The organism is Capnocytophaga sp. CM59 (assembly GCF_000293175.1).
Lineage (GTDB): Bacteria > Bacteroidota > Bacteroidia > Flavobacteriales > Flavobacteriaceae > Capnocytophaga > Capnocytophaga granulosa.
Window position 1 is genome coordinate 57,672 of record NZ_ALNN01000015.1, and the last position, 57,671, is coordinate 115,342.

At 41.3% G+C, this 57,671-nt stretch carries 50 protein-coding genes and 1 tRNA gene (2 of these 51 cut by a window edge); 30 read left to right on the forward strand and 21 right to left on the reverse strand.

All coding sequences use genetic code 11. From position 1 onward, the window contains the following. On the reverse strand, positions 1–748 hold the 5' portion of the coding sequence (locus HMPREF1154_RS04595) for a CPBP family intramembrane glutamic endopeptidase (RefSeq protein WP_009641421.1). Its footprint begins 119 nt before the window's first position; the window shows 748 of its 867 coding nt (coding positions 1–748); it begins with the start codon at positions 746–748; the stop codon falls past the left edge of the window. A gap of 65 nt (positions 749–813) precedes the next feature. Here HMPREF1154_RS04595 and miaA point away from each other — a divergent pair, with 65 nt between their 5' ends. Next, positions 814–1,719 carry a tRNA (adenosine(37)-N6)-dimethylallyltransferase MiaA gene (miaA, locus tag HMPREF1154_RS04600; protein ID WP_009641443.1) on the forward strand — a complete coding sequence of 302 codons (906 nt, stop codon included), beginning with the start codon at positions 814–816 and terminating at the stop codon, positions 1,717–1,719. A gap of 231 nt (positions 1,720–1,950) precedes the next feature. On the opposite strand, the gene HMPREF1154_RS04605 is transcribed toward miaA, so the two are convergent. The 3 genes from HMPREF1154_RS04605 to prfB all read right to left on the reverse strand — a co-directional run bounded on the left by HMPREF1154_RS04605 (position 1,951) and on the right by prfB (position 6,250). Continuing rightward, a complete protein-coding gene (locus HMPREF1154_RS04605) occupies positions 1,951–2,154 on the reverse strand; it encodes a hypothetical protein (RefSeq protein ID WP_009641418.1) in 204 nt (67 codons plus the stop codon). Between the two features lie 373 nt (positions 2,155–2,527). Next, entirely contained in the window at positions 2,528–5,068 is a 2,541-nt protein-coding gene (topA, locus tag HMPREF1154_RS04610) for a type I DNA topoisomerase (protein WP_009641356.1), read from the reverse strand. Positions 5,069–5,152: 84 nt separating this feature from the next. Further along, a complete protein-coding gene (gene prfB / locus HMPREF1154_RS04615) occupies positions 5,153–6,250 on the reverse strand; it encodes a peptide chain release factor 2 (RefSeq protein ID WP_009641464.1) in 1,098 nt (365 codons plus the stop codon). Positions 6,251–6,484: 234 nt separating this feature from the next. On the opposite strand from prfB, the gene HMPREF1154_RS04620 reads away from it, so the two are divergent. The 4 genes from HMPREF1154_RS04620 to dnaG are packed head-to-tail and all read left to right on the forward strand — an operon-like array spanning position 6,485 to position 10,266. Continuing rightward, positions 6,485–7,108 (forward strand): L-threonylcarbamoyladenylate synthase, encoded by a 624-nt coding sequence (locus tag HMPREF1154_RS04620; RefSeq protein ID WP_009641362.1) that lies wholly within the window; start codon positions 6,485–6,487, stop codon positions 7,106–7,108. A gap of 19 nt (positions 7,109–7,127) precedes the next feature. Beyond that, the gene (gene truA / locus HMPREF1154_RS04625) at positions 7,128–7,856 is read left to right on the forward strand and encodes a tRNA pseudouridine(38-40) synthase TruA (RefSeq protein WP_009641344.1); all 729 of its coding nucleotides are present in this window, start codon (positions 7,128–7,130) and stop codon (positions 7,854–7,856) included. 46 nt (positions 7,857–7,902) lie between these two features. Then, positions 7,903–8,289 carry an SMU1112c/YaeR family gloxylase I-like metalloprotein gene (locus tag HMPREF1154_RS04630; protein WP_034566935.1) on the forward strand — a complete coding sequence of 129 codons (387 nt, stop codon included), beginning with the start codon at positions 7,903–7,905 and terminating at the stop codon, positions 8,287–8,289. Between the two features lie 12 nt (positions 8,290–8,301). Continuing rightward, the gene (dnaG, locus tag HMPREF1154_RS04635; protein ID WP_009641525.1) at positions 8,302–10,266 is read left to right on the forward strand and encodes a DNA primase; all 1,965 of its coding nucleotides are present in this window, start codon (positions 8,302–8,304) and stop codon (positions 10,264–10,266) included. Between the two features lies 1 nt (position 10,267). Here dnaG and HMPREF1154_RS04640 read toward each other — a convergent pair whose 3' ends face one another. The 4 genes from HMPREF1154_RS04640 to HMPREF1154_RS04655 form a co-directional block, all read right to left on the reverse strand. Further along, positions 10,268–11,449 (reverse strand): aspartate aminotransferase family protein, encoded by a 1,182-nt coding sequence (locus HMPREF1154_RS04640; RefSeq protein WP_009641461.1) that lies wholly within the window; start codon positions 11,447–11,449, stop codon positions 10,268–10,270. Between the two features lies 1 nt (position 11,450). Then, positions 11,451–12,128: a leucyl/phenylalanyl-tRNA--protein transferase gene (aat, locus tag HMPREF1154_RS04645; protein WP_009641477.1), complete on the reverse strand. Its 678-nt coding sequence runs from the start codon at positions 12,126–12,128 to the stop codon at positions 11,451–11,453. A 44-nt stretch (positions 12,129–12,172) separates the two neighbouring features. Then, a complete protein-coding gene (locus HMPREF1154_RS04650) occupies positions 12,173–14,104 on the reverse strand; it encodes a putative porin (protein ID WP_009641363.1) in 1,932 nt (643 codons plus the stop codon). Between the two features lie 133 nt (positions 14,105–14,237). Beyond that, on the reverse strand, positions 14,238–15,341 hold the full coding sequence (locus HMPREF1154_RS04655) for a formimidoylglutamase (RefSeq protein ID WP_009641436.1): 1,104 nt from the start codon (positions 15,339–15,341) through the stop codon (positions 14,238–14,240). 256 nt (positions 15,342–15,597) lie between these two features. On the opposite strand from HMPREF1154_RS04655, the gene HMPREF1154_RS04660 reads away from it, so the two are divergent. The 4 genes from HMPREF1154_RS04660 (at position 15,598) to HMPREF1154_RS04675 (ending at position 20,205) form a co-directional block, all read left to right on the forward strand. Beyond that, positions 15,598–16,419, forward strand: coding sequence for a universal stress protein (locus tag HMPREF1154_RS04660; RefSeq protein WP_009641470.1), 822 nt, complete (start codon positions 15,598–15,600; stop codon positions 16,417–16,419). Positions 16,420–16,662: 243 nt separating this feature from the next. Further along, entirely contained in the window at positions 16,663–17,850 is a 1,188-nt protein-coding gene (locus HMPREF1154_RS04665) for a porin (protein WP_009641352.1), read from the forward strand. 12 nt (positions 17,851–17,862) lie between these two features. Next, a complete protein-coding gene (locus HMPREF1154_RS04670) occupies positions 17,863–19,026 on the forward strand; it encodes a porin (RefSeq protein ID WP_009641391.1) in 1,164 nt (387 codons plus the stop codon). Positions 19,027–19,053: 27 nt separating this feature from the next. Then, positions 19,054–20,205 carry a THUMP domain-containing class I SAM-dependent RNA methyltransferase gene (locus HMPREF1154_RS04675; protein ID WP_198004474.1) on the forward strand — a complete coding sequence of 384 codons (1,152 nt, stop codon included), beginning with the start codon at positions 19,054–19,056 and terminating at the stop codon, positions 20,203–20,205. A 4-nt stretch (positions 20,206–20,209) separates the two neighbouring features. On the opposite strand, the gene HMPREF1154_RS04680 is transcribed toward HMPREF1154_RS04675, so the two are convergent. From HMPREF1154_RS04680 to HMPREF1154_RS04690, 3 genes are read right to left on the reverse strand one after another with little or no spacing between them, the layout of a single operon-like run. Further along, a complete protein-coding gene (locus HMPREF1154_RS04680) occupies positions 20,210–20,920 on the reverse strand; it encodes a class I SAM-dependent methyltransferase (protein ID WP_009641415.1) in 711 nt (236 codons plus the stop codon). A gap of 4 nt (positions 20,921–20,924) precedes the next feature. Then, a complete protein-coding gene (locus tag HMPREF1154_RS04685) occupies positions 20,925–22,361 on the reverse strand; it encodes an LptF/LptG family permease (RefSeq protein WP_009641504.1) in 1,437 nt (478 codons plus the stop codon). 27 nt (positions 22,362–22,388) lie between these two features. Then, the gene (locus tag HMPREF1154_RS04690) at positions 22,389–23,030 is read right to left on the reverse strand and encodes a LolA family protein (protein ID WP_009641425.1); all 642 of its coding nucleotides are present in this window, start codon (positions 23,028–23,030) and stop codon (positions 22,389–22,391) included. A gap of 152 nt (positions 23,031–23,182) precedes the next feature. Between HMPREF1154_RS04690 and HMPREF1154_RS04695 the strand changes: the two genes are divergently transcribed. The 6 genes from HMPREF1154_RS04695 to HMPREF1154_RS04720 all read left to right on the forward strand — a co-directional run bounded on the left by HMPREF1154_RS04695 (position 23,183) and on the right by HMPREF1154_RS04720 (position 32,070). Beyond that, a complete protein-coding gene (locus HMPREF1154_RS04695) occupies positions 23,183–23,902 on the forward strand; it encodes an ABC transporter permease (RefSeq protein ID WP_009641532.1) in 720 nt (239 codons plus the stop codon). Then, positions 23,899–25,560: a gliding motility-associated ABC transporter substrate-binding protein GldG gene (gene gldG / locus HMPREF1154_RS04700; protein ID WP_009641496.1), complete on the forward strand. Its 1,662-nt coding sequence runs from the start codon at positions 23,899–23,901 to the stop codon at positions 25,558–25,560. The genes HMPREF1154_RS04695 and gldG overlap by 4 nt, the downstream gene beginning before the upstream one ends. Before the next feature lie 75 nt (positions 25,561–25,635). Next, on the forward strand, positions 25,636–26,760 hold the full coding sequence (gene dnaN / locus HMPREF1154_RS04705; protein ID WP_009641372.1) for a DNA polymerase III subunit beta: 1,125 nt from the start codon (positions 25,636–25,638) through the stop codon (positions 26,758–26,760). 76 nt (positions 26,761–26,836) lie between these two features. After that, complete coding sequence (locus HMPREF1154_RS04710) at positions 26,837–28,093, forward strand: aspartate kinase (protein WP_009641426.1); 1,257 nt, start codon at positions 26,837–26,839, stop codon at positions 28,091–28,093. A 155-nt stretch (positions 28,094–28,248) separates the two neighbouring features. Next, a complete protein-coding gene (gyrA, locus tag HMPREF1154_RS04715; RefSeq protein WP_009641513.1) occupies positions 28,249–30,774 on the forward strand; it encodes a DNA gyrase subunit A in 2,526 nt (841 codons plus the stop codon). 33 nt (positions 30,775–30,807) lie between these two features. Further along, positions 30,808–32,070 (forward strand): tetratricopeptide repeat protein, encoded by a 1,263-nt coding sequence (locus tag HMPREF1154_RS04720; protein WP_009641355.1) that lies wholly within the window; start codon positions 30,808–30,810, stop codon positions 32,068–32,070. Between the two features lie 177 nt (positions 32,071–32,247). Here HMPREF1154_RS04720 and HMPREF1154_RS04725 read toward each other — a convergent pair. After that, positions 32,248–32,332, reverse strand: a tRNA-Ser gene (locus HMPREF1154_RS04725). Positions 32,333–32,548: 216 nt separating this feature from the next. On the opposite strand from HMPREF1154_RS04725, the gene pncB reads away from it, so the two are divergent. The 6 genes from pncB to HMPREF1154_RS04755 all read left to right on the forward strand — a co-directional run bounded on the left by pncB (position 32,549) and on the right by HMPREF1154_RS04755 (position 38,192). After that, complete coding sequence (gene pncB / locus HMPREF1154_RS04730) at positions 32,549–33,736, forward strand: nicotinate phosphoribosyltransferase (protein WP_009641466.1); 1,188 nt, start codon at positions 32,549–32,551, stop codon at positions 33,734–33,736. A 9-nt stretch (positions 33,737–33,745) separates the two neighbouring features. Continuing rightward, positions 33,746–33,937: a hypothetical protein gene (locus HMPREF1154_RS04735; RefSeq protein ID WP_009641380.1), complete on the forward strand. Its 192-nt coding sequence runs from the start codon at positions 33,746–33,748 to the stop codon at positions 33,935–33,937. A 34-nt stretch (positions 33,938–33,971) separates the two neighbouring features. Next, positions 33,972–34,973 carry a type I glyceraldehyde-3-phosphate dehydrogenase gene (gene gap, locus HMPREF1154_RS04740; RefSeq protein WP_009641340.1) on the forward strand — a complete coding sequence of 334 codons (1,002 nt, stop codon included), beginning with the start codon at positions 33,972–33,974 and terminating at the stop codon, positions 34,971–34,973. A gap of 83 nt (positions 34,974–35,056) precedes the next feature. After that, the gene (locus HMPREF1154_RS04745) at positions 35,057–35,917 is read left to right on the forward strand and encodes a hypothetical protein (RefSeq protein ID WP_009641482.1); all 861 of its coding nucleotides are present in this window, start codon (positions 35,057–35,059) and stop codon (positions 35,915–35,917) included. 21 nt (positions 35,918–35,938) lie between these two features. Continuing rightward, positions 35,939–36,988, forward strand: a complete 1,050-nt coding sequence (locus HMPREF1154_RS04750; RefSeq protein ID WP_009641392.1) for an NAD(P)/FAD-dependent oxidoreductase — start codon at positions 35,939–35,941, stop codon at positions 36,986–36,988. A 196-nt stretch (positions 36,989–37,184) separates the two neighbouring features. Next, positions 37,185–38,192: a CapA family protein gene (locus HMPREF1154_RS04755; RefSeq protein ID WP_232211976.1), complete on the forward strand. Its 1,008-nt coding sequence runs from the start codon at positions 37,185–37,187 to the stop codon at positions 38,190–38,192. A 46-nt stretch (positions 38,193–38,238) separates the two neighbouring features. On the opposite strand, the gene HMPREF1154_RS04760 is transcribed toward HMPREF1154_RS04755, so the two are convergent. The 3 genes from HMPREF1154_RS04760 to HMPREF1154_RS04770 are packed head-to-tail and all read right to left on the reverse strand — an operon-like array spanning position 38,239 to position 41,388. Continuing rightward, positions 38,239–39,378, reverse strand: coding sequence for an aminotransferase class I/II-fold pyridoxal phosphate-dependent enzyme (locus HMPREF1154_RS04760; protein ID WP_009641479.1), 1,140 nt, complete (start codon positions 39,376–39,378; stop codon positions 38,239–38,241). A gap of 1 nt (position 39,379) precedes the next feature. Next, positions 39,380–40,678: a branched-chain amino acid transport system II carrier protein gene (gene brnQ / locus HMPREF1154_RS04765; protein ID WP_009641403.1), complete on the reverse strand. Its 1,299-nt coding sequence runs from the start codon at positions 40,676–40,678 to the stop codon at positions 39,380–39,382. A gap of 23 nt (positions 40,679–40,701) precedes the next feature. After that, the gene (locus HMPREF1154_RS04770; RefSeq protein ID WP_009641503.1) at positions 40,702–41,388 is read right to left on the reverse strand and encodes a DUF2461 domain-containing protein; all 687 of its coding nucleotides are present in this window, start codon (positions 41,386–41,388) and stop codon (positions 40,702–40,704) included. A gap of 118 nt (positions 41,389–41,506) precedes the next feature. Here HMPREF1154_RS04770 and rbfA point away from each other — a divergent pair, with 118 nt between their 5' ends. The 5 genes from rbfA (at position 41,507) to HMPREF1154_RS04795 (ending at position 46,219) form a co-directional block, all read left to right on the forward strand. After that, positions 41,507–41,899 carry a 30S ribosome-binding factor RbfA gene (gene rbfA / locus HMPREF1154_RS04775; protein ID WP_009641497.1) on the forward strand — a complete coding sequence of 131 codons (393 nt, stop codon included), beginning with the start codon at positions 41,507–41,509 and terminating at the stop codon, positions 41,897–41,899. A gap of 4 nt (positions 41,900–41,903) precedes the next feature. Beyond that, entirely contained in the window at positions 41,904–43,112 is a 1,209-nt protein-coding gene (locus tag HMPREF1154_RS04780) for an FtsX-like permease family protein (RefSeq protein WP_009641400.1), read from the forward strand. A 162-nt stretch (positions 43,113–43,274) separates the two neighbouring features. After that, positions 43,275–43,976: a DUF4197 domain-containing protein gene (locus tag HMPREF1154_RS04785; RefSeq protein WP_009641407.1), complete on the forward strand. Its 702-nt coding sequence runs from the start codon at positions 43,275–43,277 to the stop codon at positions 43,974–43,976. 114 nt (positions 43,977–44,090) lie between these two features. Further along, positions 44,091–45,755 carry a 2-succinyl-5-enolpyruvyl-6-hydroxy-3-cyclohexene-1-carboxylic-acid synthase gene (menD, locus tag HMPREF1154_RS04790; protein ID WP_009641511.1) on the forward strand — a complete coding sequence of 555 codons (1,665 nt, stop codon included), beginning with the start codon at positions 44,091–44,093 and terminating at the stop codon, positions 45,753–45,755. Further along, positions 45,752–46,219 (forward strand): macro domain-containing protein, encoded by a 468-nt coding sequence (locus HMPREF1154_RS04795; protein ID WP_009641349.1) that lies wholly within the window; start codon positions 45,752–45,754, stop codon positions 46,217–46,219. The genes menD and HMPREF1154_RS04795 overlap by 4 nt, the downstream gene beginning before the upstream one ends. 71 nt (positions 46,220–46,290) lie before the next feature. Here HMPREF1154_RS04795 and dusB read toward each other — a convergent pair whose 3' ends face one another. The 4 genes from dusB to HMPREF1154_RS04815 are packed head-to-tail and all read right to left on the reverse strand — an operon-like array spanning position 46,291 to position 51,027. Continuing rightward, the gene (gene dusB / locus HMPREF1154_RS04800; RefSeq protein WP_009641462.1) at positions 46,291–47,265 is read right to left on the reverse strand and encodes a tRNA dihydrouridine synthase DusB; all 975 of its coding nucleotides are present in this window, start codon (positions 47,263–47,265) and stop codon (positions 46,291–46,293) included. Positions 47,266–47,271: 6 nt separating this feature from the next. Further along, positions 47,272–48,099 (reverse strand): Cof-type HAD-IIB family hydrolase, encoded by an 828-nt coding sequence (locus HMPREF1154_RS04805; protein ID WP_009641439.1) that lies wholly within the window; start codon positions 48,097–48,099, stop codon positions 47,272–47,274. Between the two features lie 22 nt (positions 48,100–48,121). Beyond that, positions 48,122–49,531, reverse strand: coding sequence for an alkaline phosphatase (locus tag HMPREF1154_RS04810; RefSeq protein WP_009641350.1), 1,410 nt, complete (start codon positions 49,529–49,531; stop codon positions 48,122–48,124). Between the two features lie 44 nt (positions 49,532–49,575). Continuing rightward, entirely contained in the window at positions 49,576–51,027 is a 1,452-nt protein-coding gene (locus HMPREF1154_RS04815; protein WP_009641354.1) for a sensor histidine kinase, read from the reverse strand. A gap of 227 nt (positions 51,028–51,254) precedes the next feature. On the opposite strand from HMPREF1154_RS04815, the gene HMPREF1154_RS04820 reads away from it, so the two are divergent. Then, positions 51,255–52,388 carry an N-acetyltransferase gene (locus HMPREF1154_RS04820; protein ID WP_009641521.1) on the forward strand — a complete coding sequence of 378 codons (1,134 nt, stop codon included), beginning with the start codon at positions 51,255–51,257 and terminating at the stop codon, positions 52,386–52,388. 12 nt (positions 52,389–52,400) lie between these two features. On the opposite strand, the gene HMPREF1154_RS04825 is transcribed toward HMPREF1154_RS04820, so the two are convergent. Together HMPREF1154_RS04825 and HMPREF1154_RS04830 are read right to left on the reverse strand one after the other, a co-directional pair. After that, positions 52,401–52,964, reverse strand: a complete 564-nt coding sequence (locus tag HMPREF1154_RS04825; RefSeq protein ID WP_009641527.1) for a hypothetical protein — start codon at positions 52,962–52,964, stop codon at positions 52,401–52,403. Between the two features lie 16 nt (positions 52,965–52,980). Then, positions 52,981–54,516: a helicase HerA-like domain-containing protein gene (locus tag HMPREF1154_RS04830; protein WP_009641410.1), complete on the reverse strand. Its 1,536-nt coding sequence runs from the start codon at positions 54,514–54,516 to the stop codon at positions 52,981–52,983. Between the two features lie 175 nt (positions 54,517–54,691). Between HMPREF1154_RS04830 and thiL the strand changes: the two genes are divergently transcribed. From thiL to HMPREF1154_RS04845, 3 genes are all read left to right on the forward strand, one after another. After that, positions 54,692–55,735 carry a thiamine-phosphate kinase gene (thiL, locus tag HMPREF1154_RS04835; protein ID WP_009641336.1) on the forward strand — a complete coding sequence of 348 codons (1,044 nt, stop codon included), beginning with the start codon at positions 54,692–54,694 and terminating at the stop codon, positions 55,733–55,735. An 89-nt stretch (positions 55,736–55,824) separates the two neighbouring features. Further along, positions 55,825–57,498, forward strand: a complete 1,674-nt coding sequence (locus HMPREF1154_RS04840; protein ID WP_009641440.1) for an SPOR domain-containing protein — start codon at positions 55,825–55,827, stop codon at positions 57,496–57,498. Between the two features lie 115 nt (positions 57,499–57,613). Continuing rightward, positions 57,614–57,671: the 5' portion of an alpha/beta fold hydrolase gene (locus HMPREF1154_RS04845; RefSeq protein WP_009641493.1), read on the forward strand. Its footprint extends 707 nt past the window's final position; the window shows 58 of its 765 coding nt (coding positions 1–58); its start codon is at positions 57,614–57,616; its stop codon lies off the right edge, out of view.

The following is a 57,671-nucleotide window of genomic DNA, read 5'->3' on the forward strand; positions in this document are numbered from 1 at the left end:
CAGGCGTACTTACCTCCTTAAGCAAAGAGGGGGTTTGGAATACACTCCAAGAGGAGGTAGTCAGAATGGAGATAAAGAAGTTATTGGCGATATGAAAACCCAAAGCAAGTTCCAAACCATTGTCCATAACGGTAATAATTCCTAAGAAAAGACCCGAACTGATATAGAAAGCCAAAAGGCCATAGCCCATTTGGGAAACCTCTGGGTTGGCTATATGTACCAAACCAAAGAACAACGAACTGAGCACAAGGGGGATCCAACGCCTTTTGGACAAAATAGAGACTCCTTGTAAGAAATAGCCTCTGAAAAAATATTCTTCAAAACCTGCCTGAAAAGGAATAAACAGCAGAGAGAGCAGTAGCAAGGTAAAAAAAGGTGCTGGCTCAAAGTTCCACTGATAATCCTCAGGAAAAAGTAGGTAGCTAAGCCCTGTTTGTAGTACCAAATAGCCTCCCCATAGGGAAAAACTAAAGAATATACGCCCCCAGTCTATCCTTTTTCGCCCAGTGGTGAATTTGACTATAGGTTGCTGGTGTATAAACTTGACTATAAAGAACAATCCCAAAAAGAAAATAAGAAAGATCCCTACATTCATCACAAAAAAAGGTAGCTCCCCCATTTGCGCGATGAGCGGCTTAAGATCCACTTCAGGTGCAAAGAAAGCATTGACATTGATCAAGAAAAATAATCCAATAGGTAATATATAAAACCATTGGTTCTTGACAAAAAATCCATTTTTTAGATACATATGTCCTAGAAAAATTATACTTTTGCAAAAATACAAAAAATACTTGACTTACCAAAGAGACCCCCATGAATTTCTTGATTAATATAGTAGGTACAACAGCCATAGGAAAAACGGCTTTGGCCATAGCCTTAGCCCAACACTTTGATACAGAGATACTCTCTTGTGATTCCCGCCAGTTCTACAAAGAGATGTGTATAGGCACCGCCGTGCCTTCCCCTGAGGAATTGGCTGCTGCCCCTCATCACTTTATCCAACACAAAAGTATCTTTGACAGCTATTCAGTTGGTAATTTTGAGCGAGAAGCAACCGCTTTCCTATCTGATTTCTTCCTTAGAAAACCTATTATCATTATGGTAGGAGGCAGCGGCCTCTATAACGATGCCATACTCAAGGGCTTAGACGATTTTCCTCCTGTAAAAGAAGGCGTACGTGAGCAGCTGAACCAATTGCACAAAGAAAATGGTATCACCGCCCTACAACAGCAACTCAAGGCGTTAGACCCCGCCTATTATGACAAAGTAGATTTGCAAAACCCTCAACGTATCATACGCGCCTTGGAGGTATGCCTTAGTGGGGATCAGCCTTATTCCTATTACTTACAGCAGAAAACCTCTCAGCGTGACTTTACACCTATTACCATAGGTCTTACAGCTGAGCGGGAGGTGATCTACGAGCGTATCAACCAGCGTATGGAGGTAATGCTCCACTCTGGGCTACTCCAAGAGATAGAGCAACTGCTACCCTATCGTGATCTTAACGCCTTACAGACAGTAGGTTACCGAGAGTTCTTTGACTTCTGGGACGGTAAAGCTACTCTTACCGAAGCTATAGAAAACGCCAAGATGAACACCCGTCGCTTTGCCAAGCGCCAACTCACCTGGTTTAAGAAATCTACCGACGTGCAATGGTTTGACTACAAAGCAGATAGAGGGAAAATCATAGACTACATTGAAAAGAGTTTTGAGTTATAAGTTTTTAATTTTGAGTTGTTTATAGAAATAGGATTTAGAAATACATTCATTTCATTGTGGGCTTCTTGACTATCGTTTTATTATATTAGATTTCGGCAATAAAACAAATTTATTGCCAAAATCTAACTAATTTAATGAGTTCATTTTTTCCCAATAAATCACCCCTACAAAGCCTATAACACAAAATTTGTTAGTACTTTGTAGGGGTGGTGGTTTGGTTGTCTAAATCAACTATTTTTTCTTAATTGATAACTGCTTGAAAGCATGAGCAATTTTAGAAGCATCACCTGAATAATTTAATGCTTCCTTTGCTACCTTTCCTGCATCTTTAAAAAATGGATTTAAAGTTGTGTCTTGTACCATTTTTACTAAATCTCCTTTTTTTATTGATGTTCCATCAATATTTTTTAATGCTTCAAAAAGTAATTCAAACATAATTTAAATTTTTAATTTTCCCCTACTCTATTACAGGCTTTTCGGGATTCGCCTTATATAAACACAACTCTTCGGATAGCTGTTTTATCTCTGAGGGCAAAATTACAGTGCGTGTTAGACAAACTGTGACCGTTTTGATTAATTTAACAACAAAAAAAGCAAACCTACTCACGAAAAAATTTCGTAAGCAGGCTTGCTTTTCTCAAATATTTTTATACATGAATCGCTTAAGCTAAGACACAATAAGGGCGTTGTGTTAAACTCTTAAAATATTCATAATTACTAGTCTTATTATTATGTTATTGACTGGGCAAAGATAGTAATAATTTCTGAAATAGGAATATTTTTATATGTTAAATTTTGAAACTATTTTCTATTTCTTAGCAGTCTTTTTGGCTGCGGTTTTAGTGGCTGTCTTAGCTGGGGCTTTTTTGGTGGTAGTTTTCTTGGTAGCAGCTGCCTTCTTAGGCTTTTCCTTGGGGGCTAAAAGAGCTTGGGCATCGGCTAAGGTAAAGGCTTCTATATCCGTTTCCTTGCTGAGCTCTACTTTGGTTTTTCCTTTGATAAGGTGATAGCGTCCCCAGCGGGCTTTCTCTATATGGATACCTTCTTCTGGCCATTCCTTGACTACTTTCTCGGATTCTTTCTTGAGTTTTTCCTCTATAAGAGCGGCTATATCTTGCTGAGAAAGGTTGTCAAAGTTGTATTTCTTGCTGACACTGATAAAGATATTGTCCCACTTGATAAAAGGACCAAAACGACCTACCCCCTTGGTTACTTCCTTGCCGTCATATACCGAGATAGGAGCATCGGCTTTTTGCTTTTGTGCTATGACCTCCTTGGCCTCTTCAAAGGTTACAGAAAAGACATCCAAGGACTTATCCAAAGATATAAAACTGTCTCCAAAGCGGATATAAGGGCCAAAGCGCCCTATGTTGGCTTCTACTTCCTTACCTTGGAATACACCTAACTTGCGGGGGAGCTCAAAGAGCTTCATGGCTTCTTCAAATGTAATCGTGTCTATAGACTGGTGAGGCAAAAGGCTGGCAAAGCGGGGTTTCTCCTCGTCCTCTACCGAGCCTATCTGTACCATAGCACCATAACGACCCAAGCGTACACTTACGGGCTTTCCTGTGGCAGGGTCGGTACCTAAAAGGCGTTCGCCTGTCTCTCGTACTGCGTTTTGCTCTACATCGGTTACAGTAGGGTGAAAAGTATCGTAAAAGCGTCCTACCATCTTTGACCAATCTTCCTTGCCTGTGGCTATGTCGTCAAACTCCTCCTCTACCTTGGCTGTAAAATTGTAATCTACAATATTATCAAAGTGGGTAATGAGAAAGTCATTGACAATCATACCTATATCAGTAGGAATGAGTTTGCCCTTATCAGCTCCTACATTCTCAGAAAGTTTCTTTTCTTTGATTTCTCCTTTGACCAAGGAGAGTTGTAGGTAAGGACGGCTCTCTCCTTCTATATTACTACGCTCTACATAACCACGGTTCTGTATAGTGGAGATAGTAGCGGCATAGGTGGAAGGGCGACCAATACCGAGCTCTTCTAACTTCTTGACCAAGGAGGCTTCTGTATAGCGGAAAGGAGGACGAGTAAAACGCTGAGTAGCTGTAATATGTTTGCTGGTGAGTACCTCACCTACCTTCATTGTGGGTAGCATGCCTTCATTTTCCTCCTCTTCGTCGTCCTTTCCCTCAAGATATACCTTGAGGAAGCCGTCAAAGGTAATCACTTCACCACTGGCTAAAAACGGTTCGGAGTGAGTATTGGCATTGATTTTCACTTGGGTACGTTCCAGTTGTGCGTCACTCATCTGGGAGGCAATAGTACGCTTCCAAATAAGTTCATATAGGCGTACTTGGTCTGCTTCTGCTCTTACCGTATGAGCTGCCATATCGGTAGGGCGAATGGCCTCGTGTGCTTCTTGGGCACCCTTGGAGTGGGAGGTATATTGTCGGGTCTTGCTATATTTGGCTCCATAGGCATGGGTGATCTCCTGCTGGGCAGCGGCGAGTGCCTCTGGGGATAGGTTTACACTATCGGTACGCATATAGGTGATAAGCCCTGATTCATACAATCGCTGAGCGAGTTGCATAGTCTTGGATACGGAGAAATGGAGCTTGCGGGAAGCCTCCTGCTGAAGGGTAGAGGTGGTAAAGGGAGGTGCAGGAGATTTTTTGGTAGGTTTAGTTTCTAAACTACCCACAGTGAAGGTAGCTCCTATATTCTGCTGTAGGAATGCGCTGGCTGCTTCTTGGGTCGGGAAAGATTTATTGGTTTGGGTCTTGATAAGCTTGCCCTCAGCAGTGAGAAACTCGGCGGTAATCTTGTAAGAGGCTTCACTCTTAAAGTCCTGTATTTCACGTTCGCGCTCCACAATTAGGCGTACTGATACCGATTGTACGCGCCCAGCCGAGAGACCTTTGCGTATCTTCTTCCACAATACAGGAGAGAGTTCATACCCCACTAGGCGGTCAAGCACACGTCGCGCTTGCTGGGCATTGACTAAGTTATAGTCTATTCCACGTGGATTCTTTATGGCGTGTTCTATGGCAGATTTAGTAATGGAGTTAAACACAATACGCTTGGTTTTCTCCTGTGGCAATTTGAGTTCCTCGGCTAAGTGCCACGCTATGGCCTCTCCCTCACGGTCTTCATCGGAAGCCAACCATACAGTATCCACTTTTTTTACGGCTTCCTTGAGGCTCTTCACAAGAGTTCGCTTATCGGCAGAGACTATATACTGAGGCTTAAAGCCATGCTGTACATCTACCCCTAATTCCTTATCTGGGAGGTCAGCTATATGCCCATAACTAGACATCACCTTATAATCACTGCCCAAAAACTTTTCAATGGTCTTTGCCTTGGCAGGAGACTCTACAATTACTAAATTTTTTGCCATTGCTATTAATTTATAAGATAAAAAGGAACCTCTGACTACTAATATTTCGAATATGATTTGTCATTAGTCGTTAGTCACTTGTCACTATTCATTGTTTTGTTGTCCCATGAGCATGAGATATGCCTTTAGGAAATCATCTAATTCACCATTCATAACTGCGTCCACATTGGTAGTTTCGTAGCCTGAGCGAACGTCCTTAACTAGCTTATAGGGGTGCATCACATAGTTGCGAATTTGGCTACCCCATTCTATCTTCATCTTGTTAGCCTCTATCTCGTCGCGCTTGGCTTGGCGTTTTTTGAGTTCTATCTCATAGAGTTGCGATTTAAGCAATTGGAGTGCCTTATTCTTGTTGTCCAACTGGCTACGGGTCTCGGAGTTCTCTATGATAATGCCTGTAGGGTGGTGGCGAAGACGTACGGCCGTTTCTACCTTATTGACATTCTGTCCTCCGGCCCCACTGGAGCGCATGGTCTCAAAGGAAATATCCGCAGGGTTGATCTCTATTTCTATTGTATCATCGGCCAAAGGGTATACATATACCGAGGCAAAGGAGGTATGTCGCTTGGCATTGCTATCAAAGGGAGAGATACGCACCAAGCGGTGTACCCCATTTTCGCCTTTGAGGTAGCCAAAGGCAAATTCTCCATCTATCTCTAAGGTCACAGTCTTTACCCCTGCCACATCGCCCTCCTGGTAGTTGAGTTCCTTGACAGAAAAGCCCTGTTTGTTCGCCCACATTATATACATACGCATAAGCATAGAAGCCCAGTCGCAACTCTCGGTACCTCCTGCTCCTGCGGTGATTTGTAGTACTGCACTCAGGGCATCGCCTTCGTCGGAGAGCATGTTGCGGAACTCAATATTCTCTATATGATGCAGTGCTTGTGCATAGAAATCCTCCACTTCCTGAGCTGAAACAGCGTCTTCCTTATAGAACTCCAGCATAATTTGGAGTTCTTCTACCATTTCTACTGCTTTTTCGTAATCGATAACCCATTTTTTTTGGGATTGGATCTTTTGAACTAATAGCTGCGCCTCTTTTGGGTTATCCCAAAAGTCTGGTGCTAAGGTTTTCTCCTCTTCATTGGCAATTTCAATCTTCTTTTTGTCAATTTGGAGATACCTTTCTAAGCGTTCTACCCGCTGGCTAAGTTCCTTGAGTTGGTCTATGGTTACCATTTACGAAAATTTCGGCAAAAGTACGACTTTTTATTTATTTTTCTTGAGATGGCTGTTGTTTTTTTCCAAAATATGTCTTAACGATTGATAAATTAAATAGTAATATACTGATAATCAATAATGTATAAATAAAAATTTTAACGTTCCTCATGGAATAGTTTTAATTATTTGTTGTAATTTTGTCCTTTGTTGAGGCGAATGGCAATTCGCATACAGTTTAATATCTTGAAAGAAATGGCGAAATTCATCAAAATATATCCAGAGAATCCCAATGAGCGGGAAATACAGAAGGTAGTGGAGTGCCTCAGAGATGGCGGGGTGATTATCTACCCTACCGATACCGTCTATGGGTTGGGCTGCGACATCACCCATAGCAAGGCCTTAGAACGAATCGCTCACCTTAAGGGCGTAAAGTTAGACAAAGCCAACTTCTCCTTTGTCTGTGCCGATCTGAGCAACCTTTCCGACTACGTAAAACAGATAGATACTGCTACCTTCAAGCTCCTTAAGCGGGCACTGCCAGGGGCTTATACCTTTATCCTGCCAGGGAATAACAACCTGCCTAAGGAGTTCAAAAAGAAAAAGACGGTAGGAATTCGTGTGCCTGATAACAACATTGCTCGTACCTTGGTAGAGAAATTGGGCAATCCGATTGTCTCGTCCTCTATCTATGACGAAGACGAAGTAGTGGAATACACCACAGACCCCGAATTGATCTTTGAGAAATGGCAAGACAAAGTCGATATTGTCATCGATGGTGGTTATGGAGACAATGTAGCCTCCACTATCATAGACCTTTCCACAGGAGTTCCTGAGCTGATTCGTGAGGGAAAGGGTAGCATAGAGGGACTTTTTTAACTAACTGAAAACAAACATAGTGCGTTATTTTATACGACTCTCCTATAATGGAAAAGATTACAATGGTTGGCAGCGACAGCCCAAGGCTCCCTCGGTGCAGGAAGAGATAGAACGAGCCTTGTCCTTACTATTACGTACTGAAATCTCCATAGTGGGAGCTGGCCGTACCGATACAGGGGTACATGCCAGGGACTATTATGCTCATTTTGACCATGAAGCATCACTGCCTGAGAATTTAGTAAACAAGCTTAACTCCTTCCTCCCAAAAACCATTGCTATCAAAGCTATCTTTCCTGTCAAGGACGATGCCCATGCCCGTTTTGATGCCCGCTCTCGTACCTATCAATATTTCATCAGCACGGAGAAAGACCCCTTCGGGTATGAGCAACATTATTACATACATTACCCCCTCGACCTCGACCTGATGAACAAGGCTTGCAAAATACTTCTAAAGCATACTGATTTTCAATGTTTTTCAAAAGTTAATACCGATGTCAGAACCTATATCTGTCATCTGACAGAGGCCTATTGGCGTCAGCAAGGGGCGTTGCTCATCTTTAGAATCACTGCTGATCGCTTCTTGCGCAATATGGTACGCGCCATTGTAGGGACGCTCTTGGAAGTAGGCTCAGGGAAAATGACCTTAGAGGGCTTCGAGCAAGTCTTACTGAGCAAAAATCGTTCCCAAGCGGGCTATTCCGTTCCTGGGCACGCACTTTTTTTGGAGGAAGTACTTTATAGTGACTAATGATTAATGATTAATGACAACTAACCAATGACAACTGAAAATAGAAATGGATATAGAAAAAATACATCATATCGCAATTATTTGTAGCGATTACGAGCTGTCAAAGCATTTTTATACGAAAATTTTGCCTTTTACCATACAGGCTGAACATTATAGGGCAGAAAGACAGTCTTTTAAGTTAGACTTGTGTCTCAACGGGGAATATGTTTTGGAATTGTTCTCCTTTCCTTCGCCTCCTAAGCGCATCAGCCGACCAGAGGCTTGTGGAGGTAGGCATTTGGCCTTGGCGGTGAGAGACTTAGAGGCATCTATTACCTACTTAGAAAGCCAAAAGGTGGCTTGTGAGGCCATACGCCAAGATGAATCCACTGGCAAGCGCTTTACTTTTTTGGAAGACCCCGACGGCTTCCCCATTGAATTATACGAAATATAACCCTTTGCGAACGTGATTACTAAAGAAAGCATAGACAAAGTATATGATGCCATTCGGGTGGAAGAAGTCATAGGCGACTTTATCCAACTCAAGCGTTCAGGCTCTGGTTACAAGGGACTCAGCCCCTTTACCAATGAGCGTACACCGAGCTTTTCTGTATCTCCAGCCAAGCAAATCTGGAAGGACTTCAGTAGCGGAAAAGGTGGTAATGCCATTGCTTTCCTTATGGAACATGAGCACTTCTCTTATGTAGAGGCCATTCGCTATCTGGCAAAAAAATACAATATAGAACTGGAGGAAACCCAACAGAATGAGCAGGAGAAAAACAAAGCCAATGAGCGGGAGGGATTGTACTTGGTCAGCGAGTTCGCTCGTGATTATTTCCAGCAAATTCTTTTAAACGCAGAAGAGGGCAAGGCCTTGGGACTCACTTACTTCAAGGAACGAGGCTTTACCGATGAGACTATAGCTACTTTTCAGCTCGGTTACTCCCTTGATAGCTGGAGTGCGCTGACCGATGAAGCCATAGCCAAGGGAATGAATATAACTTACTTAGAAAAGACAGGGCTTACTATTACCACTGAGAAAGGTCGTAAGATAGATCGTTTCAAGGGACGAGTGATGTTCCCCATTCTCTCCATGAGTGGGCGGGTCTTAGGCTTTGGTGGACGTATACTCTCCAAAGAAAAGCAAAAAGAAGCCAAATATCTGAACTCTCCTGAGAGCGACATCTATCATAAGAGTAATATACTATATGGTATATTTCAGGCCAAACCTTTTATTGCCAAGGAGGACAACTGTTACCTTGTAGAAGGCTATACCGATGTGATACAGCTCTACCAGCGCGGTATCAAGAATGTGGTAGCCTCCAGCGGGACAGCCCTCACTCAAGAGCAGATACGCCTTATGCGCCGACTTACCCCCAATGTTACCATTCTCTATGATGGGGATGCGGCAGGGCTAAGAGCGGCTATTCGTGGAGTGGATCTAATTCTTGCCGAAGGGATGAATGTACGTATTTGCACCTTTCCCGAAGGAGAAGACCCCGATAGCTTTGCTAAAAGTAATTCTTTAGAAGAAATACAGACCTATTTCAACGAACATACACAAGATTTTATCCGCTTTAAGGCCTCTTTGCTCATTGAGGAAGCTCAGGACGACCCTATGAAGCGTGCCGATACCATTCGCAGCATGATAGAGAGTATTTCCAAGATCACCGACCCTATCAAAAGAGAAATCTACGTCAGGGAATGCGCCAAAATCATGGAAATATCCGAGGAGGTACTCTTTGCTTCGCTAGCACAAATGAATCAGCAACAGCTCTTAAAGGCACAACAAGAGCTAAAGAAAGTGCAAAAGGAAACACCTATGGCTGCGGTGAAAACGCCTGAGCGCCTGCCTCCCATCGCCTATTTGGAGAAGGATCTGATTAAATACCTGCTTCTCTATGGGCCTAAAGAATGTGTCTTTGAGGACAAATTCCTATACTACGATCCTGAAACGGGAGAAGAAAAAGTGCAGGAAATCAGCCAAAAGGCAAAGGTATATGAAAAACTATTCCTCGAACTCCAAGCCGATGAGATAGAACTCTCCACGGCGGAGTTCAAGGAAATATATACTTTCTTTATAGATAAATATCAACATGGCCTTGAGGATATTTCTACTATTATCAATGAGCTTCCTGTCTCCATGGCTTCCATTATTGCTACCTTTCAAGCTCAGGAGGAAGAAATCCGCCTACACAACTGGAGAGAGAAAGGAGTGGAGGTGAAACCTAAGGAAGCCGACCTTTCCTATGCAATCAATGGAATTGTACTGAATCTTCGCAAGATACTTATTGACAAAAAGATAGAAGAACTCCGAGCCGAAATTATCCAATTAGAGGCCGAAGAGGGAGATCCCTCTTGGGCTATCCAAGAAGTAATGGAGTACAATGTACTGAAGAACACGATCTCCCGCCGCTTAGGTTCCAATTAGTCTATGGCTTATAACAATCTATAGCCTCTAAAATAATCGCGCAAGCCTTTTCAATCTCTTCCTTGCTAATGGTCAGTGGCGGAGAGATCCTCACCGCTCTAAGTTCAAAGAGTAACCAAAAGAAGATATACCCTCTTTGGTGTGCATAAAGGATTATGTGATTGGCCAAGTCCTCACTCTCCATAATAGCCGCTAGCATGAGTCCCTTACCATTGACCGATTTTATCTTAGGATGCTTGAGGAGCTTGCGGAAAAGCTGTTCCTTCTCAAGAGTTTCCTGCATAAGAGAAGTGGTAAGCAGCTCATTGAGTGTCGCCAAAGAGGCAGCTGCCACTACAGGATTTCCCCCGAAGGTAGTGATGTGAGACATCTTGGGTTTGTCGGCCAAAAGGTGCATCAGGTCATAAGAAGCCACAAAAGCACCACAGGGCAGTCCGCTGGCCATTCCTTTACCAATGGCTATAATATCGGGTACTACATTATAGTTCTGAAAACCAAAGAGCTTGCCTGTACGACCAAAGCCAGGTTGTATCTCGTCCAAGATAAGCAGGGCGCCCACCTCTTGGCAGCGTTGTTTTACCTTAGCCAAGTAGTCATTCTCAGGGGTGATAAAGCCTGCACCTCCTTGAATAGTCTCCAAAACGACCCCTGCGGTTCGCGTGGTAATCTTCTGAAGTTCTGCTTCATTGTTGAACTCTATCCAAGCCACATCGGGTAGGAGCGGACGAAAAGGCTGTTTGCGCAATTCGTAGTCCATGATACTAAGGGAACCCTGAGTATTGCCATGGTAAGCCTTGCGGGCAGCGATAATTTGAGAGCGCCCCGTAGCACGCTTGGCCAGCTTGATACTCCCCTCAATAGCCTCAGTACCTGAATTGACCAAATAAGTCGTTTCCAAAGGTGCGGGTAGATTTTCAGCCAAGCGCTTACAATAGTCCACCGCTGGTGATTGCGCATACTCTCCATAGACCATTACGTGCATATACTTTGCCGCTTGCTCTTGTATTGCCTTGACCACCTTGGGGTGACAATGGCCTAAGGTACAAGCCGATACGCCTGCTACCAAGTCCAAATAAGCCTTTCCTTGGGTATCATAGATATAAGAGCCCTCGGCACGAGCCACCTCTAAGCCCAAGGGGTAGAGAGAGGTTGGGGCTTGATAATGTAAAAAGTCTTCTTTCATTTTATGATGCTTTCATTTTCTTGATTCTAAGACGTATATTGCCTTCTAAGAGATATTTCATATATTCGGAGCGAAGGATTTCATAAGCCCCTAAGCTCTCCAAGTGTTCGTTATACACTTGGCAATCCAGTAGCAGATAATCCTTTTCCTTGAGATCTTGCAAGAGTGTATAGAAAGCCACTTTGCTAGCATTGGACACCTTGGAGAACATACTCTCTCCACAGAAGATGCCGTTACCTATATCCACCCCATAGAGTCCTCCTACTAGTTTCTTATTCTGCCATACTTCCACCGAGCGAGCTAGCCCCATTTCGTGGAGTCTGGTATATGCTTCCACTATTTCATCACTGATCCAGGTACCCTGTTGGTCTCTGCGATAGATGTTCTTGCAAGTGGTAATCACCTGATAGAAGTCTTTGTTAAAGGTTATGTCAAATATTTTTCTATTGAAGATATTGTGCATGCTCTTGTGCATGGTATAATGCTGAGGTACCACTACCATACGCTTTTTGGGAGCCCACCAGAGTATAGGTTCGTCCTCGTTATACCAAGGAAACACCCCACTCTTATAGGCCAGCAAAAGACGTGGTATGGAGAGGTCTCCTCCTATGGCAAGTATTCCTGTTTTGTCGGCTTGCTCCACTGGAGGAAAATAAAGATTTTGGGTTAATATGTACATTGATGATGATATATTAGGGTATATAAGTTTTTTAAGAAATATTTCTACTTGAAGAAATACCATATAATACCTAAGCGTACTTTCCAGTCGCGATAAGGTTGAGCAGGAGCCGCGTAATAGTTATAATTACCGAATAAGGCCTCAAGGTGCTCCACGGTAAAGAAGATACGCATAGTTCTTACCTTTGCATTGAGGAAGAAATCAGTCACTGAATAGTTCCCTATCTTCTGATCAGTCTGTACTTGGAAATCAGCCAATAGTGGATTATACTCGTTAGCATAATAGTTAGTAAAATACTTAAAAGTAAGTCCTGTCTGCAAATACATGGCTTTTTTGAACATGTAGGAGCTGAAATAGAGTGTATTGCGGGTAGTGAAGGTAGGGACATTGAAAATGTGCTCTCCTTGTTGTAGCACTTGCTGATACATCAGGGTGTTGTCCAAGCCCCAGTTACCCAAGCGAAACTCTTTCTCTCCTACCAGTTTCAGGTACTGTATGTTAGCTGTGTATTGCTGAGGTTTGGGTTGTTTCTTTGTTCCATTGATATTGGTTTTAAGTTCAAAATAAGTATAGTTATTGATATTAGTAATATCCAATGAGAGGTTTCCCCACTGGGAGCGGAGTCCCCCATAGATGGTCTGAATGTTTTCCTTAGAAAAGTCATCAAAGTGATACCAATTATAATTCTTATAATCACTCTGATAGAGTAAAAAATTAAAGTTAGGCAGTTTGGAAGTGATATTAATCCCTGCAAATAGCTTATTTTGCTCATTAAAGTTGTAAGACAAGTCTCCTTGGAGCTTGGTACCTAATATTTTCCCGATAATCATTTGTTCTCCTTCGGCATTGATATAGAATCCCTTATAATTCTTTTTCCACTGAAGTCCCAATCCGTAATCAGTTCCCTTTATCTGGTGTGGGATAAAGTTGCCCGATGTATCTATGAAGATTCCTTTGGCAAAATAATTATAGAAATAAGACTTTCCATATACGAATGTCTTGCCCAAATAAGGTAGAGAAAGCTCTGCTCCCAGCTTATTAGTCAGTGCTCTAAGGGACAGCTTGTCTCGAAGATCCTTAAGGGTAAAACTCTCCCCAAAGAAGTTATCTGCAGCTAGAGCTTTTTGGGTATAATAATAGTTTTCTGTCTGATATTCAAACAAATGCTTCAAAAGTATCTCCGAATCGCCATCCTCAGAAGGTCTTAGGAAATTATACTGGTGTTGCAAGAAATAACGCTTTAGGTTCTGCTGAGAGGTTACATCAGAAAGGGCAATATCCAAGCGTGCACGATTGCGAAATTGGTCATTTCCCCCTTGGAATTGGTCAGGGTATAGCAGTCCCCCATTCTCTTGGCGATCTATTTCCTCATTGGCATAGTGGGACATCACTAAGTACTTTCCACTCTTCGACAGATAGGAAAAGCCCGCAAAGAAATTTCCTATAGAGGAAAGGATATTCTTGTAATCTCCTAAAGAACGCAGCGCATTATAGCGTACAAAAAAGTTAAATTCGGGCGATAGATTAGCCGAGAAAAAGGACTGTAACATTTGTCCTTGCGAGAGTCCTGACTTGAATGAGAATTCAGTCATGGGCGTGGGCACTCTGTAGTAGAAGACATCATCGGCTGATGAAAAATAAAAACTATTTCCTCGCATTCCCAATAGTGGGGAAAGTGCTGTATGCTTAAAATCATACGCCAATGTCGTATAGGTCTGCCCCATATTTTGGAAAGGTACATAGGCAAACATATCCTTTCTTACAGGATTTTGCTTATACATTGCCTTAAGTGTAAGGGTAGTATCTATCGCTATGGTATCGCGTGTTATGTAGATATACTTATAATCCTGCGAAGAAAGTGTAATACTGTCTTTTTTCTTAGGCTGGGGTCTTACAGATTTGAAACGAATGCTATCCTGAGCTAGAACTCCTACGGATAGGAATAAGGCTATAAAGAAAAGTAGTTTTTTGAGCATACTTTTGTTTTAGTTATCAATGTCGGTTGTGTAGGGGCAAATGGCAATTCGCCTGTTCTTGTTAGTGGTTAGTGATTAGTGGTTAGTTCCATATTAACTTTTCACTCTTCACTTTTTACTATTCATTCTTCACTTAGTTCAGAGATCTCTGATGGAGGTTCCACCAGCGCAAAGGAATTTCCCCTTCAAGAGCTTTTTGGTAATCTCGTTCAGTACAAGGTAGCATAAAGGCTCCTTTGGAAGACTCACTAGGGAGAATCCACCAGCGTCCTGTACGATTGCTCTTATAGAACTCTATGGTGAAATCCTCTAAGAGTACTATATGTTTGGTATAATTTTTATCCTCAATGGAAGGAAACTCTTTGATACGATAGTTGATACCCTCTATAAAGTACCAAAGCACCTCCCCTACTAGCATCTTTCCTCGTTCGGAGATAGGCGGATTGAAAATACCCAATACTGAGGTTTGTGAGCTAAGCCCCGCATAGCGGCTTATGGTACAGATCTCTCTGGCGGTAAATCCATTGACGAACCCCTTAGGCATATCGGTATCAGAGGCTTGCACCGAGGTCATATCAATACTCACTAGGTCCGTATTGCGCAAAATAGGTTCTACCTGCTCCATATAGCTGGTGATCTCACCCAATCGGTAGCTTTCAAAGAACATCTTTTGAAGTAAGTCAATAGATTCCTGAGGGTTATAATAGGTTTGGTAACCAATATTGGTAAAATGGTTCAGCTGTGTAGGCGTTTCCATTAGAATACGGCTCATATAGCTATCCTCAGCAAAAATCTCATACTCATCGGAAAAGCCAAAGAGCGCATTCACACAGGCAAGATTTACCATTTGCTCCATAGTATCAAAGGAGCGATAGAGTGCATAGGTATTCTCCACCCCTTCAGCCAAGAGTATAGGTATAATCCCTTGCTTGAGCAAGTGAGCTGTTACTTCTCTTATAGCTACAAAAGTATCCTCTTGTGTTGTTCCTTCGGGGATATTTCCTAAATCAGCCAAAACAATATCCCAATTACCATAATAAAGGCTATAAAAAGCATCTCTGAATGAGTTTTTCAGGATATTTTCGCTATTAGAGAGTGAGAAAATAGCCACTTGTACCCCTGAAAGGTCTGGTAAGCCCTCTTTTCGGGTATGTTTTTTTATTTTTCCTCCAATGGTTTGGGAAATATATTTCTTTTGAACAAAAAAATCTTCTATAGGATATAAAAAATCTAACACTATTCTAAAAAATTAGATGGTAGACGAAAAATTGTCCCCTGATTAAATCTTGTGCAAAAATACATATTAAAAACTGTACAATAGTAAAATTAAGAGAGTTTGTGAATAGCCCCCCTTCATTTTCATCTATTTTAATGTTTGTTTTTCTATTTTTTAAAAATTTTTCACAGACAAAGTTTGTTTATTATTTTGAAAAAACGTAATTTTACAGCGTAGAAAAACAAAAATATTGTCTAACATATAATCTTCAATTACCATGAAAAATATTCTTGTACCTGTCGATTTCTCAGAACATTCTAATTATGCAGTAGAAGTAGCCGTAGATTTAGCAAAGAAAAATGGGGCTACCATTCTATTGTTACACTGTGTAGAACTGCCTAGACGCTTTGTCACAGAATCCACTTCGGCACTCCCTGAAGAACTTTTCTTCATGCGTGAGGCTGGCCTTAATGTAAAGAAACTCTCCGAGGAGTTAAAAGAGAAAGGTCTTACTGTAAAAACTGTGGTAGAGACTACCGCTCTTACCTATGCAGTAAAGAACCTACTTGAAAGTGAATCGGTAGACTTTATCGTGATGGGATCCACAGGAGCTACAGGCTCTAAAGAACTCTTCTTAGGTTCCAATGCTGAAAAGATTGTACGTACTTCCTCTGTACCTGTTTTGGTCATCAAAGACAAAACGGATATTTCCAAGGTAAAAAAACTTATTTTTGCCTGTGATTTCTCTCAGAAATATGTAGAAGCCTTCCAAAAAGCAGTGGCTTTTGCCAATATCTTGGATGCTAAGATAGACTTTGTATATATCAATACCCCTTATCACTTCAATTCCAGCAGGGAGATAAAGGTACTGATAGATAATTTCTCTAAAGAACATAAGGAAATACTCTCTCACAATATCCATATGTATAGTGATTTCTCTATTGAAGAAGGTATTATCCACTTTACAGAAGACCATCAGAGTGATCTTATCTGTATGTTCCCAGCCAAGCAAAGTGCACTTATGCACATCTTCAATGGCAGTATCAGTGAGGACATTGTAAATCACTCTGAAAAACCCGTACTTACGATTAAGCTATAATTTTTGGTTTCATTTTTTTAATTTTTAAGGAGAATGTCCCTATGCAGTGGTGAGTAGCTATTCATCACTGCATAGGCGTTTTAGCCCCTTAGTTACTTTTTTTATATTTATATCGTTTTTTTATGCAATACATTTAATGTTAAAAAGGATATTATTGTCGTAATTAAATTGTATTTTTAAAAATACGCGTTTTTCTTTAGTAAATATTAAAAATAAATTCTTATTTTTGCAGAAAAAACATATATGAAAAAGATCTTTATCCTCTTATTACTTGTTCTAATGACAGAGAACGCCTTTGGAGAAACGCATTTCTCCATAGAGAAGGACACCCTTTTGTCTCCTCAGTCGGCACAATGGGCCAATATTGAATTCTATTTCAATAGTAGTTTTGCTGCGGATAAGACAAGGCTTACTCCTGCTTCAGCCGCTTTCCGCCTAGAGGATGCGAGAATTTATATGTATGGAAACTACAACAAGGACTTATCTTACAATGTACGTTTTCGCTTAAATCGTCCCTTTACGCCCACTTCCCAGGACAATGCATCGGTAGCCCTAGACATGGCTTTTCTTACTTATCGCTTTGGTAAAGATCGCCAATGGGACTTGAGATTAGGTAAGGCCTATGCTATGATAGGCTCCTATGAGATAGATATTCACCCCTTGTATGAGTATATCTATGGGGATTATTTGGCTTATATCGTCAATCCTTTCCTTGGGGTACTTCAAGTCGGTTATGCCATCAATGAGCGCCATAAGGTAGGCCTACAGGGGCATAATACACTCAATGCCAACTTCGCCGACCACTTGCAGAACAATGGCTTTGTTGCTGGAAATTATGTGGCTTCTAGAGTTCCTATTGGAGGATATGCGTATTGGACAGGCTCCTTCTTTGATGGGGCATTACATACTAATTACTCTTACAATGTATCCCAGTTTGCCCAAGACTATTATACCCATACCGTATCGCTAGGTCATCAGCTTACCTTAGGAAAACACTCGGCCTACATAGACCTGATGTATTCCCATATGGGGGCTGACTATGCCTTAGTAGCCTCCAAGATACTCAACCAGTATGAAGGGCAGTCCGACAAAGTTATGTATAAGAACATAGTATATAAAGGAGTCATCTCTCGTTACGAATACCAAATAGATGATTATTGGAGTGTTTCTGCCAAATTGGCAGTGGAGCTTGCAGGAAGCAAAAACAAGATAAGTGAGCACTTCCGCCAAAATTATAGTTATTTCCTTGCCGTACAATATGAACCCTTTAAGACACAGGATTTCCGCTTCTATGGAGCCTATATAGGCAATACAGTTAATTATGCTGAGGCACTCAATATGCCTTATGAGCAATTTCATAGAGTAGCCTTAGGAGCTGCTTATACTTTGCCAGTTTTGAAAAAATCAGTAACTTTACCGCGAGAAAAATAAAATAAATTCATCATGTCAGGAAAAATAAAATTAGTCATTACGCTAAGTATTTTAGTACAGAATTTTATTTTTGCACAGAAAGATACACTTACAGAGCCACTTTCAGCTGAAAAACTGAAAGTAGAATTCTATTTCAGAGGAGGGTTCCTTTCGGATATTCATAGCCAAGAGGCTCTCTCTTCCTCTCATTTTCAGATAGATAATGCGCGTATCAATATCCAAGGGAATTACAACAAAGCGCTCTCCTATAGGGTACGCTTTCGTATGAATAAGCCCTTTGCTACTACCACTCAGGACAATGGGGCTGCTGCTTTGGACTATGCCTATATCACCTATCGCTTTGGCACAAAAAGACAATGGGCAACCACTTTAGGCAAACAGCTTTCTGTAATGGGCTCCTTTGAAGAGGATATCAATCCGCTATACGAATATATTTTTACGGATTACCTCAACGGGGTATATGCCAATGTTTTTTTGGGTGGAGCACAACTCTCTTACCAGCTCAATCCTCAGCACATAGTGGGGATACAGCTGCACAATACTGTAAATCATTCTTTTGCTAAACACTTGGAGAGTAACCACTTTGTTACTGATAACTATACAGCCTCTAAGGCGCCTATAGGCGGTTATCTGTATTGGAATGGTATTTTCTTTGATGGTATGTTCAGGACTAAGTATTCGTATAACTTAGCCCAGTTTGCCCAAGGATACTACACCCATTCTGTTTCTTTAGGTAACAAGCTACAAGCAGGTAAGCATACCGCTTATTTGGACTTAGTGTATTCCCATATGGGGGCTGACTTTGGGCTTACCTCATCAAGGTTGCTAAGTATGTATGACGGGCTTTCGGAAGGAGCTTTTGTTATGCGCAAGAACATCGTATATAAGTGTGCGGTCTCCCGCTATGACTATCAGATTGATGAGCACTGGAGTCTCTCTGCCAAGTTAGGGATAGAGACCACTGGCAGTAGGAATACCCTCAATGAACAGCTAAGAACCAACTATGTTTATTTCCTTGCAGGTCAATATGCTCCCTTTGTCAGTCAAGATTTGCGCTTCTATGTGGCTTATGTAGGTAACCATATCACCTATACCGAAGCCCTGAAGTTGCCTGATGAACAGTTACACCGCATAGCAGTAGGTGCTTATTATACCTTACCTGTTTTCAAGCGATAATCACGAATTAATTTATTTCCTCATTATATGGAAAATTTCCCGATGGTGGCCAAAACCTTTTTTGGTTTTGAAGATATTTTAGAAAAAGAACTACGTACCCTAGGCGCTATGAATGTAAAAAAAGGCATACGAAGTGTCTCTTTCTCTGGCGATAAAGGCTTTATGTACAAGGCCAACTTATCCCTACGCACAGCCCTGAAGATTCTCAAGCCTATCTACTCTTTTGAGGTACGCAATGAGAAGGACTATTACCAAAAACTCTATCAGTATGATTGGAGTCGGCTATTCTCTGCTGCGCAAACCTTTGCTATAGAGGTAACTCTGGCAACTGACCTCTTTAACCATACCCAGTACATGGCCCTAAGAGCCAAAGATGCTATAGTGGATAAGTTTCGTGCTCAAGAGGGCAAACGTCCTGATATAGACACACTACACCCTGACATTCAGCTGTTTATACATATTCAGAAGGACAATAAGGTGATCGTTTCTTTGGATACCTCTGGGGAATCGTTGCACCATAGGGGCTATCGTACCCAAACCAATATAGCTCCTATCAACGAAGTACTTGCCGCAGGGATCTTGCTACTGAGTGGTTGGGAAGGGCAAAGTGATTTCTTAGACCCTATGTGTGGGAGTGGTACCTTCCTGATAGAGGCTGCTATGATTGCTTGTAATATTCCTGCCTCTCTCCATCGCAAGGAATTTGCCTTTGAGAAATGGGCTGATTATGATGTAGATTTGTTTGAAACTATCTTTGATAGTTCTCTGGGCAAAGCGAAAGAGTTTTCCCACCAGCTATATGGATATGACAAAGCACCATCTGCGGTGATGAAAGCTAAGGAAAATGTAAAAAATGCTCAACTTAGCGAATATATCACCATTCGCCAACAGGATTTCTTCAAGTCCAAGAAGGAAAACGACAAACCTCTCTTTATGGTATTTAATCCTCCTTATGGAGAGCGATTGGAAATCAACCCACAAGTGTTCTACCAGCAAATAGGCGATACACTCAAGAGGGGATATACCAACACCCAGGCATGGTTCATTACTTCCAACCTTGAAGCCCTTAAGTCGGTAGGGTTGCGCCCTTCTCGCAAGATAAAACTCTTCAACGGTAAGTTAGAGAGCCGTTTGGTCAATTACACCATCTATGAGGGAAGCAAAAAAGTAAAGCAATAATTCCTCACTGGTCTATCTGTAACTTAGCCAAGTAGTTAAAGGCATCACCCTCTTGTTGTAATTCACAGCTAAGACCATTGTGATAGGCTGCATTTTGCAAGGTATTATAATCCAAAAAGAGCCAAGGGAAGGAGTCTTTCTTTCCCTTGTAGCTTATGGTATAAGTAAGTTCACCATAATAATCAGCGTCTTCGGCAATGGGCACAATATAACCCCCATCCTCATCTTGGTCAAACATATAAATAATATCGGTAGAAGTAGCCAAGATCTGCCCAGTAGGTGTAAGAAGCGATTTTAGTTTTTGTAAATAAAGGTCTATCTTTGACAGTTTCTGACAAACTCCTATACCATTCATTAGCATAAGAATCGTGTCAAACTTGCCGTTATAGTCCAGCACATCGGCACATACAGCTTGCTTCACGCCCCTGAGTTTACATACCTCAACAGCAAAAGCAGATATATCAAGCGCCACCACGTCCAATCCCTTTTCTTGTAGGTATAAGACATGTGAGCCTGTCCCTGCCCCTACGTCCAATACCCTTCCCTGAGCCTTGGTAAGTGCTAATTGTTCCAAAGGAATCATTTGGGAGAAAGAACGGAAGAAGTGAGAGCGGAAGAGAATTTCCCGTTCTGAAATATTTGTCTCTACATGTACGTCGTCCGAGCGGTCTCCCTTTTGGTAATCCAAGAGCGAGCGTCCTAACAAATCCAACATCTGATTACGATTTTATTTTCTTTGAGAAGCGTTTTTTTATTCTATAAACCAGTTCACCAAAGTTCCCAACCGACTTATCTTCATTGACAAAGATAGTAAGATATACCCCTAAGGGCAATAGGAAAAAGGTAGGAATCCAAGGAGCTACATAGGGGTTTATATTCCCATTGGTTGCCATATTTTTGGTTAATAGTCCAGAGAAATAATAAGCCAAGAACAATCCTATAGCTACCACCAAAGGCATACCTACCCCCCCCTTACGAATTACAGCCCCTAAGGGAGCCGCTACGAAAAAGAGTACGAAGCAGGTAATGGCCAGCGCAATCTTGTCACTTAGGGTCAAGCGATAGACATTAATTAGCTTCTGCTGGTACTCCATGTTCTCCTTGTTGTTATCTATATTATTGATCAGAGAAGAAATATTATCTTTGGCTAGGCTATATATCTGGGTATGCTCATCCTTTCCCTTATATCGGTCGAGTAGTTCTGTGGCACTCTTGACTTTTTCCCCAGAGGAAGGCTGCTGATCTGTTTGTTTATCAGAGAGATAACTCACCCCAGTACGCCTGTAGAAGTTCTCACCAAAGTCCTTCAACTCCTGCCTATAATCCCCTACTATAGAATCCAAAGTATAGGATAATTGGCTGATATTCATTGTTCTATAATAATCCTTTTCTGCATTCTCATTATAATTGATATCCTCATTAAGTGAACTAATATCTATATTAAGGATGTGAGTTTGGAACTTTGCTTTCACAAAGGGATAGTTGGCATTATCATTATCCACATCTTCATAGTAAGCCCCATCCTTGAGCACCAACTGTAGAATATCTGAACCCTTCTTATGTCCTGAGAGAGTTCCGTTTTTGGCTTTTATGACAGTGCGGTTTTGCTTATAAGCATTGAGTTTATGAATTACTATATCATTTAGAAACTCTCCGTTTTCCCCTGTTTTTCTACCTACTTTTATTGAAAAATCCTGTACATTATTGAATATCCCTTGACTTATGGCCAGTGCTGGTTGCTTATTTCTAATACTTGATCTGAGGGCTACCACCTTCCTATTAGACCAAGGTTGTAGGTTGTTAAAGGTGAAGAAAACCCCAATACTGAGCAGTATCATAAAGACAATAAGCGTACGAGAGGCCTTGAGCAAAGACACTCCCGACGCTTTCATAGCTGCCAACTCATAGCTCTCTCCCAAAGCTCCTAAGGTCATTATAGATGATAACACCACCGTAAGGGGCAGAATCAGCGGAATGAGATTGGGCAGCATAAGGGCTATGAACTTTATCACCACAAATATACTCAGTCCCTTGCCTACCAACTCATCTATATAAAGCCAAATGGTTTGAAAGACAAAAATCAGTGTAATGATAAAGAGAGAGGCTATGAAATTGTAGATAAAACGCGATAATATATAACGATCCAGTATTTTCATAAAAGGGGATTTGCCTTGCCTAAGTGATTATTTGTTAATGTAATATCCTAATTTCTTGTATTTGCTCTCGTTAAAGAGAAACTCGTTGCCACTTAGGGGTTGGTTAGTCTTAAATTCATTGATCGTAATGGTTGTTTTCGCCTCATTCTTCCCCACTTGTATAAGGTTATAGATATGCTTGGTAGTGGTATCTATACCGAGCAAAATAAGCTTAATATCAGAAGCGGGTTTGGTAGGTTTGAGTTCTATATATTGTATTTTACGACCTTTCACTTGCTGTACAATATCCCATTTGTAAGAAAAATCTTTTTTGTAGAAAGTCAGCATCTCGGACGGCTTGATCATTTGGTCGTCTTTGTTTTCGGTATCCTCTATAGTTACCTCCTCATTCTCAGGAACTATAGTATATATTTTTTTACCATCAAAGATTTTGGTAACTCCCATATAATTAAGCAGATACTTCTGTCCACTAAGGGTTACATCACCTCTGGTATCCTGCTTGATACGCTCTTTGGCATTCTCAAAGGAATAGCGAAAGTCTATATAAATATTGTTGTAGGATGTTACTTTTTTATACACTTCATCCAAAAGAGCTTTAGCCTTAGTGGCATTCTGTGCTTGAGTAAGAGAAGCCATAAGAGCAACAACAAATAAAAATATTCTTCTCATTTCTGTAATAATAAATACTCTCTCTACAGCAATAATTATGCCAAATTTTTATCCGCGGTTAGTGGTCAGTAATTCAAAATTCAAAACTATTTTTTGTCTGAGTGAAAAAATAATTGTAATTTTGACCCAAATTTTATTAGCTCAATCATAGCATGAATGCTTTGTTCAAAAAAGAAATTCGTTATTTCTTTACCTCAGCTATAGGCTATGTGGTCATTGGTGCTTTTATGCTTTTCAGTGGCCTATTCCTATGGGTTCTATCAGGGGAATACAACATCTTCCAAACGGGTTTTGCGTCCTTGCAGCCCTTCTTTCTGCTCTCGGCATGGATCTTTGTCTTTCTCGTCCCTGCCCTTACCATGCGTATTATTTCCGAGGAGAAGCGTAGTGGTATGTTGCCTTTGCTCTTTACCTACCCTATCTCGGTATGGCGTATAGTGCTTGCTAAGTATCTGTCAGTACTTGCCATTCTACTGATTTTGTTGGCTTTCTCAGGCGTATATATATATATGGTATGGCAATTAGGCGCTCCTAAGGGAAATATAGATATGGCCAGTACCATAGGCTCTTATATAGCGCTTTTCTTACTGGGGGCTACCTTTGTAGCGGTAGGCATGTTTGCTTCGGCTATGAGTCAGAACCAGATTATTGCCTTTGTTATCGCTACTTTTCTGAACTTTTTCCTATTCTTCGGATTGGACGAGCTCATAGGTCTCTTTACTCCCAATTCGCTTTTCTCCTTTGGCTTCAAGGTACATTTTGAAGACATCAGCCGTGGGGTGATTGACACGAGAAATATAGTCTATTTCTCCTGCTTTATTTTCTTTTTTTTATACTTAACCCAACTTTCTTTGCAGACTGAAAAAAAATGAAATCCATAAAGAAACCTCTTTTCTCCATTTGTCTATTACTACTCCTTTTGGGAGGGATTATAGGAGTGAGTCAACTACTATATAAGCGATTTGACCTCACCTCGGACAAGCGCTATACCCTCTCCCCTACTACCTTGCAACTTCTATCTAAGGTGAAAGCTCCTATAGATATCAAGGTATTACTCAAAGGAAACATCCCCGCTGAGTACAAGCGTTTACAGACCGAGACCCTACAGCTATTGGAGGAATACAAGGCAGCCAATAAGCATATTCATTTTGAATTTGTCAACCCTTTGGAGGGCAAGGATGTAGATAGTCAACTACAAGCCCTAAGTGCAGAAGGCTTTACCCCTCTTATGATTACTTCCTCCACTGGAGCGACGACTTCCGAGGAATATATTATTCCTTGGGCTATTATCACCAAGGGAGACAAGCAAGAGAGAGTTCCCTTATTGCGCAACAAATTGGGCGCTTCCTCTCAGGAAAAAATACAATTCTCTGTACAAAACTTGGAGTATGCCTTCTCCGATGCGCTCTATAAGCTCTTTTTAGAGAAACAGAAAAATATAGCTGTTATCAGAAGCAATGGTACCTTAGCTGATATTCAGATTGCAGACTTCTTGCGCTTGGAACAGCAATACTACCACTTAGCGCCCTTTGTCCTAGACTCGGTAGCTACCGCTCCAGAGAAGACACTCAAGCAACTCTCTGAATTTCAACTATGTATCATAGCCAAACCCACCATACCCTTTACCGATGAGCAGAAACAAGTCCTTGACCAATATATCATGAATGGAGGGCGGGTGTTGTGGCTTTTAGACCCTGTGGCGGCTTCCTTAGAGGAACTCTTCCGCCAGCAAGGGCGTACTATGGCCATGCCCCTAAACCTCAACCTGACAGATATGCTCTTCAAATACGGAGTACGCCTGAACTATGATCTTATCAACGATTGGTACTTTACCCAAATTGTAGTGGCTCAGGGCAGTGGTAGCCAAACCCAATACACCCCTATCCCTTGGGTATATTCCCCTATGATCCTTTCGGCTAATAACCATATGATCAACAAGAACTTGGACGGTATCCGCCTACAGTTCGTCAGTAGCATAGATACACTAAGCAATGGCATCAAAAAGTCCATTTTGCTCACCTCCTCTCCCCTTTCCAAGACAGAAGGAACCCCTAGGGAAATCATTCTCGACTTCCCAGAGAAAACAACTGAGGGCTATGAAAAAGGAAATTTCCCAGTGGCTGTACTTCTAGAGGGCAGTTTTACCTCTGCCTTCAAGAATAGAGTAAAGCCCATTGCTGAGCTTGAGGACAAAGACCAAAGCGTACCTAACAAAATGATTGTTATCTCCGATGGGGACATCATCCGCAATGATATTCAGCAGGGAGCACCTACAGAGCTTGGCTATGACAAATGGACAAACCAGTATTTTGACAACAAGGCTTTCTTGCAGAACTGCGTCAATTACCTCCTAGATGACACCGCTTTCCTAAGCCTACGCAACAAGAAAGTTTCTTTGGCCTTCTTGGACAAGAAAATATTGGATAAAGAAGCAACCTATTGGAAATCAATTGCTTTTATCGTACCTCTACTCACTCTGACTCTATTAGGCTTAGGGGTAAGATTCTGGTATAAAAAGCGATTTTCTTAATATTAAGTCAAAAATTTTATAGTTTCCCTTTTTTGGAATACCTTTGCACATATTTTAAACGCATAAAAGCATATCATGAGATTTATCGTATCTAGTTCGTATTTATTGAAAAAGCTCCAAATTATAGGAGGTGTAATCAATAGCAACAACACCATGCCTATCTTGGAGAATTTCCTTTTTGAATTATCTGAAAATAAACTAATCGTATCGGCCTCTGACTTAGAAACTACAATCAAAGGTGTCATAGAAGTAGAAAGTACCGATACGGCAAGTATAGTTGTCCCTTATAAGATTTTGATTGACACGCTCAAAACCTTTACCGAACAAGCGCTTACCTTCATCATCAATGACAACAATACGATAGATATTGTGTCTAACAATGGTAAATATACCCTTGCCTACTTAGATAGCCAGGAGTTCCCCACTGTAGTAGAAATAGAAAATGCCAATCATATAACTCTCAAAGGGCATATCTTAGCTACTGCTATACAGAGTACCTTCTTCGCTACAGGAAATGATGACTTACGCCCTATTATGAATGGGGTTTTCTTCAACTTTACCGAAGAGGCGCTTATCTTTGCCGCTACTGACGCCCATAAATTAGTAAAATACGAGCGCCAAGATATCAAATCCGCAGAACCTTCCTCCTTTGTCATCCCTAAGAAACCACTAAACTTGCTCAAAGGGATTCTCGCTGGAAGCGAAACTGAGGTAACTATAGAGTATAACCAAAGCAATGCTAAGTTCTCCTTTGACCAATTGGATTATGTATGCCGCCTTATTGACGGGACTTACCCCAACTACGAAGCGGTTATTCCTAGGGAAAATCCTAATAAACTGATTGTCAATCGTACGCTATTGCTCAACTCTACCAAGCGTATTTCCAACTTTGCCAGCAAAGCAACTCACCAGATGCGTGTGAAAATTACAGGTAACTCCCTACAAATCTTTGCCGAAGATATAGAATACAACAATAGGGCTAATGAAACCATTCCTTGTAACTACGAAGGTGATGACATGGAAATAGGGTTTAACTCTAAGTTCTTCATGGAGATGCTCAGTAACCTATCCTCCGACGATATCCTTCTTGAGATGTCATACTCCAATCGCCCTGGTATCCTCACCCCAGCCGACGGATTGGACGAAGGGGAGAAGATCTATATGCTTGTGATGCCAACGATGCTCAATGAGAATGTTTAATTGATTTTTTCATATTTAAAAAAGCTGTCTTTGTGAAGATAGCTTTTTTAATCTCATAATCCTAACGAATTCCTTTATGCAAATCTACAAATTCGGAGGTGCCTCCGTCAAAGACGCTCAAAGCGTACGCAATGTGGCCTCTATCCTTGAAAATACTACCCACCGAGATATCCTTATCGTAATCTCTGCTATGGGAAAGACAACTAATGCCCTAGAAGAAGTGGTAACCAATTATTTCAATGAAAATAAAAATGCTTTAGACGAAAGCCTCCAAAAGGTAAAGGACTTCCATTACCAAATCATTGGAGAACTCTTTGAGAATAAAAATCATCCTATTTATTGGAAAATAGATGGGCTTTTTGGGGAAATTTCCTCTTTCTTAGAACGCAACAAATCACCCAAACATAGTTTTGTCTATGACCAAATAGTGAGTTTCGGGGAACTTATCTCCACTCATATTATTAGCCATTACCTCAATGATAGAGGGATACGTAACACTTGGCTTGATGCACGTAACTTAGTGAAAACCAATAGCAACTACCGAGAAGGGGAAGTAGATTGGGAGGAGACCAAGCGCAATATTACTGAGAATATCAACCCCTCCCTTATGTACATCACTCAAGGCTTCATAGGCAGCGACCCGAACTACTTTACCACTACCCTAGGTAGAGAAGGTTCGGACTACTCTGCCGCTATCTTCGCCTACTGCCTTGAGGCTGAGAATGTTACTATCTGGAAAGACGTAGCAGGCGTACTCAATGCCGATCCGAGATATTTCTCTGATACCCAGCTACTTGAGAAGATTCCATACCAAGAGGCTATAGAACTGGCTTTCTATGGGGCTTCGGTGATTCACCCCAAGACCCTACAACCCCTCCAAAAGATGAATATCCCGCTAAATGTACGTTCTTTCCTAAACCCCAATGAAGCAGGAAGTTCCGTATGCGATGTCAAGGAATTATCACCAAAGATTCCTTGCTACATACGCAAGCAAAATCAGCACCTATTATCACTCTCTTCCTTGGATTTTTCCTTTATTGCCGAAGAGAATATCAGCTTCATTTTCAATCTTTTGGCTACTTATCAAACAAAAGTAAGCCTATTGCAGAACTCAGCCATAAGCTTCAATCTTTGTATAGAGGACAAATATAACAATCTCTCACAGCTATTGGAGGACCTAAGCAAACGTTTCAAGGTGAGTTGTATAGAGGGAGTAATCTTATACACCGTACGCCATGCTCAGCCCAACAGTTTCGATTTCTTGGGTGATGACAAGGAAGTACTCTTAGAACAATTTGCCCTCAATACCCAACAGAAGATCGTTAGGCAGTGATTTGTGATACCAATCATAAATTAACCACGAATAACTAACCACTAACAATCAACAAAACGTTAAAAACGTATTTTAAGCCTAATTTTTTCAATTTTATTTTCTTATCTCAAAAAAAGGTCGTAAATTAGCACCTTGAAATAAAAAGTAACTTTACAATGGTTGAAGGAGAAAAACTCATTCCTATTAACATAGAAGACCAGATGAAGACTGCCTACATTGACTACTCAATGTCGGTAATTGTCTCTAGGGCCTTGCCTGATGTACGCGATGGACTCAAGCCTGTACATAGGCGTGTACTCTTTGGAATGCATGAACTCGGTGTACGTAGCAATACCACACACAAGAAATCCGCTCGTATCGTCGGGGAAGTACTCGGTAAGTACCATCCACATGGGGATTCTTCTGTATATGATACCATGGTACGCATGGCACAATGGTGGAATATGCGCTACATGCTCGTAGATGGACAAGGTAACTTCGGTTCTATAGATGGGGATTCTCCTGCCGCTATGCGTTATACTGAGGCGAGAATGCGAAAAATCGCTGAGGATATGCTCATAGATATCGAGAAAGAAACAGTGGATCATACCCTGAACTTTGACGATACCCTTGAGGAGCCTACCGTATTGCCTACCCGTATTCCTAACCTTTTAGTTAATGGTTCTTCAGGAATTGCCGTAGGTATGGCTACCAATATGCCGCCTCACAATCTTGCTGAGGTAGTAGATGGTACTATTGCTTATCTTGACAATCAAGATATTACCATTGATGAACTCATGGAGTATATCAAGGCACCTGATTTCCCTACAGGAGGAATCATCTATGGCTATGATGGAGTGCGTGAGGCCTTTAAGACTGGACGCGGACGCGTGATTGTACGTGCTAAAACACACTTTGAGGAGATCAATAACCGCGATTATATCGTTGTTACCGAAGTGCCTTATCAGGTGAATCCTGAAACCATGCGTGAACAAACCTCCAATTTGGTCAAAGAAGGCAAACTCGACGGATTGGCCGACATTGTAGATCAGACAGGTAAGGGAGGAATGCGTATCGTATATGAACTCAAGAAAGATGCCATTCCTAATGTAGTATTGAACAACCTTTTCAAGCACACTGCCCTACAATCTTCTTTTAGCGTGAATAATATCGCCTTAGTCAATGGTCGCCCTGAACAACTGAACCTCAAGGACTTAATATACCATTTTGTAGAACATCGCCATGATGTAGTATATAGGCGTACCCAATATGAGCTAAGAAAAGCCAAGGAACGTATCCATATCTTGGAGGGACTCATGAAAGTTATTGCTACTCAAGATACCTTAGATAGAGCGATCTACATCATCCGAAATTCAAAGGAACCTTCAATAGCTAAAGTAGGATTAATTGAGGAATTTGAACTTTCTGAGTTACAAGCTCAAGCAATACTAGATCTTCGCTTAGGACGACTCACTGGCTTAGAACTTGATAAAATCCGTGAGGAATACGAACAAATGTTAGAGGTTATTCTAGATTTAGAAGATATCCTTGCTCACAAAGAACGTCGTACCCAGATTATTAAGGACGAACTTTTAGAAATAAAAGCCAAATATGGGGACGAACGTCGCTCTGTAATTGAATATGCTGGCGGTGATATCTCTATAGAGGATATTATCCCTAACGAACAAGTAGTCATTACCATCTCCAATGCAGGCTATATCAAGCGTACTTCTGTCAATGAATACAAGACCCAAGCTCGTGGGGGTGTAGGACAAAAAGCCTCTGCTACCCGTGATAAAGACTTTATAGAACACCTCTTTGTCGGTACCAATCACCAGTATATGCTTTTCTTTACCGAAAAAGGTAAATGCTTCTGGCTCAGAGTGTATGAAATCCCTGAAGGTGGTAAGAATACCAAAGGACGCGCCATTCAGAACCTTATCAATATCGCTGCTGATGACCTTGTCAAAGCTGTTATCTGTACCCATGATCTCAAGGAACAAGACTATATCAATAGCCATTATGTAGTTATGGCAACTAAGAAAGGGGTAATTAAGAAAACTTGCTTAGAACAATACTCTCGTCCACGACAGAATGGTATTGTTGCCATTACTATCAAGGAAGACGATGAGCTATTGGAAGCACGCCTTACCTCTGGCAATAGCCAAGTAATGCTTGCCGTGAAATCAGGCAAGGCCATTCGTTTCCCTGAAGAAAAGGTACGTGCTGTAGGTCGTAGCGGATCAGGAGTACGTGGTATCTCCTTTGACGACGAAGCCAATGATGAGGTTATTGGCATGATTACCATAGAGAATCCTAAGGAGGAAACCGTATTGGTAGTCTCCGAAAATGGTTATGGTAAGCGTACTTTCATTGATGACCCTGAGACAGGCGAGGCCGTTTATCGTATCACTAACCGTGGTGGTAAGGGAGTAAAGACCATTTCTGTAACTGAAAAAACAGGCAACTTGGTCGCTATCAAGTCTGTACTGGAAGAGGATGACCTAATGATCATCAACAAGTCAGGTATGGCCATTCGCCTGCCTGTAAGTGATCTCCGTGTTATGGGACGTGCCACCCAAGGAGTACGCCTAATCAATATCAAAGGTAACGACTCTATTGCAGCTGTAGCCAAAGTGATGAAAGAAGATGAGCAACTCCCCGAAGGAGAAAATGAGGAACTTACCCCTACTGAAGAATAAATAATTATAAGTTAAACATAAAACTAAATTACCATGAAAAAAAGTATGCTACTAATAACAGCACTCACTGTTTCAGCTGTTTCATTTGCTCAAAAGAAGGAATTGAAAGAAGTGAAGAAGGCCATTGAGAAGAATGAATTTTCTCAAGCACAAACATTATTGGAAAGTGTAAAAAATGTAGCACTTGCTGATAGAAAATATTCAGCAGAATATTATCTCTTAAAAGGAGAATTAGGACTCAAAAAAGCCATTGCAGGAAAAGATGTGATTAACTCCTTGTCAGAAGCCTCTACTGCCTTTGCCGAAGCAAAAAAAGTGGGTGGAAAAAGTTCCTCTGAGTTAGATATGCTTAAAAACGAAGGCGCAAGAATCGCCGTAGAAAAAGGACAGGCTTCTTATCAAAAGAATGATTTCAAAGAAGCAGCTCTTGCCTTTGAGCAAGTATATCGCCTTAGCCCAAGAGATACCTTATTCCTCTACAATGCAGCTGTTTCAGCTACTCAATGCAAGGAAAACCAAATGGCACTCAACTACTTCTTGGAACTGAAAGACCTAAAATATGATGGTTCTGAGACGCTCTATGCTGCTAAGAACAAAGAAACAGGCCAAATAGAAAAATCTGCTGATAAGGCTACACGCGATATGAAGATGAAAACGGGAAATTACTCCAACCCTACTCAGGAGAAAACCCCATCCAAGAGAGGTGAAATCATCCGTAACATCGCTTACCTCTATGTAGATCAAGGAAAGAAGGATGAAGCAATTAAGGCTTTTGAATTTGCGCGCAAAAACTATCCTAAGGACGGGGAGCTAATCATGCAAGAGGCTAATGTATATTATCAATTGGGCAATATGGACAAGTTCGAAGCTCTTATGAAAGAGGCTACCGACCTACAACCTGACAATGCCGATGCACAATACAATATTGGGGTAATGAACCTACAAAGAGGTAACAATGCAGAGGCAAGAAAATATTTCCAAAAAGCCCTCAAGATAGCTCCAGACAACGCCAATGCGGCAATGAATTGTGCAACTACTTATGCTAACGAAGGAGATGCTCTTGTGGATCAGATGAATGCCTTGGGAAATACAGCCAACGACATCAAGAGATTTAATGAGCTTAAAAACAGCAAAGATACTTCTTACCGCTTAGCAGCTGAAGTATTGAATGAGTATGTAAAGAACAATCCTAAGAATCCTAACAAAACTGTATTGGAATACCTTTCCAATATTTACCTATCTCTTAATGATATGACTAACTATAAGAGAATCAAAGCGATTTTGGACAATAACTAAATAGTACATAATTTTATAATTTTAAGTTCAGTGAAAACACCTTTTCCTTATTCGGAGAGGTGTTTTCTTTATTAGCTCTCTTTTCTCTTTGTAAGAAGTCTTAGCTCAGGGAATAACTAAAAAGGCTTGAGGAGTGCCCTCAAGCCTTCTAACTAAACCTTAAAAATCAATGTATTGCGGAGAAAGAGGGATTCGAACCCCCGGAGGTGTTACCCTCAACGGTTTTCAAGACCGCCGCATTCGACCGCTCTGCCATTTCTCCAAAAGAACTCTCTTGAATTCGGGTGCAAAGGTATAACTTTTTTTTTTTCCTGCAAAGAAAAAAATGATTTTTTTTATCTGCAAAAAACAATTATTTCTTTTCTATCTGTATTTCAATTAGTTATAGATTATTTATAATAAATTTGAAAAATATCTTTGTTTTCTGATTTTTTTTTTTTACCTTTGTGTGATTTTAAAAAGAACATATATTATAATTATGTCAGTACATATACCTCCTATATTTACTTCTATCTTAGATAATGATTTCTACAAGTTCACTATGCAGTGTGCCGTAGTAAAACTCTTTCCTGCTATCAAGGGGCGTTATGAGTTTATCAATCGTGGAAAGCACGAATTTCCAGAGGGGTTTGCTCAGGCTATGCAGGAGGCGGTGAATCAAATGGGACAACTCAAGTTATCCAAAGAAGAAAAAAACTTTCTAAAAACTTCTTGCCCTTATCTGAATCCTGCCTATATTGACTTTTTAGAAGGTTATCGTTATGACCCTTCAGAGGTGCATATCTCGCAAGAAGGGACAGAGCTTAAAGTAAGTGTAGAAGGCTACTGGTACAGAACCATTCTATGGGAAGTCCCCTTACTGGCTACCATTAGTGAATTATACTACAAGCTCACAGGAGCCGTGGCTTGGAGCGATGATCAGATTATAGCCAATACTTCCCACAAGATACATGATTATGAAGCTCTTGATGTCATTTTTGCAGAGTTCGGCACCCGCAGAAGGCACTCATATCGCACACATGATTTGGTGATGCAGACCCTTACCAAGTCCCACCGCTATAACTTCACAGGGACAAGCAATGTGCACTTCGCCATGAAGTACCAGGTAAAACCCATTGGAACTCATGCCCACGAATGGTTTATGTTTCATGCCGCTGAATATGGCTTTAAGATGTCCAACGCCATGTCCCTAGAGCACTGGGTGGACGTCTATAGAGGGGATTTGGGCGTTGCCCTCTCTGACACTTACACAACCGACGTCTTTTTCAAACAATTCGATACCAAGTTTGCCAAACTATTTGACGGGGTACGCCACGATAGCGGTGACCCTATTGAGTTTGCCAACAAAACCATAGAACATTATAAGAAATTCGGTATCAATCCTCTTTCCAAATATATCATCTTCTCCGACGGGCTAACCCCTGAAAAGGTGGAATCCATCACCAAATACTGCCGTGGTAAAATAGGTTTTTCTTTCGGTATAGGTACCAACCTTACGAATGATGTAGGTCTACGTCCTATGAATATTGTGATGAAACTCACCGAAGTACTTACTTCCGACCACGAATGGGTAAAGACCGTCAAGCTCTCCGATGAGCCGCTCAAGCACACTGGAGACCCTAGAATGATAGAATTGGCAAAGGAATTATTACGCATTCACTCTTAAAAGACAACCATGAGTATAGTAAAGAAAACCAATATAGTTGCTTATACCCTTATGATTATAGGAGTACTACTGCTCTACCTACAGTCCAAAAAGGAATATAGATTTTTCCAAGAGCAGTATGTCCTTATGGCAGGACTCATCCTGATGGTAGTGGGTATCTATATGCTTTCTAAGAAATTGTCCTCACGCGAACACAAATAATAGTATTATACAAATAATTTAAAAACAAAATTTTATGTCAGTATTAAAAATTGGAATCAATGGATTCGGACGTATTGGCCGTTTGGCTTTTAGAGCTATTTCAAAACGTGCCAATGTAGAAGTAGTAGGTATCAACGATCTACAAGATGTTGAGTACATTGCCTATTTGCTAAAATATGACTCTGTTCACGGTACTTTCCCTTTGGATGTAAAGACTGAAAACGGACACCTTGTAGTAGATGGAAAAACCATTCGCATTACTGCTGAGAAAGACCCTAACAACCTCAAATGGAATGAAGTAGGTGCTGATGTAGTACTCGAATGTACAGGTATCTTCACTACTTTGGAAAAAGCACAAGCGCACCTTAACGCTGGAGCTAAGAAGGTAGTTATCTCTGCCCCATCTGCCGATGCTCCTATGTTCGTAATGGGTGTAAACCACAAGAGCGTAAAACCTACCGATACTATCGTATCCAACGCTTCTTGTACTACTAACTGCTTGGCTCCTATTGCTAAGGTTATCAATGATAACTTCGGTATAGATGAAGCTCTTATGACTACTGTACACGCCACTACCGCTACTCAGCTTACTGTAGATGGTCCTTCTAAAAAGGATTGGAGAGGCGGACGTTCTGCACTTATCAACATCATTCCTTCCTCTACTGGAGCTGCCAAAGCAGTAGGTAAAGTAATCCCTGAACTCAGCGGTAAGCTTACTGGTATGGCTTTCCGCGTACCTACAGCCGACGTTTCTGTAGTGGATTTGACTGTAAAGACTAAAAAAGCTACTTCTCTTAAGGAAATCAACGAAGCTATGAAAAAAGCCTCTGAAGGAGAACTTAAGAACATCTTAGCTTACACTGACGAGCTTGTAGTATCTCAAGATTTCGTAGGTTGTACCAATACTTCTATCTATGATGCTAAAGCTGGTATCGAACTTAACGACCACTTCTTCAAGGTAGTTTCTTGGTATGATAATGAATCTGGCTACTCTAACAAATTGGTAGATTTAGCCCAACATGTAGCTTCTATTTAATCTTTAGAAGAGAAAAAAGACGTGTGATTTTCTTAAAAGCATACGTCTTTTTTTCAAATATAGTCACTTAATACCTCAAAATTATGATTTTTATAGTAGATAGTGGTGCAACCAAAGCCGATTGGACTGTACTAAACGAAAAAGGGATGAAAGAATTCGGCACCCAGACCCTAGGGCTTAATCCTGAGGTACTTACAGAGGAAATCGCCATGGAGCGTCTTACCACCAACGAACAGCTCAATGAGAACCGCAAGCGTGCTCGCTATGTATATTTCTATGGAGCAGGTTGTGGAACAGAGCGCCTTCGCTTATTCCTACAAGCTATTCTACAGCGCTTCTTCTCCAATGCAACTATAGTGGTAAAAGAAGATACATATGCGGCAGTACATGCCACTACAGCCGATGGAGAAAGAGCCATTGTAGGTATTCTCGGTACTGGGGCTAACTGTTCCTACTGGGACGGAAAAAAACTACACCAAGCAGTAGATTCCTTGGGCTACTCTCTTATGGACGAATGTAGTGGTAACTTCTTTGGAAAAAGGCTTATTGTAGATTACTACTTCAAAATCATGCCCGAACACCTAAGAAACAAATTCGAACACGAATATGAGCTTAATTCCGATGTGATCAAGTCTCACCTATATAAGTTGCCTAACCCTAATAGCTACTTGGCTACTTTTGCTCGCTTTTTAGTGGAGAACAAGAATGATGCTTATTGCCAACGCATCATCCGAGAAGGTGTACAGCTATTCATTGATCACTGGGTAGTACAATACGAAGCCCGCAATGAAGTGCCTATCAACTTTGTAGGTAGTATCGCTTTCTATTTGCAAGATGTAGTCAAAGATGTATTTGCTAAAAACGGCCTAAAAGTAGGTAGGGTCATCCGCAAACCTATTGATGGCCTTGTGGAATATCATCTATTGCACAAGAACAGGAAATAAACTGATACCCCAAAATCAATAATGAAAGATTATATTATCGTAGGTTTTGGCTTTGCGGGGTGTAGTTTGGTACATCTGTTGGAAAAACACCAAAAGTCCTTTATGGTCTTCAGTGATGATCCTATCCCTGTTACTACGGTAGCAGGAGCCATGTTTAATCCTATTATTCTCAAGCGCTTCACCCCTGTGTGGAGGGTAGAGGAGCAGATGGCCTTACTGCTTCCTTTCTTTGGTGAAATAGAACGCAAGTTGGCCACCTCTTTCATCTATAAGACTCGCGTATTTAGGAAATTTACCTCAGTGGAGGAAAAGAATAACTGGTTCGTGGCCTCCGACAAGCCTATCCTATCCCAATACCTCTCCACAGAGGTACGTAGCAGTCTCTCCCCTTATGTAGAGACACCTTTTGGCGTAGGAGAAGTACTACATACAGGGTTGATTAATACACGTGTACTCATTCCTGCCTATCAAGAAAAATTACAGAAAGAGGGCGTGTATTTCCAAGAGAAATTGGAGTATGACGCCTTGCAGATAAAGGAGGATTGTGTAAGCTACAAGGGTATTTCGGCCAAGCGGGTTGTCTTCTGTGAGGGCTATGGTATGGTGCATAATCCCTTTTTCAATTACCTACCTATGGTAGGAAGCAAGGGGGAACTACTTAGTTTTGAAGCAGATGACCTACAACTGGATGGGGTACTCAAGTCCGATGGTTTTATCGCTCCTTTAGGCGGCAATACTTTCAAAATAGGTACTACCTATGACAATGACGACAAAGACCCCTCCCCTACTGCTCATGGTAGGCAGACGCTTATAGAGAAGCTCGAACGACTGATCAGCTGTCCCTATCGTATCACAGGACAAATGGCAGGTATTCGTCCTACAGTGAAAGATCGCCGCCCTTTGGTAGGGGTACACCCAAAGTATAAAAACTTGTTTATTCTCAACGGATTGGGTACCCATGGTGCACTCTTAGCTCCCTATACAGCCACTTCTCTCTATGATTTTATAGAAAATGGAAAAATGATAGACAAAGAAATGAACATTACACGTCATTCCCGATTTTTCCAATAAAAACGAATAATTATTTACATGATAAGAGGTAAATTTTCTGTGATTTACCTCTTTTTTAAATATAAAATTTATGAAGATACCTTATGTTTTCTCAGTAGCTATTTCTTTGGCTTTCACCAGTTTCTTTTATGGACAGGTAGTCCCTACTAAGGATACACTGTCTGTTGTAAAAGATTCGCTTCCCCCTGCTAAGGAGATGCTCACCATTGTCAAAGATACCCTTTCCCCTGTCAAAGATACCCTTTCTATAGTAGCTGTTGGTGATGTGATGATTGGTTCAGGCTTTCCTGCTGGGCACCTCCCAAAAGATGATGCCTTAGAGAGCTTTAAGGAGGTCAAGCCTTTTCTAAATGGAGATATTGTTTTTGGAAACTTAGAGGGAGCTATCTTGGATTCTGGTAATTCAGAAAAGTGTAGGAACTCCAAGGCGGGCACTTGTTATGCTTTTCGTATGCCTGACCGCTATGGAAAAATCCTCAAAGAGGCAGGATTTAGCCTGATGAGCACGGCCAATAACCATGCCAATGACTTTGGAGAAAAAGGAAGACGCAATACCGCTCGTGTATTAGATGAAGTAGGAATCTATCATGCAGGCCCTGTGGAAAACAAGTCAGTAGTCTTTGAAAAAGATGGGGTCAGGTACGGTTTTTGCGCTTTTTCTCCCAATAGCAATATGCTTTCAGTAAATGATTTGGAGCAAGCCACCGATTTGGTAAAGGAACTGCGCTCTATGGCCGACATCGTAATCGTCTCTTTCCATGGTGGAGCTGAAGGCGCCAGCCATACCCATGTTCCTCGCCAAAATGAATACTTCTTTGGAGAAAATCGAGGCAATGTATACAAGTTTGCTCACGCTGTTATAGATGCAGGCGCCGATATTGTCTTAGGCCATGGCCCTCATGTAACGCGTGCTGTGGAGGTATATAAGCAGAAGTTCATTGCCTATAGTATGGGAAACTTCAATACCTATGGTACCTTCAACCTCAGTGGGCCTAATGGTATGGCTCCTCTTTTGGATATCAAACTTGATCGCAAGGGCAATTTCCTCTATGCCAAAGTCATCTCTACCAAACAAAGCAAAACCAATGGCTTGGAACTTGACCCCAATTATAAAGTCTTTGAGGAAATGAAACGCCTGACCAAGACTGATTTTCCTGAAACACCTTTGATCTTTGAAGAAAATCGAATACTTTTAAGTGAATAACGAAAAGTGAATAGTGAAAATTTCTTCACTATTCACTTTTCGTTATTTACTCTTTACTAATCCCTTGAAATAGTTGGGTGATTTCCTCTTTTGTATTATAGCTATGCAGACATATACGCAGGCGTTCTTCCCCCTTGGGGACTGTAGGAGAAAGAATCGGTTTTATCCCCATACCCTTGTCTTGTAAGTGAGCAGCTACTTGCTTAACCCTTTGACTATCAGGTATGATAAGCCCCTGTATAGCAGAGGTTGAATCAATGAAAGTAAGGCCTTTTTCTTGAGACAAGACTTGTGCCTTCTCTCGGAAAAAGGCAATATTCTCATGTAAGCGGGAGCGTTCTTCTGTCTCTGGCAACAGTGCATAAGCAGCCAATAGTGTCGCTACACTTTCTGGAGCGGCGGCCGTGGTATAGATAAACGAACGTGCGAAGTTGATCAGATAATCTATCGCCTCCGTTTGAGCTAGAACCAAGGCTCCATGAGCGCCTATTCCCTTACCAAAGGTAATCAGGCGTAAGAAAATATCCTTCTCTATTCCCAAAGCCTGACAAAGCCCCTCCCCTTTCTGGCCAAATACCCCTACCGAATGGGCTTCATCTATAATGATATAAGCATTGTACTGCTTGGCAAGTGCTACCATAGCAAGCAAGTCGGGTGTATCACCATCCATAGAAAAGACTGATTCGGTAGCTATATAGAGGGTTGTGGCTGTAGCGGCAAAGCGCTGTAGCTTTTCTTGTAAATCCGAAAGAGAATTATGCTTAAACTTGAAGTTCTGCGCCTTATTCAGTTGCAAGCCATCACGAATAGAAGCATGTATATACTGATCATATAACACCACATCACCCTTTTGTGGAATAGAGGAGAAAATTCCCACATTGGCATCATAACCCGAATTAAACAAAAGCCCTTTTTCTACGGCATGAAAAGCAGCCAAATAACTCTCAGCTTCTCTAATCAAGGGATAATTCCCCGATAGGAGGCGAGAGCCTGTACTGCCATTTTGCAAGGGATAGGACTGAAGTATTGTATGAGCCTTTTCCCTAACAGCTGCATTTTTAGCTAACCCTATATAATCATTGGAATAGAAATCAATAGGGTAACTCTCCTGAGATAAGCGGCGGAGTGTCCCCGCCGCTTCACGTTCTTGAAGTGCTCTCTGGAGCGGTTTAGGAATAGTATTCACTTTATTCGTGTTTTGCCTGTTCAGAAGGTTTTATAATCAATTTCTCTATAAGTATAGTAGTAACCCACGCCCAAAGTGCTGGACATATCCAAGAGAGCCCATATTGGTGTAATGGGAGAGGTACTTCAAAGAGTTTGTAGCCTATTTGTTCTAAGAAAATAGGAATGGTTGTGATAAATGTTACTGCTGCTACCGCCTTGAATACATTTCTTGAAGCCAATTTGGCAGGAAGTAGGTGTAAGAATACCAAAGCAATTACGGTTGGATAGAATAGTACCAATACAGGATAGGCAATCTTTATGATATAATCCACTCCAAAAGGTGCTACAATAAGGCAGTATATACAGAGAATTGTAACAAATAGTTTATAAGTACGTTCATTCCCCTTGACAAGTCCTTGGAAAAATTCAGCCCCTCCTGTGATGATTCCTACTGCTGTGGTGAAGCAAGAGATACTTACAGCAATACTAAGAAGTACGCCTCCAAAACCTCCCAATACATGCTTGGTAATCAGCGCTAAAAGAAGTACACGCTTTTCTACCTCTGGAAAATAACTCCCTTGGGATGCCCCTGTATAGATAAAGCCCGCATAGGTAATAAATAGTAATATACCACTGCCTATCCCAGCATAGATCGTTAAGCGCTTTACTTGACGCTTGTCAAAGGAATTATCCAAGGCCAAAGAGGCTACAATCACCCCTCCGATAATGATAGAGGACATCGCATCATAAGTCTGATAACCTTCCAAAAGTCCCTCTGCAATAGGATTCTCAAAGGAGGATACTGCTATATCTCCTTGATAGAAGATAGCCATGATAATGAGCAAGAGGATAATTCCGACCATAAGAGGGGTAAGATATCTGCCCAATACATCCAATATCTTATTGCGCTGAAAGCATAGATAGCCTACCAAAAAGAAGTAGATTATATAGAAGACATACATCACCCATTGAGGTAGATCGGGAGCAAAAGTTGCTGAAATCATCTCATAACTTACTGAGGCTGTACGTGGCATAGGAAAAGCCAAGCACATACCATAGAGCAGGCAGCCTAAGAGAATCGCTACAAAAGAGCTGACCTTCTTACCAAAATCCAATACAGAACCTTGCAAGCGTGCCTGTACCACTACACCCAAAATAGGAATCAGTACGGCCGAAAGACAGAAGGCTACAGCCACTAAGAACCAATGTTCTCCTGCGGCTCTTCCCAAAAAGGGAGGCAATATAAAGTTCCCTGCTCCAAAGAAGATGGAGAACATAGCAAAGGATGTTACAATGATGCGTGAAAGTGTTATTTTCATTCTATTAAAAATTAAAAAAGTTACTAATCAAATAGGGATTCTCCGTTAAGGTCGGTTGTCAGTGCCCTTGTCATAAAATCATAGAAAGGACGTATAGCCAAAAAAGAAGCTACTACTTCCTCAAAAAATGAGTCTTCAAGGACAGCCTCTGGGGCAAAATCTCTCTTGAGCAAGAACTGTTTCTTCCTCAGGTAAGCAATCATGGGATCATCTTTACTAAATCCCTTTGGGGCGGTCTTAACCTCATCGCCAAAGAGTTGGCCATTGAAATACTTCACTATAGGGGTAGAGGTCATTATCTGAGAGAAAGCCTCTGGCTCCATGGCTATTTCTTGGCGTATCCTAAGTAGGTCTTTGGCTTCAGGATTGAAAAAGCCTCCTCCTACAAAACTCCCCTCAGGGCTTAGATGCAAGTAATATCCGCCGCGATAGTGCGGTTGTAGACGAGGAAAGTAGAGACCAAAGTGTGTCTTGTAAGGGGGCTTGTCTTTGGCAAAGCGCAGATCATTATAGATACGATATATCTTGATAGGTCCCAAGTGATCCTTCGCACTGATCTTATCATACACTGCTTGAAAGAAGCTATTTGCTTCTTTTTTCGCTTGTTCATAGTCTTTTTTGTTATCTAAGAACCAATCACGATTATTATTTACAGCCAAAGCTGAGAGGAAAGAAAATATATCGTTTGTTAATTTCGTTAATTTAGTCATTATTTTTAATCGTATAAATTAAATTACTTAGTAAAGCGCAAAGATACAATTTTTTTGATAAAAACTACAATTATTGAAAAAATATTTCTACCTTTGCAACGTTTATAATTTTCGTAGTATGGAGACCAATCGCCAAAAGAAGATAGCAGGCCTCTTGCAAGAGGACTTAGGAGATATCTTGGGCAGAGCTGTACAATCAGGCGGGCTGACCAATCTTATTATATCGGTTACCAAAGTGGCTATTACCGTGGATTTGACACAGGCTAAAGTATATATCAGTGTATTTCCCAGCGAGCAAGGCAAGGAAATTCTCTCGGCCATACAGTCCAATAGTGCCCAGATAAAGCATGAGGTAGCCCAGCGAGTGCGCTATCAGCTTCGAAAGATGCCTGATCTTACTTTCTTTTTAGATGATTCCTTGGAGTATCTCTCCCAAATAGAGCACTCCCTCAAGGGAGAAGAGAACCCTATAGAAAACCCTGAATTGCTTATCAAACGCAAAAAATCTTAGTCTGTTGAAAGCAATTCTCTTCATAGCTTGGCGTTATGTCCGCTCCAAGAGCTCGCAGAATGTGATTAACATCATCAATCGCATGTCCATCTTTGTCCTTATTGTAGGAGGGGCATCGCTGATGATTGTCTTGGCGGGCTTTTCAGGCTTGAGAACCTTTAGCATGTCTTTTTCTAACTTCTTTGACCCTGATCTGAAGATTTTTCCTAAAACAGGAAAGATTTTCTCGCTTTCTCCCATGCAGGAGACTGCTCTTAAGGAAAGTGGTGTAGTCGCCTCGTATACTAAGGTACTGGAGGAGCGCGTATTTCTCAACAGCAGGGGCAAGAACTATATTGCCTATATCAAGGGAGTAGATGAGAACTATCCTAAGGTAAATGCCGTGGATAGTATCCTTGTTATCTCCCCTAAGGAGTGGCTCCTTTCTGAGGACTATGTGGTAGTGGGCAATATCATCGCTGAGACCCTCAACTTGGGACTCTTTACCAGTACTACTCCCCTACAAATCATTGTACCTAAGGCTGGTAAGGGCAGCATCACTAGCTCCTCTACCCCTTACAGAGAGGAAACAGTTCTGCTCTCAGACTATTACCAAGTAACGGAGGATTTGGATAGTAAGTATGTCTTTGCTACCCTATCCTTAGCCCAACGCCTGACAGGAGTACAAGCCAATGAAGTAAGTGCGGTAGAGATCAAGCTCTCCAAAGGAGTTTCTATAGCTGAAGGAAAAAAGCGTCTGCAAAAGGTTTGGGGAGATGGCTTTGTGATAAAAGACCGTATGGCTCTCAATGAGGATCTCTATAAGATGTTCCAAACGGAAAATTTGGCTACTTATCTCATTTTTACCTTGGTGCTTATCGTAGCCTTGTTCAACCTGGTTGGGGCTATTATCATGATGATTTTGGACAAGCGAAAGAACCTATATACCCTTTTTGCTTTGGGAATGACCGAAAGACAGATACGTGCTATATTCTTCCTACAAGGGGTGATTGTCTCCCTGCTGGGGGCTATCTTTGGCGTAGGCCTAGGAGTAGGAATAGCTTGGTTACAGAAGACCTACCCCATGCTATATATTAATCCCAATGCCGCTGTACCTATTGCCTACCCTATGGATATTCGGCTTTTAGAAATTGTAGTGGTGTTTTTCACTATATTTGTATTAGGGATTATAGCCTCTGCTATAGGAGCAAGTAGAACAAAGATTAATGATTAATTGTTAATGCCAATCAATAGTAGAAAAACAATTGTATGGTTTAATTCATTAAGAAGCAACAAATTACACCTTAAATAGTTGGGAATAATATTTTAACTATTGATTCGTATGATCGATAATATCTTAATTCAAAACTTTTAAAACAATTAAATTATACTAGAAATGAAGAAAATCGTTTTGTTAGTAAGCAGTTTTTTCTGTCTAAGTAGTTGTGCTGATTTGCAGAGTGTAATGAACAGCACTCAACAAAGTGGAGCGCTTTCCTCTGTGGATATTTCCAACGGACTCAAACAAGCCTTAGAATTGGGCATTGCCCAAGGGGTAGATTTACTTAGCCAGAAGGACGGCTATTATGGCAATTCCTTGGCAAAGATTCTTTTCCCTGAACCCTTACAAAAAGTAGATAATACCCTAAGAAGTATTGGTTTAGGAAGCCTTGCCGATGAGGGAGTAAAGCTACTGAATCGTGCTGCTGAAGACGCGGTAACCGAAGCCAAACCTATCTTTATCAATGCAGTAAAGAACCTCTCTTTCTCCGATGCTACCGCTATTCTTACAGGTGGTAAGAATGCCGCTACAGATTATCTAAAGAAGACCACTACCCAATCCCTGATACAAGCTTTCTCTCCAAAGATACAAGCCTCTTTGGGTAAGGTAGGTGCCGATCAGGTATGGTCAAGCATCATAGATAAGTACAATGCGGTTCCCCTAGTAACCAAAGTAAATCCAGATCTAACAAGCTATGTAACAGAAAAGGCCATAGACGGTCTATTCCTACAAATCGCTCAAAAAGAGGAGGATATACGTACCAACATCAGTTCAAGAACTACCCCTCTATTACAGAAAGTTTTTGCTAAACAATAAATATACTAATGATTAATGCTAACAATGATTAATGATTAATACTTTTTTACTCAAAAATGTTGACCATTAATCATTGATCATTAATCATTGATCATTAATCATTGATTATTCGTTTTGTTTCCTCAGATTCCCTTAGCTCAACAGATACTACTTGCCTGTAAGGCAAAAGGCATCCGCCATATTGTCCTTTCCCCTGGTTCGCGCAATGCTCCACTAACTATTGGCTTTGCCAGTGATTCCTTTTTCAACGCTTATAGCATAGTAGATGAGCGTTGTGCTGCTTTTTTTGCTCTTGGTTTAGCCCAACAGCTTAGAGAGCCTGTCGTGGTGGTCTGTACCTCTGGTTCAGCCTTATTGAACTACTACCCTGCCGTGAGTGAAGCGTATTATAGTTACATCCCTTTGGTGGTCATTAGTGCCGACAGACCAGCCTCTAAGATAGATATAGGTGATGGGCAAACCATACATCAGCGACATGCCTTAGCACTACACACAGCCTATAATGCCAATCTCTCTGAAGAGGAGCAGGATCTCAATTATAATACCTATTTGCTCAATGAGGCTCTCAATACAGCAGCTCTCAAGTGCTTACCTGTACATATCAACGCTCCTTTTGAGGAACCACTATATCAAACACTTCCTGCCCCTACGGTGAGTTTCCACAACGAAGTTGGACTCAAAAAGCCTATACTCCTGAATACTGAAAAATTACTCCAGTTTGCCAAAGACTGGAACTATCCTAAGAAGATGGTACTTATAGGGGTATTACCCACTGATGCTATTGCTCAAAAATGGTTTGATTGGCTTGAGAAAGACCCTTCTATTTTAGTACTTACTGAGAGTACGGCCAATGTAGTAGCCGATACTTTTATCGGCATGATAGATACATTCCTCGCTCCGATAGAGAAGAGACAACTCCAAGAGCTACTTCGTCCTGATGTGCTTATCTCAATAGGTGGTATGGTGGTATCCAAGAAGATCAAGGAGTTCCTGCGCAAGTACCCTCCCCAAGCCCATTATTATATAGATGAGCATGTGGGGTATGATACGTTCTTTGCCTTGACCCATCACTTCAAGACAAATATTAATACATTCTTGGAGACTGTAAGTCCAGAACTACCGCCTGTTAGCTCTGATTATAAGGGGACTTGGCTTTCTTTGTACAGGGAAACCCTTGAAAAGCGAGCCACCTTCTTAGCAGACGTACCTTTTTCCGATATGGCTGCTTACAAGGCTATTTTGGAGCGTGCCCCTACCCCTTACCATATCCAGATTAGCAATAGTGCACCCATTCGCTATGCCCAACTCTTTCCTGCTAAAGCGGGTTGGCAGGTGTTCTGCAATCGGGGTACCAGTGGTATAGATGGCAGTACTTCTACTGCTATAGGGGCTAGTGTTGTACAATCTGCCCCTACACTACTGATTACAGGCGATTTGAGCTTCTTTTACAATAGCAATGCATTGTGGTGTAACTATATTCCGAAGAACCTGAAAATCATTGTAGTTAATAATGCAGGCGGGGGTATTTTCCGAATCTTGCCTACCGATAAGGGAACGCCTTTCTTTGAAACTTTCCAAGAGACTACCCATTCCCTTACGGCTAAGCACCTTTGTGCTATGTATGGTTTTACCTACCTTTGTGCACAAAACCAAGAGGAGTTGACAAAAACTTTGGAAACGTTCTTTTCCCAATATGAAAGTCCTATGCTCTTGGAAGTTTTCACCCCCAGGGAACTGAATAATACAATACTCAAAGATTACTTTAACGTTTTATCATGACAGAAATAAAATATATAAAAGCCGATGCTACTTTCCCTCAAAGTGAGGGGAATATTATCATTCCCCATATATGTAATGACATCGGAGCTTGGGGCAAAGGTTTTGTCTTAGCCCTTTCCAAACGATGGAAAGCTCCTGAGAAGCAGTACAAACTATGGTATCAGAAGAAAGAAGGCTTTGTCTTGGGTGCAGTTCAGTTTGTACAAGTAGAAGAAAATATATGGGTTGGCAATATCATTGGGCAACATAAGATACAAGAGGAGAAAGGAATCCCTCCTATTCGTTATGAAGCAGTCAGAGAGGGATTGGAAAAGGTTGCCTCTTTTGCCCAAGAGAAGCAGGCCTGTGTACAAATGCCTCGTATAGGTTGTGGTTTAGCGGGAGGTACATGGGAGAAAATAGCCCTTATCATAGAAGAAACCCTACTTACAAAGCATATACAAGTCACTGTATGTGATTTATAAAATACCCCCTATATGTATATAGGAGGATATTTTGTATAACCAAGTAACAAATCTTTATGCTGAAGAGGTTGTTATTCTTCTTTCTCTAAGCTAATAAGTATATCCTTGAGAGCTTCCATATCATCAAGGGTAACTAATTGTTGCTTGTACTCCTTGAAATGAGGAATACCTTTGAAATAATTACTATAATGGCGGCGTGTTTCGAGTATTCCCAAGCGCTCACCCTTCCACTCTACCGCCCATAACAAGTGTTGTAGCGCAGCTTTGGCTCTTTGGGCAAGTGTAGGAGGGGGTAACAATTCTCCTGTGGAGAGGTAGTGCTTGATCTCTTGGAAGATCCAAGGATAACCAATAGCGGCACGACCTATCATGATGCCATCTACTCCATATTTGTTTTTGTATTCGAAGGCCTTCTCAGGCGAATCTATATCACCATTACCAAAAATAGGAATATGGATACGAGGGTTTTCCTTCACCTTGGCAATATAGGACCAATCCGAATGCCCCTTGTACATCTGCACGCGAGTACGGGCATGAATGGAAAGAGCTTGTATGCCTACATCTTGCAAGCGTTCGGCTACCTCTTCTATGTTGATCGTATCACTATCCCAGCCTAAGCGTGTCTTGACCGTTACAGGCAAGTGGGTGCTCTTTACTACCGCTTGGGTAAGACGTACCATAAGGTCAATGTCTTTGAGTACAGCCGCTCCTGCTCCCTTGGCTACTACTTTTTTGACAGGGCAGCCGAAGTTAATATCTACTACATCGGGGGATACTGTCTCCACGATCCGAGCCGAAAGCGCCATAGCCTCCTCATCACCCCCAAATATCTGGATACCTACAGGCCGTTCGTCATCAAAGATATCCAATTTCTTTCGGCTTTTTATAGCATCACGTATAAGCCCTTCGGAGGATATAAACTCACTATAGAGCATATCCGCCCCATGCTTCTTACAAAGTCTGCGAAAGGGCGGATCACTTACATCCTCCATAGGAGCCAAGAGTAAGGGAAACTCACCCAAGGCTACCGAACCTATTTTTACCATATTGTCTTATAATTCTATATCAAACATCTGAGCTAAGTAGCGTGCTACCCCATCTTCCTTATGGTGGTGGGTTGTATCATTGGCTACTGCTTTCACCTCCTCACGGGCATTGGCCACAGCTACACCGAGACCTACCGCCTCAAGCATCTCTTGGTCATTGTAGTTGTCTCCGAAAGCGATGGCATCAGCAAGGGTAATTTCCTTGTGATGCGCCAAGAAAGCCTCAATTCCTGTGAGCTTGGACACGTTCTGTAAAGTGATTTCTATATAGGTATTCTTTGCCCTATAGAGCTGTAGCTGGCCTGCCATTTGGGTTTGCAAGGCCTCCCACATTGCCTCCACTAGCGCCTCCTCTCCCATAAGCATAAGCTTATGGGCACCTTTATTTTGGGCTTTCCAAAGGGAAAGTACCTCTTGGTTGCTCTTTACCACAGGAGTAGTAGCTGTATTGCGCTCTTCGCGCTCAGCCCACTGGTCTATTTGGGGCACGTACCACTCATTGAAGTTGTAGAAGCTGATATGTAACTTTCCTTGAGTATATTGCTCATTGAGTGCTACAATTTGCTCACAAAGAGCATGAGGTATTTCTACTGAGTGGAGCACTTCGCCCCCTTTGTCCAATACCAAAGCCCCATTATAGGCAATCAGTGGCATACCCAAGATACCTGCCTTCTCCTGTAGGTAGTACATCTGTACTGGCATACGAGAAGATATAAGCACGATAGGAAAGCGACTTTTAAGCTCGGAGAGCACCTTTATAGTCTTCTGGGAGAGGGTACGATCGGCATCGAGCAAGGTACCATCTATATCCGAAAAGATAATTTTATAAGACATAACCGTTTTGATTTTCTTGTGTTTAATATTTCTCCAACATATCTACTTCGGCGGCGGTAAGTAAGAAATTGTGCATTTTATAGTTTTCTATAAAAGGAGGTAGGTTTTGGCTACCAGGGCCATACATAGCCAGTTCAGTATAGTCGGAGGAGTGATCCATACTGATCCAACCTACGGAAGTATGTTTTTTCTGTATTTCAGCCAAAAGACTATAAGGAAGGTTCTTATAGTTATAGAGTCCATTCTCCTGCTTGCCTTCGGTATAGAAGGAGAGTATTTGTTTGGCATCCTCCTCAGAGAAAGGAATCTTACCAAAGTTATGGGTAAGTAGCTCCCTGACTTGGGAAGCAGAGTCTGTTAGATTAATACTCTGTAAGGTAAAGTCATTGGAATGACGGAAGTAAGCCAAATTGTCGAAGTTTTGGTTACATTCTTTACCATAGATAAGGCCAGGATTAGCATTTCCATGGTCGGAAGTTACCACAACCAAGGTATTACCATCCTTTTTAGCGAAATCTATTGCCACTTGTATCGCATCATCGAAGGCCAATTGGTCAAATAGTAGCGCCCCTATATCGTTTCCATGAGCTGCCCAATCCACTTTACCCCCTTCCACTTGGAGTACAAAACCCTGCTTGTGATCGGCCATCATGTCTATTGCCTTTTTAGTCATCTGGGCTAAGGTAGGAATGGCGGCATTCTTAGTCGTATTATTTTCATCAATGGTATAAGGCAAAGCATTACTATCAAATACCCCAAGCAGAGGTATATTCTTAGGAGCAGCATTCATCTGGGTTACATTCTTAACCACTGTAAATCCTTTTTCCAGGTACTTAGCATACATATCTTGCTTATCCTTACGTTTTTCACCACTGAAATAGTTATCTCCGCCCCCCATCATGACATCAAATCGGAGGTCAAGATAGTTTTCTGCAATTTTAGGTTGGGCTTTTCTTTCCTTGCTATTAGTGCAAAAACCTGCTGGAGTAGCATGAGTGATAGGCACTGTAGTTACACAACCCACTTTCTTACCTGCTTTCTTAAATTTTTGCAGAATTGGAGTATATTCTTCTCCATTGACCCCAATGTTGATCATTCCATTGATGATACGGTGACCACAGCCCCATGAGGAACTAGCTGCGGAGGAGTCGGTAACTACAGAACTAGCCGATTGCATATCCATAGAGGCTTTCACGGCCAATTTCTGTTCATATAGTGCAAACCAAGCACTACTACGCCCCAAGATACGCTTGCTATAGAGATCTGCCATAACCAAGGTACCAATACTCATACCATCGCTGACCATATAGATAATGTTCTTTGCCTTCTTACGAGCGAAAGACTCGGAGGCTTGTGCTTGTGCTACAGAGGGAAGTAGGAGAGACCCTAATCCCGCAAATACTGAGTTCTTTAAAAAACTTCTTCTTTCCATTGGTATTTAAATTACTAGTGATTAGTTGCTTTACTTTTTGCTTTTTACCTAATTTTAAGTTCTACTGTAAAGGTAGCTCCCTTACCCACTTCTGAGTTCAGGGTAATAGTCCCACCATGGGCGTTGATGATGTGCTTGACCATAGTAAGCCCCAGTCCCGAGCCTGCGGTGTTCTTAGTGGTGAACTTAGGTTCAAATATGCGTTCTTGCAATTCAGGAGGTACCCCAGAACCATTATCTTTAACCACAATATAAGCAAAGTCACCTGTTACATAGGTTGTAACCTCTATTAGAGGGTCTGGGATGTTATCGGTTGCATAGATAGCATTCTTGAGCAGATTGGTCAACATACGATTCATCTGATTCTTATCCACCCAAAGGCATATCTGCTCTTGCTTACTCTCAAAGCAGATATAAGGCAGGTCAAAAATCGCTATAGCATGACGAATAATCGCATTGAGGTCTGTCCTTTCTTTTTTCTGTGGCGGCATAGAGACAAAAGAAGAAAAGGCATCGGAGATATCCGAAAGGGTATCAATATGCTGGAGGAGCATTTGGGTAAAATCAGCTACCTTTTCACTACATTGTGGATCATCAGAGGAGAATCTCCGCTGGAAGTTCTGTACACTCAGCCGCATAGGTGTCAGTGGGTTCTTTATCTCATGGGCGATTTGCTTGGCCATATCCTTCCACATCTTCTCCCGCTCTATTTTAGCTAATGCTTTCTTACTCTTTTCTATCTCATCTACCATCTCGTTATAGGAGAAGATAAGCTCTCCTATCTCGGTAGTGGTATTCTTGACATCAATTTTTTCATTTTTCCCTAAGAAATGAGTACTTCTTAATCGTTGTTGTATCTCCCCGAGAGAGTGAGTGATATAGCGAGAGATGACAAAAGCTACCCCTATAGTCAGCAGCAATATAGCCATATAAGCACCTCCTAAGTTATATAATGAGTTCTGCAGGAAGCCCTCATTGAAGGTATCATTTTCAAAATGAGGAATATGCAGAATAAGTAGGGGCTTGTATTGTAGGTCATTGACATAGGAATAGGAGTATTGGAAACTATCCTTTTCAAGTGCCGTTTGGAAGACCAATCGCTTATCTACAGAGTTAGAGAGATTGGTGAGAATGGTATCCGAGATACAATGTAACTCCTTGTTATCCCTTAGTCCTGCCTGTGAACTAATAAGGAAAGTCCCATTGATACTATAGAGATTAAAGTTAATATTTTCAATATCGGCAATACGATAGATCTCCTCTCGGAAGATTAGGGGAATATACTTATCTTCCACAGGAAATGTTGTCTGCGATAGTACATAGCGTATCTGCATGGAGAGCTGCTGTTCCTTTCGCAACAAGCGCTCGTTATGATAGGTCTGTGCTTGCTTGCGATACTGGTATATGGTTACTATCGCAATGGTAATAAAGGAAAGTATCGTAATACCAATAAGACTTACAAAGATACGAAACCGTAAGGAATGGAAAGCACTCATTATTAATGATTAATGATTAATGATCAATTATTTAATGATTGAGTAACATATTAATCATTAATTATTGCTGGCATTAATCATTGTAATTTCGCCGCAAAGGTACGAAAAAAAACAAGGTGATTTTCAATCTATACCGTTTTTAATTAGCGCTTATATGTTAATTAATTACTAATCATAATTTAATTAGTCTTTATTTTGTATATTTGCAAGCGATTAGCACAAAGATAATGATTACTGTAAAGAAAGTAGAAGACAAAAAGGGAATGCTTGATTTTGTTAAGTTTCCTTTCTCCTTATACAAAGATAGTAAAACCTGGGTACCCCCTTTAATTGGCGATGAGTTGGATACCCTTGACCCTGAGAAAAATCCAGCCTTCGAGAATTGTGAGGCTACTTTTTACTTAGCTTATGATAAGCAGCAGACTATAGTGGGGCGTATTGCAGTAATTGTTAACCATTATGAGATCAACCGAGGGGTACGTAAGGTACGTTTTGGTTGGCTAGATATGATAGATGATATTGCCGTTACTGATGCACTGCTCAAAAAAGCCTTAGACAAAGTACAAGAATTAGGATTGGAGTATGCCGAAGGACCTATGGGCTTTTCGAATATGGACAAAGTAGGGGTACAGACCTATGGGTATGACCATATTGGAGGTATGATTACTTGGACTAACTACCCTTATTATGTCACTCATTTTGAGAAACTTGGCTGGGTAAAAGAAAAAGGTTATGTAGAGTCCTCTTTCTTTCTTAAGGATGTAAATTTTGATACCTATAAGAAGGCGGGTGATGTAGTAGAGCGCCGTTATGGTCTTAGCTATGCCCCTATCAAAACCAATAAGGATATTATCCCCTATGTAGATGAGATGTTTGACCTATTCAACACCTCCTATGCCAATCTTTCCTCCTTTATTCCTGTCTCTGAAAAGCAAAAAGAGTACTTCAAAAAGAAATATATTCCCTTTGTCCTACCTGAGTTTATCAAATTCATCTTGGATAAAGAGGGGAAAATCATCTGTTTTGCTATTGTAATTCCTTCTTTTTCAAAGGCCTTGCAAAAAGCTAATGGGAAACTCTTCCCCTTTGGTTTCTATCACCTATGGAAAGCTCGAAAGAATCCTAAGACGGTAGAGTTCTATCTTATTGGTATCAGCCCTGAGTACCAGTCCAAGGGAGTCCCTGCTATGCTCTTTAGGGATTGTTACCTACTATTCAAGAAAAAGGGAGTAGAACAATGTATTATCACTCCAGAATTGGAGAACAACTTAGCCGTGCAGAAACTATGGAAAAACTTCAATCCTACTGATTTTGGTCGTAGGGCTACCTATAAGAAATATGTAAATGAAGGGGAGCTGTAATGCTCCCCCTTTTTAGTTCCAACTAATCATCAATCTTTTCACTTTGGCTGTTTCAGGAATACTCTCTATGGTATAAGCATCATCTACCGCAGGTAAAAGATCCTCCTTAGCAAAAGCAAAATAGAGGTTACTCCCCTTAGGCATGACAATAACTGTAGAGATCAATTGCTCAAAATCAAAGTCCTTATATACCTTCTTGATATCGGCAAAGGTACTATTGAGCGAAATATGCTCAGCTGTAGCAAAACGCTCATCCATAATTTGTACCCCCTGAATATGTTTGCTTTCCCCCTCCAAAGGAATCGCAGGGGTCAGTTCCAAGAGCTGCTTGCCTTCACCTCCCTTTTCATAGACTAAAAAACGCTCATCGCTTATATACCTAAACTCCCCTTCAATCGATGTTTTTACCAAAGAATCATTCTTATATAGAGAATCCAACTGAGAAATTTTGGTCTCTTTGGTCAAGTTTCCAACACTGATATCAGTTATCAAGAATCTTTTATCAGAACGGGAGCAACCAATAACCAATAAGGCACTACCTACCGCCCATAAAAGTATTTTTGCTGTATTTTTCATTCTATTTTTAGGTATTTTATTTCTTCATGAGTTTACTCAACACCCCAAATACCCCACGAACAAAAGTAGCACTAGTAAGTAGTTTTACTATGGGATTTTGAGCTGTACTCCTCTTAGTCGTTGTGGTTTGGGGAGCGGTCGTCTTCGCTGTCGTAGAAGTCGTCTTCTTTGGTGCTGGTTCTTTGGCTGTCTGCTCAGCAGCATTGGCTATCTTGGCATTGAGTATCTCATAAGCACTCTCGCGGTCTATCTCCTGATTGTATTTCTTCTTTAGGGCTGATTTGGCCAACACCTGTGCTATTTCGCTCTCGGAGAGTATATCCATACGGCTCATAGGAGCACGCATCATAGTCGCAACCAGTGGTGTAGGGCGACCTTTGGCATCCAAGGCTGTCACGAAAGCCTCTCCTGTTCCCAATGAGGTAAGGTCTTCGGCTACGTTGTAGAAAGTTGTTTCAGGATAGTTCTGAGCGGTAAGCTTGATAGCTTGGCGATCCTTGGCTGTAAAAGCACGCAAGGCATGTTGTATCTTCATACCCAACTGAGCGAGTACCGCATTGGGCACATCGGTAGGGGTTTGTGTACAGAAAATAAGTCCTACCCCCTTGGAACGAATCAGCTTGACGATATTTTCTAATTGATTAAGCAGAGCCTTGGAAGCCTGATTGAATATCAGGTGAGCTTCGTCAATGAAAATCACCAACTTAGGTTTTTCTTGATCCCCTATTTCAGGAAATGTATTATAGATTTCAGCCAAGAGACAGAGCATAAAAGTGGAGAACATCTTTGGACGATCTTGTATGTCGGTCAATCGGATAATATTTACCACTCCCCTACCCTTTTCATCGGTATGGAGTAAGTCCTCCGTCTCAAAACTACGCTCTCCGAAGAAAAGTTCAGCTCCTTGGTTCTCCAATTCCACTATTTTGCGCAAGATAGCACTGGTAGAAGAAGAAGCCACACGACCATATTCTGCCTCAAACTCACTTTTCCCCTCTTCAGTGGCATATTGGAGCACCTTTTTGAGGTCTTTAAGGTCAAGCAACGGATATTGGTGATCATCACAATACTTAAAAATCACCGCAAGCACCCCTTCTTGTACATCGGAGAGGTCTAAGATACGGGAGAGCAAGACCGAACCAAACTCGGAAACTGTAGCACGTAGGCGAACCCCATCTTGCTTAGAGATAGTAAGCAGCTCCACAGGAAAAGCCTCAGGTGTGTAAGGCAAGTTCATCTGAGCATGGCGCTCCTTGATAAAGGATTTCTCCTCCCCTATAGCTGCAATACCACTAAGGTCTCCCTTGAGATCCATAAGCAAGGTAGGCACCCCCGCCTTGGAAAGGTTTTCGGTGAGGGATTGTAGCGTTTTGGTCTTTCCTGTACCTGTAGCACCAGCAATAAGGCCATGGCGGTTGAGATTCTTCAGGGGTATATTGACCAACAAGTCCTTAATGACTGCTCCCTGATACATAGCACCTCCTAAGGTAATATAAGTTCCTTGGGCAGGATACCCTGCCGCGATGGTTTCTTTGAATTTTTCTACACTCATAATGTATTGTATTATTGTAGTGGGTGCAAATATAAGTTTTTTATATGAGAGCTGTTGCCATTTAACAAAAAATTATTCTGAAATTTGCAATAGCTAAAAACAACGTTAATTAATCACTAATAATGAGTAGTTAATCATTTTTATTGTACATTTGTGCCAAATATTTTAAGACAAGATGTTAGAAGACAAAAACACCCATAGAACCCACCTCTCGGAGTTGGGAGAGTTTGGCTTGATAGACCATCTGACCAAGGACTTCCCTATAGTGAATCCCTCCACCCTCAAGGGCGTAGGGGATGATGGAGCTGTTATTGATTTCGGGACTCAGAAAGCTGTTATATCCAGCGACCTTTTGATAGAAGGGGTACACTTCAACCTCTCTTATGTACCGCTAAAACACTTAGGTTACAAGTCCATTATGGTCAATCTCTCCGATATCTATGCCATGAATGCCATAGCCACTCAAGTGGTAGTCTCTATCGCTGTCTCCAATCGCTTTCCTGTGGAGGCCTTAGAGGAACTCTATGAGGGCATCCGCTTGGCTTGTGATATTTATAAAGTAGATTTGGTAGGCGGAGATACCTCTTCCTCCACTAGAGGACTCATCATCTCGGTTACCGCTATCGGTATGGCGCCACAAGAGAAGATTGTCTATCGCAATGGTGCCAAAGAGAATGACCTTATTGTAGTGAGTGGAGACTTAGGTAGCGCCTATATGGGATTGCAAGTGTTGGAGCGAGAAAATGAGGTGTTCAAGGTCAATCCTAATATGCAACCAGACTTAGAAAGCTATCAATACCTTATAGAAAGGCAACTCAAGCCCGAAGCACGTAAGGATATTGTCCTACTACTTGACAAATTGGGCGTACAACCTACAGCAATGATGGACATCAGCGATGGACTCTCCTCAGAATTGTTACACATCTGCAAACAATCCCATGTCGGGTGTCGCCTAGTAGAGGAAAAGATACCTCTTGACCCTACCCTGATTAACGCTTGTGAAGAATTTACCCTAAGTAGTACCATGGTTGCCCTCAGTGGCGGAGAGGACTATGAGCTACTCTTTACCATAGCCCCCTCGGACTATGACAAAATCAAGGGTAACCCCAACCTTAGTGTCATTGGCTATATTACAGAACCTGCCCAAGGTTGCAACCTCATTACTCGTGCCAATGAAGCCATTCCTCTGAAAGCTAGAGGATGGAATGCTTTCAGATAAAAATATATTTATCTTTTTTAGGGAATACTATTTTTTTACGTATATTTGCCTCCAAATTCGTTAATTTACAAATAAAACTTAAAGTGTATATGAGAATCATTTACAGTCTACTCCTCTGCCTAAGCGCTACAAGCCTACTATGGGCGCAGGAGAGCGATACCCTCACCACTCGTTATAAAGTGTTATCCAAAGGAAATATCACCATTACAGGAAATAATATCCTAAACCGCAAGGAAGGAAAAGCTGATGCCAATACTCCCTACAATGATCTGATAGGCGGACTTAAGCTGAACGATTCCCAAGTAATGGAATATATAGATGTAGATAAGGATAAGAAAACATTCTCTTCCAGCACGGCTAGTGTATCACTCCCTAAGAATAGTAAGATTCTATTTGCTGGGCTCTACTGGGCAGCCACTTACCCTTACGAAGAGGGGCAGGTAGTGGCCAAAAAATCGGTAGCCAAAGATGCCAAACGTGAATCGGTAGAGGAGGTATTACTGAAAGTTCCTAAAGGGAAATATACGCCTGTAAAAGGAGAATATGTATTTGACGGCAATACGGATTCCCGCTATATAGGCAAAAATGCCCCCTATGTCATGTTCGCCGATGTTACCAAACTCGTTCAGAGTAGCAAACGCATTGATGGAGAATATACGGTAGCCAATGTAAGAGCTGCTAGAGGAAGTGTAGAAGGAGGCTCTTGCGGAGGATGGACGTTGGTTATTGCTTATGAAAACGCCTCTGAACTCTTTAGAAAATTGGATATAAAAGACGGATTCTTGGAAGTAAAAGGCGACAAGAGCATCGCCTTTACCAACTATAAAATTCCTTCTGTCAAGGAAGCCTTTCCCCGATTGGTAGGAGCTGTCTTGGATGCTGATTTCAACCAAGGAGAGAACAAGGTAGGTGTATTCTCCGACAAAGTAGGATTCTATTTGGAGACAAAAACAAGAAAGATAAAAAACTTCTTCAATAGCTCTATCACCTATGGCGAAGACTATCTCAAACAAAGAAAACCCAACAGCAAAAATACCTTGGGCTTTGATATTTTCTCGGTAGTGCTTCCCAATTACGATTTTGAAGTATTCCCTGTGGGCAATGATTACTTACGAGTGAGTTTCTCCTCCACAAATGATTCTTATTATGCTTTCCTAATGGGGCTAGCTATCAATACCGAAGAAAGTACCTCCTTGCGCGATGAGGAAGTAGATAGGCTCTTAGGAAAGAAAACAACTCCTAAGGTAGCCCCTACAGGACAGACTGTGGTCAATGCCAACCAAGCTGCCTCAGCAGAAGTAAAAACTAACCAACAAGCTAATATAGCTCAGACAAGTTCTACAGCTAAGGGAAATACTACAGGGCAGACAAATGCTACTACCCAAGCAAAAAACCCTGTACAACAAGCCCCTGCAGGACAAACAGCTACAGTAGGACAAGCCACTCAGGCAGGACAAACAGAACAGATTCCTGACAATGTACGTAGAATCACCGCTGCGAATGTCAAAAAAGGATTTTACCTAATACTAGGCGTCTATTCCAACAAAGAAAATGCTGAGAAATATATGTTCGGATTGCGACAAAAAGGAATGCGTGCCGAGGGCAGTTTCCTCTATGCTGAAAAGAACTTATATTACGCTTATTCTCTCTATGCAGCTACCTATGCAGAGGCATTCAAAAAACAGCAAGAAATCAATACCGCCCGCAGTCTGAACCCCGATTTGCAAAAAGTAAAAGATGTTTGGATATTATATGTGGAATAAATGCTTATAAATTAATTGTTTATAAAAATTTATTTTCCTGAAATTTTTTTCAAGAACAATGACTACTATTTGATAAAAAATTCTTATCTTTGTAGCTACAAGAAATAGATATAAAATGATAAATCTTTTTCGTAAAAAAGAAGACAAATTTTCCTATGTTGAAAAAGGCGAAG

Bases quoted from the DNA above. Each gene is read 5' to 3' on its own strand.
- miaA (WP_009641443.1), top strand. From the start codon at position 814: ATGAATTTCTTGATTAATATAGTAGGTACAACAGCCATAGGAAAAACG.
- HMPREF1154_RS04605 (WP_009641418.1), bottom strand. From the start codon at position 2,154: ATGTTTGAATTACTTTTTGAAGCATTAAAAAATATTGATGGAACATCA.
- topA (WP_009641356.1), bottom strand. From the start codon at position 5,068: ATGGCAAAAAATTTAGTAATTGTAGAGTCTCCTGCCAAGGCAAAGACC.
- prfB (WP_009641464.1), bottom strand. From the start codon at position 6,250: ATGGTAACCATAGACCAACTCAAGGAACTTAGCCAGCGGGTAGAACGC.
- HMPREF1154_RS04620 (WP_009641362.1), top strand. From the start codon at position 6,485: ATGGCGAAATTCATCAAAATATATCCAGAGAATCCCAATGAGCGGGAA.
- HMPREF1154_RS04630 (WP_034566935.1), top strand. From the start codon at position 7,903: ATGGATATAGAAAAAATACATCATATCGCAATTATTTGTAGCGATTAC.
- HMPREF1154_RS04640 (WP_009641461.1), bottom strand. From the start codon at position 11,449: ATGAAAGAAGACTTTTTACATTATCAAGCCCCAACCTCTCTCTACCCC.
- aat (WP_009641477.1), bottom strand. From the start codon at position 12,128: ATGTACATATTAACCCAAAATCTTTATTTTCCTCCAGTGGAGCAAGCC.
- HMPREF1154_RS04650 (WP_009641363.1), bottom strand. From the start codon at position 14,104: ATGCTCAAAAAACTACTTTTCTTTATAGCCTTATTCCTATCCGTAGGA.
- HMPREF1154_RS04660 (WP_009641470.1), top strand. From the start codon at position 15,598: ATGAAAAATATTCTTGTACCTGTCGATTTCTCAGAACATTCTAATTAT.
- HMPREF1154_RS04665 (WP_009641352.1), top strand. From the start codon at position 16,663: ATGAAAAAGATCTTTATCCTCTTATTACTTGTTCTAATGACAGAGAAC.
- HMPREF1154_RS04670 (WP_009641391.1), top strand. From the start codon at position 17,863: ATGTCAGGAAAAATAAAATTAGTCATTACGCTAAGTATTTTAGTACAG.
- HMPREF1154_RS04675 (WP_198004474.1), top strand. From the start codon at position 19,054: ATGGAAAATTTCCCGATGGTGGCCAAAACCTTTTTTGGTTTTGAAGAT.
- HMPREF1154_RS04680 (WP_009641415.1), bottom strand. From the start codon at position 20,920: ATGTTGGATTTGTTAGGACGCTCGCTCTTGGATTACCAAAAGGGAGAC.
- HMPREF1154_RS04685 (WP_009641504.1), bottom strand. From the start codon at position 22,361: ATGAAAATACTGGATCGTTATATATTATCGCGTTTTATCTACAATTTC.
- HMPREF1154_RS04690 (WP_009641425.1), bottom strand. From the start codon at position 23,030: ATGAGAAGAATATTTTTATTTGTTGTTGCTCTTATGGCTTCTCTTACT.
- HMPREF1154_RS04695 (WP_009641532.1), top strand. From the start codon at position 23,183: ATGAATGCTTTGTTCAAAAAAGAAATTCGTTATTTCTTTACCTCAGCT.
- gldG (WP_009641496.1), top strand. From the start codon at position 23,899: ATGAAATCCATAAAGAAACCTCTTTTCTCCATTTGTCTATTACTACTC.
- dnaN (WP_009641372.1), top strand. From the start codon at position 25,636: ATGAGATTTATCGTATCTAGTTCGTATTTATTGAAAAAGCTCCAAATT.
- HMPREF1154_RS04710 (WP_009641426.1), top strand. From the start codon at position 26,837: ATGCAAATCTACAAATTCGGAGGTGCCTCCGTCAAAGACGCTCAAAGC.
- gyrA (WP_009641513.1), top strand. From the start codon at position 28,249: ATGGTTGAAGGAGAAAAACTCATTCCTATTAACATAGAAGACCAGATG.
- HMPREF1154_RS04720 (WP_009641355.1), top strand. From the start codon at position 30,808: ATGAAAAAAAGTATGCTACTAATAACAGCACTCACTGTTTCAGCTGTT.
- pncB (WP_009641466.1), top strand. From the start codon at position 32,549: ATGTCAGTACATATACCTCCTATATTTACTTCTATCTTAGATAATGAT.
- HMPREF1154_RS04735 (WP_009641380.1), top strand. From the start codon at position 33,746: ATGAGTATAGTAAAGAAAACCAATATAGTTGCTTATACCCTTATGATT.
- gap (WP_009641340.1), top strand. From the start codon at position 33,972: ATGTCAGTATTAAAAATTGGAATCAATGGATTCGGACGTATTGGCCGT.
- HMPREF1154_RS04745 (WP_009641482.1), top strand. From the start codon at position 35,057: ATGATTTTTATAGTAGATAGTGGTGCAACCAAAGCCGATTGGACTGTA.
- HMPREF1154_RS04750 (WP_009641392.1), top strand. From the start codon at position 35,939: ATGAAAGATTATATTATCGTAGGTTTTGGCTTTGCGGGGTGTAGTTTG.
- HMPREF1154_RS04755 (WP_232211976.1), top strand. From the start codon at position 37,185: ATGCTCACCATTGTCAAAGATACCCTTTCCCCTGTCAAAGATACCCTT.
- brnQ (WP_009641403.1), bottom strand. From the start codon at position 40,678: ATGAAAATAACACTTTCACGCATCATTGTAACATCCTTTGCTATGTTC.
- HMPREF1154_RS04770 (WP_009641503.1), bottom strand. From the start codon at position 41,388: ATGACTAAATTAACGAAATTAACAAACGATATATTTTCTTTCCTCTCA.
- rbfA (WP_009641497.1), top strand. From the start codon at position 41,507: ATGGAGACCAATCGCCAAAAGAAGATAGCAGGCCTCTTGCAAGAGGAC.
- HMPREF1154_RS04785 (WP_009641407.1), top strand. From the start codon at position 43,275: ATGAAGAAAATCGTTTTGTTAGTAAGCAGTTTTTTCTGTCTAAGTAGT.
- HMPREF1154_RS04795 (WP_009641349.1), top strand. From the start codon at position 45,752: ATGACAGAAATAAAATATATAAAAGCCGATGCTACTTTCCCTCAAAGT.
- dusB (WP_009641462.1), bottom strand. From the start codon at position 47,265: ATGGTAAAAATAGGTTCGGTAGCCTTGGGTGAGTTTCCCTTACTCTTG.
- HMPREF1154_RS04805 (WP_009641439.1), bottom strand. From the start codon at position 48,099: ATGTCTTATAAAATTATCTTTTCGGATATAGATGGTACCTTGCTCGAT.
- HMPREF1154_RS04810 (WP_009641350.1), bottom strand. From the start codon at position 49,531: ATGGAAAGAAGAAGTTTTTTAAAGAACTCAGTATTTGCGGGATTAGGG.
- HMPREF1154_RS04815 (WP_009641354.1), bottom strand. From the start codon at position 51,027: ATGAGTGCTTTCCATTCCTTACGGTTTCGTATCTTTGTAAGTCTTATT.
- HMPREF1154_RS04820 (WP_009641521.1), top strand. From the start codon at position 51,255: ATGATTACTGTAAAGAAAGTAGAAGACAAAAAGGGAATGCTTGATTTT.
- HMPREF1154_RS04825 (WP_009641527.1), bottom strand. From the start codon at position 52,964: ATGAAAAATACAGCAAAAATACTTTTATGGGCGGTAGGTAGTGCCTTA.
- HMPREF1154_RS04830 (WP_009641410.1), bottom strand. From the start codon at position 54,516: ATGAGTGTAGAAAAATTCAAAGAAACCATCGCGGCAGGGTATCCTGCC.
- thiL (WP_009641336.1), top strand. From the start codon at position 54,692: ATGTTAGAAGACAAAAACACCCATAGAACCCACCTCTCGGAGTTGGGA.
- HMPREF1154_RS04840 (WP_009641440.1), top strand. From the start codon at position 55,825: ATGAGAATCATTTACAGTCTACTCCTCTGCCTAAGCGCTACAAGCCTA.